This is a genomic window from Gordonia sp. DT218 (assembly GCF_049847105.1).
In the GTDB taxonomy this organism is placed as follows: Bacteria; Actinomycetota; Actinomycetes; order Mycobacteriales; family Mycobacteriaceae; genus Gordonia.
Genome location: NZ_JBNCNS010000004.1, coordinates 1 through 57,259, shown reverse-complemented (window position 1 = coordinate 57,259; position 57,259 = coordinate 1). Strand labels below are relative to the sequence as shown.

General features: G+C 65.8%; 52 protein-coding genes and 1 pseudogene (1 of these 53 cut by a window edge). 31 read left to right on the top strand and 22 right to left on the bottom strand.

The window, feature by feature from the left end:
- The 3 genes from ACPXCG_RS15615 to ACPXCG_RS15605 all read left to right on the top strand — a co-directional run.
- Nucleotides 1-637: the 3' portion of a ketopantoate reductase family protein gene (locus ACPXCG_RS15615; RefSeq protein WP_425792904.1), read on the top strand. It extends 302 nt beyond the left edge of the window; only the last 637 of its 939 coding nucleotides appear in the window; its start codon lies off the left edge, out of view; the stop codon is at nt 635-637.
- 66 nt (nt 638-703) lie between these two features.
- Nucleotides 704-2,263: an AMP-binding protein gene (locus tag ACPXCG_RS15610; protein ID WP_425792903.1), complete on the top strand. Its 1,560-nt coding sequence runs from the start codon at nt 704-706 to the stop codon at nt 2,261-2,263.
- Nucleotides 2,263-3,600 (top strand): DUF1254 domain-containing protein, encoded by a 1,338-nt coding sequence (locus tag ACPXCG_RS15605; protein WP_425792902.1) that lies wholly within the window; start codon nt 2,263-2,265, stop codon nt 3,598-3,600. The genes ACPXCG_RS15610 and ACPXCG_RS15605 overlap by 1 nt, the downstream gene beginning before the upstream one ends.
- Before the next feature lie 16 nt (nt 3,601-3,616).
- Here the strand turns inward: ACPXCG_RS15605 and ACPXCG_RS15600 are convergent, their stop codons facing one another.
- Entirely contained in the window at nt 3,617-4,390 is a 774-nt protein-coding gene (locus ACPXCG_RS15600) for a class I SAM-dependent methyltransferase (RefSeq protein ID WP_425792901.1), read from the bottom strand.
- A 143-nt stretch (nt 4,391-4,533) separates the two neighbouring features.
- On the opposite strand from ACPXCG_RS15600, the gene ACPXCG_RS15595 reads away from it, so the two are divergent.
- From ACPXCG_RS15595 to ACPXCG_RS15585, 3 genes are all read left to right on the top strand, one after another.
- Nucleotides 4,534-5,442 carry a LysR family transcriptional regulator gene (locus tag ACPXCG_RS15595; protein WP_425792900.1) on the top strand — a complete coding sequence of 303 codons (909 nt, stop codon included), beginning with the start codon at nt 4,534-4,536 and terminating at the stop codon, nt 5,440-5,442.
- 109 nt (nt 5,443-5,551) lie between these two features.
- The gene (locus ACPXCG_RS15590) at nt 5,552-6,532 is read left to right on the top strand and encodes an alpha/beta hydrolase fold domain-containing protein (RefSeq protein ID WP_425792899.1); all 981 of its coding nucleotides are present in this window, start codon (nt 5,552-5,554) and stop codon (nt 6,530-6,532) included.
- Complete coding sequence (locus tag ACPXCG_RS15585) at nt 6,529-7,602, top strand: quercetin 2,3-dioxygenase (RefSeq protein ID WP_425792898.1); 1,074 nt, start codon at nt 6,529-6,531, stop codon at nt 7,600-7,602. Before ACPXCG_RS15590 ends, ACPXCG_RS15585 begins: the two co-directional genes overlap by 4 nt.
- 302 nt (nt 7,603-7,904) lie before the next feature.
- Here ACPXCG_RS15585 and ACPXCG_RS15580 read toward each other — a convergent pair whose 3' ends face one another.
- From ACPXCG_RS15580 to ACPXCG_RS15560, 5 genes are read right to left on the bottom strand one after another with little or no spacing between them, the layout of a single operon-like run.
- Entirely contained in the window at nt 7,905-9,581 is a 1,677-nt protein-coding gene (locus tag ACPXCG_RS15580; protein WP_425792897.1) for a class I adenylate-forming enzyme family protein, read from the bottom strand.
- A 58-nt stretch (nt 9,582-9,639) separates the two neighbouring features.
- On the bottom strand, nt 9,640-10,986 hold the full coding sequence (locus tag ACPXCG_RS15575; protein WP_425792896.1) for an MFS transporter: 1,347 nt from the start codon (nt 10,984-10,986) through the stop codon (nt 9,640-9,642).
- Nucleotides 10,983-11,522 carry a 3-isopropylmalate dehydratase gene (locus ACPXCG_RS15570; RefSeq protein WP_425792895.1) on the bottom strand — a complete coding sequence of 180 codons (540 nt, stop codon included), beginning with the start codon at nt 11,520-11,522 and terminating at the stop codon, nt 10,983-10,985. Before ACPXCG_RS15570 ends, ACPXCG_RS15575 begins: the two co-directional genes overlap by 4 nt.
- Nucleotides 11,519-12,775, bottom strand: coding sequence for a 3-isopropylmalate dehydratase large subunit (locus ACPXCG_RS15565; RefSeq protein WP_425792894.1), 1,257 nt, complete (start codon nt 12,773-12,775; stop codon nt 11,519-11,521). The genes ACPXCG_RS15570 and ACPXCG_RS15565 overlap by 4 nt, the downstream gene beginning before the upstream one ends.
- A gap of 5 nt (nt 12,776-12,780) precedes the next feature.
- On the bottom strand, nt 12,781-13,656 hold the full coding sequence (locus ACPXCG_RS15560; RefSeq protein ID WP_425793457.1) for an isocitrate lyase/PEP mutase family protein: 876 nt from the start codon (nt 13,654-13,656) through the stop codon (nt 12,781-12,783).
- A 144-nt stretch (nt 13,657-13,800) separates the two neighbouring features.
- Between ACPXCG_RS15560 and ACPXCG_RS15555 the strand changes: the two genes are divergently transcribed.
- Together ACPXCG_RS15555 and ACPXCG_RS15550 are read left to right on the top strand one after the other, a co-directional pair.
- On the top strand, nt 13,801-14,598 hold the full coding sequence (locus ACPXCG_RS15555) for an IclR family transcriptional regulator (protein WP_425792893.1): 798 nt from the start codon (nt 13,801-13,803) through the stop codon (nt 14,596-14,598).
- A gap of 544 nt (nt 14,599-15,142) precedes the next feature.
- Nucleotides 15,143-15,769: a transglycosylase SLT domain-containing protein gene (locus ACPXCG_RS15550; RefSeq protein WP_425792892.1), complete on the top strand. Its 627-nt coding sequence runs from the start codon at nt 15,143-15,145 to the stop codon at nt 15,767-15,769.
- A 106-nt stretch (nt 15,770-15,875) separates the two neighbouring features.
- On the opposite strand, the gene ACPXCG_RS15545 is transcribed toward ACPXCG_RS15550, so the two are convergent.
- From ACPXCG_RS15545 to ACPXCG_RS15535, 3 genes are all read right to left on the bottom strand, one after another.
- On the bottom strand, nt 15,876-16,661 hold the full coding sequence (locus ACPXCG_RS15545) for an SDR family NAD(P)-dependent oxidoreductase (RefSeq protein WP_425792891.1): 786 nt from the start codon (nt 16,659-16,661) through the stop codon (nt 15,876-15,878).
- Entirely contained in the window at nt 16,658-17,389 is a 732-nt protein-coding gene (locus ACPXCG_RS15540; protein WP_425792890.1) for an SDR family NAD(P)-dependent oxidoreductase, read from the bottom strand. The genes ACPXCG_RS15545 and ACPXCG_RS15540 overlap by 4 nt, the downstream gene beginning before the upstream one ends.
- 104 nt (nt 17,390-17,493) lie before the next feature.
- Entirely contained in the window at nt 17,494-18,429 is a 936-nt protein-coding gene (locus ACPXCG_RS15535) for a LysR family transcriptional regulator (protein ID WP_425792889.1), read from the bottom strand.
- Between ACPXCG_RS15535 and ACPXCG_RS15530 the strand changes: the two genes are divergently transcribed.
- The 6 genes from ACPXCG_RS15530 to ACPXCG_RS15505 all read left to right on the top strand — a co-directional run bounded on the left by ACPXCG_RS15530 (nt 18,428) and on the right by ACPXCG_RS15505 (nt 25,943).
- A complete protein-coding gene (locus ACPXCG_RS15530) occupies nt 18,428-19,639 on the top strand; it encodes an FAD-dependent oxidoreductase (RefSeq protein ID WP_425792888.1) in 1,212 nt (403 codons plus the stop codon). The genes ACPXCG_RS15535 and ACPXCG_RS15530 overlap by 2 nt on opposite strands.
- Before the next feature lie 33 nt (nt 19,640-19,672).
- Nucleotides 19,673-20,650 carry a VOC family protein gene (locus ACPXCG_RS15525; protein ID WP_425792887.1) on the top strand — a complete coding sequence of 326 codons (978 nt, stop codon included), beginning with the start codon at nt 19,673-19,675 and terminating at the stop codon, nt 20,648-20,650.
- A 40-nt stretch (nt 20,651-20,690) separates the two neighbouring features.
- Nucleotides 20,691-21,713: a fumarylacetoacetate hydrolase family protein gene (locus ACPXCG_RS15520; protein WP_425792886.1), complete on the top strand. Its 1,023-nt coding sequence runs from the start codon at nt 20,691-20,693 to the stop codon at nt 21,711-21,713.
- Nucleotides 21,703-22,701: a cyclase family protein gene (locus ACPXCG_RS15515; protein ID WP_425792885.1), complete on the top strand. Its 999-nt coding sequence runs from the start codon at nt 21,703-21,705 to the stop codon at nt 22,699-22,701. Before ACPXCG_RS15520 ends, ACPXCG_RS15515 begins: the two co-directional genes overlap by 11 nt.
- A gap of 206 nt (nt 22,702-22,907) precedes the next feature.
- Nucleotides 22,908-24,080 (top strand): alpha/beta hydrolase family protein, encoded by a 1,173-nt coding sequence (locus ACPXCG_RS15510; protein ID WP_425792884.1) that lies wholly within the window; start codon nt 22,908-22,910, stop codon nt 24,078-24,080.
- Between the two features lie 117 nt (nt 24,081-24,197).
- Complete coding sequence (locus ACPXCG_RS15505; protein ID WP_425792883.1) at nt 24,198-25,943, top strand: DUF222 domain-containing protein; 1,746 nt, start codon at nt 24,198-24,200, stop codon at nt 25,941-25,943.
- A gap of 40 nt (nt 25,944-25,983) precedes the next feature.
- On the opposite strand, the gene helR is transcribed toward ACPXCG_RS15505, so the two are convergent.
- From helR to ACPXCG_RS15475, 6 genes are all read right to left on the bottom strand, one after another.
- The gene (gene helR, locus ACPXCG_RS15500; RefSeq protein WP_425792882.1) at nt 25,984-28,137 is read right to left on the bottom strand and encodes an RNA polymerase recycling motor ATPase HelR; all 2,154 of its coding nucleotides are present in this window, start codon (nt 28,135-28,137) and stop codon (nt 25,984-25,986) included.
- A gap of 253 nt (nt 28,138-28,390) precedes the next feature.
- Complete coding sequence (locus ACPXCG_RS15495) at nt 28,391-29,974, bottom strand: GMC family oxidoreductase (protein WP_425792881.1); 1,584 nt, start codon at nt 29,972-29,974, stop codon at nt 28,391-28,393.
- A gap of 369 nt (nt 29,975-30,343) precedes the next feature.
- Nucleotides 30,344-31,000 carry a TetR/AcrR family transcriptional regulator gene (locus tag ACPXCG_RS15490; protein ID WP_425792880.1) on the bottom strand — a complete coding sequence of 219 codons (657 nt, stop codon included), beginning with the start codon at nt 30,998-31,000 and terminating at the stop codon, nt 30,344-30,346.
- A gap of 9 nt (nt 31,001-31,009) precedes the next feature.
- Nucleotides 31,010-32,329 (bottom strand): competence/damage-inducible protein A, encoded by a 1,320-nt coding sequence (locus ACPXCG_RS15485; RefSeq protein ID WP_425792879.1) that lies wholly within the window; start codon nt 32,327-32,329, stop codon nt 31,010-31,012.
- A 321-nt stretch (nt 32,330-32,650) separates the two neighbouring features.
- Complete coding sequence (locus ACPXCG_RS15480; RefSeq protein WP_425792878.1) at nt 32,651-32,905, bottom strand: acyl carrier protein; 255 nt, start codon at nt 32,903-32,905, stop codon at nt 32,651-32,653.
- Between the two features lie 132 nt (nt 32,906-33,037).
- Nucleotides 33,038-33,895, bottom strand: a complete 858-nt coding sequence (locus ACPXCG_RS15475; RefSeq protein WP_425792877.1) for an LLM class flavin-dependent oxidoreductase — start codon at nt 33,893-33,895, stop codon at nt 33,038-33,040.
- A gap of 118 nt (nt 33,896-34,013) precedes the next feature.
- Here ACPXCG_RS15475 and ACPXCG_RS15470 point away from each other — a divergent pair, with 118 nt between their 5' ends.
- From ACPXCG_RS15470 to ACPXCG_RS15455, 4 genes are read left to right on the top strand one after another with little or no spacing between them, the layout of a single operon-like run.
- Nucleotides 34,014-34,796: a hypothetical protein gene (locus ACPXCG_RS15470; protein ID WP_425792876.1), complete on the top strand. Its 783-nt coding sequence runs from the start codon at nt 34,014-34,016 to the stop codon at nt 34,794-34,796.
- Complete coding sequence (locus tag ACPXCG_RS15465) at nt 34,780-35,256, top strand: glutathione peroxidase (protein ID WP_425792875.1); 477 nt, start codon at nt 34,780-34,782, stop codon at nt 35,254-35,256. The genes ACPXCG_RS15470 and ACPXCG_RS15465 overlap by 17 nt, the downstream gene beginning before the upstream one ends.
- 47 nt (nt 35,257-35,303) lie before the next feature.
- Complete coding sequence (locus ACPXCG_RS15460) at nt 35,304-35,945, top strand: GntR family transcriptional regulator (RefSeq protein WP_425792874.1); 642 nt, start codon at nt 35,304-35,306, stop codon at nt 35,943-35,945.
- Entirely contained in the window at nt 35,942-37,198 is a 1,257-nt protein-coding gene (locus tag ACPXCG_RS15455) for an MFS transporter (RefSeq protein WP_425792873.1), read from the top strand. The genes ACPXCG_RS15460 and ACPXCG_RS15455 overlap by 4 nt, the downstream gene beginning before the upstream one ends.
- Nucleotides 37,199-37,340: 142 nt before the next feature.
- Here the strand turns inward: ACPXCG_RS15455 and ACPXCG_RS15450 are convergent, their stop codons facing one another.
- Nucleotides 37,341-38,564: an NAD(P)/FAD-dependent oxidoreductase gene (locus ACPXCG_RS15450; RefSeq protein ID WP_425792872.1), complete on the bottom strand. Its 1,224-nt coding sequence runs from the start codon at nt 38,562-38,564 to the stop codon at nt 37,341-37,343.
- Between the two features lie 121 nt (nt 38,565-38,685).
- Nucleotides 38,686-39,882 carry an ROK family transcriptional regulator gene (locus ACPXCG_RS15445; RefSeq protein ID WP_425792871.1) on the bottom strand — a complete coding sequence of 399 codons (1,197 nt, stop codon included), beginning with the start codon at nt 39,880-39,882 and terminating at the stop codon, nt 38,686-38,688.
- A gap of 51 nt (nt 39,883-39,933) precedes the next feature.
- Between ACPXCG_RS15445 and ACPXCG_RS15440 the strand changes: the two genes are divergently transcribed.
- The 3 genes from ACPXCG_RS15440 to ACPXCG_RS15430 all read left to right on the top strand — a co-directional run bounded on the left by ACPXCG_RS15440 (nt 39,934) and on the right by ACPXCG_RS15430 (nt 43,646).
- Nucleotides 39,934-41,115, top strand: a complete 1,182-nt coding sequence (locus tag ACPXCG_RS15440) for an MFS transporter (protein WP_425792870.1) — start codon at nt 39,934-39,936, stop codon at nt 41,113-41,115.
- Nucleotides 41,116-41,211: 96 nt separating this feature from the next.
- Entirely contained in the window at nt 41,212-42,399 is a 1,188-nt protein-coding gene (locus ACPXCG_RS15435) for a DUF1214 domain-containing protein (protein WP_425792869.1), read from the top strand.
- Nucleotides 42,400-42,419: 20 nt separating this feature from the next.
- Complete coding sequence (locus ACPXCG_RS15430; protein ID WP_425792868.1) at nt 42,420-43,646, top strand: sulfotransferase family protein; 1,227 nt, start codon at nt 42,420-42,422, stop codon at nt 43,644-43,646.
- Between the two features lie 108 nt (nt 43,647-43,754).
- Here the strand turns inward: ACPXCG_RS15430 and ACPXCG_RS15425 are convergent, their stop codons facing one another.
- Complete coding sequence (locus ACPXCG_RS15425; RefSeq protein ID WP_425792867.1) at nt 43,755-44,624, bottom strand: SDR family NAD(P)-dependent oxidoreductase; 870 nt, start codon at nt 44,622-44,624, stop codon at nt 43,755-43,757.
- Nucleotides 44,625-44,684: 60 nt separating this feature from the next.
- Between ACPXCG_RS15425 and ACPXCG_RS15420 the strand changes: the two genes are divergently transcribed.
- The gene (locus ACPXCG_RS15420; protein ID WP_425792866.1) at nt 44,685-45,941 is read left to right on the top strand and encodes an oxygenase MpaB family protein; all 1,257 of its coding nucleotides are present in this window, start codon (nt 44,685-44,687) and stop codon (nt 45,939-45,941) included.
- 7 nt (nt 45,942-45,948) lie between these two features.
- Here the strand turns inward: ACPXCG_RS15420 and ACPXCG_RS15415 are convergent, their stop codons facing one another.
- A complete protein-coding gene (locus tag ACPXCG_RS15415) occupies nt 45,949-46,452 on the bottom strand; it encodes a methylated-DNA--[protein]-cysteine S-methyltransferase (protein ID WP_425792865.1) in 504 nt (167 codons plus the stop codon).
- A gap of 142 nt (nt 46,453-46,594) precedes the next feature.
- A complete protein-coding gene (locus ACPXCG_RS15410; protein ID WP_425793456.1) occupies nt 46,595-47,026 on the bottom strand; it encodes a MarR family winged helix-turn-helix transcriptional regulator in 432 nt (143 codons plus the stop codon).
- 186 nt (nt 47,027-47,212) lie between these two features.
- Between ACPXCG_RS15410 and ACPXCG_RS15405 the strand changes: the two genes are divergently transcribed.
- From ACPXCG_RS15405 to ACPXCG_RS15390, 4 genes are all read left to right on the top strand, one after another.
- Nucleotides 47,213-47,962 carry a DsbA family oxidoreductase gene (locus tag ACPXCG_RS15405; protein ID WP_425792864.1) on the top strand — a complete coding sequence of 250 codons (750 nt, stop codon included), beginning with the start codon at nt 47,213-47,215 and terminating at the stop codon, nt 47,960-47,962.
- Between the two features lie 156 nt (nt 47,963-48,118).
- On the top strand, nt 48,119-50,137 hold the full coding sequence (locus ACPXCG_RS15400; protein WP_425792863.1) for an OPT family oligopeptide transporter: 2,019 nt from the start codon (nt 48,119-48,121) through the stop codon (nt 50,135-50,137).
- A gap of 230 nt (nt 50,138-50,367) precedes the next feature.
- Nucleotides 50,368-51,144: a crotonase/enoyl-CoA hydratase family protein gene (locus ACPXCG_RS15395; protein ID WP_425792862.1), complete on the top strand. Its 777-nt coding sequence runs from the start codon at nt 50,368-50,370 to the stop codon at nt 51,142-51,144.
- 88 nt (nt 51,145-51,232) lie between these two features.
- The gene (locus ACPXCG_RS15390) at nt 51,233-51,733 is read left to right on the top strand and encodes a dihydrofolate reductase family protein (protein WP_425792861.1); all 501 of its coding nucleotides are present in this window, start codon (nt 51,233-51,235) and stop codon (nt 51,731-51,733) included.
- Here the strand turns inward: ACPXCG_RS15390 and ACPXCG_RS15385 are convergent.
- Entirely contained in the window at nt 51,730-52,596 is an 867-nt protein-coding gene (locus tag ACPXCG_RS15385; protein ID WP_425792860.1) for a ribokinase, read from the bottom strand. The genes ACPXCG_RS15390 and ACPXCG_RS15385 overlap by 4 nt on opposite strands.
- A 130-nt stretch (nt 52,597-52,726) precedes the next feature.
- Between ACPXCG_RS15385 and ACPXCG_RS15380 the strand changes: the two genes are divergently transcribed.
- Genes ACPXCG_RS15380 through pcaC form a run of 5 tightly spaced genes read left to right on the top strand, consistent with a single transcriptional unit; the run spans nt 52,727 to nt 56,887 of the window.
- Entirely contained in the window at nt 52,727-53,905 is a 1,179-nt protein-coding gene (locus ACPXCG_RS15380) for a 4-hydroxybenzoate 3-monooxygenase (RefSeq protein WP_425792859.1), read from the top strand.
- Nucleotides 53,890-54,729, top strand: a complete 840-nt coding sequence (gene pcaH, locus ACPXCG_RS15375) for a protocatechuate 3,4-dioxygenase subunit beta (protein ID WP_425792858.1) — start codon at nt 53,890-53,892, stop codon at nt 54,727-54,729. Before ACPXCG_RS15380 ends, pcaH begins: the two co-directional genes overlap by 16 nt.
- A complete protein-coding gene (pcaG, locus tag ACPXCG_RS15370; protein WP_425792857.1) occupies nt 54,726-55,280 on the top strand; it encodes a protocatechuate 3,4-dioxygenase subunit alpha in 555 nt (184 codons plus the stop codon). The genes pcaH and pcaG overlap by 4 nt, the downstream gene beginning before the upstream one ends.
- 3 nt (nt 55,281-55,283) lie before the next feature.
- Complete coding sequence (locus ACPXCG_RS15365; protein ID WP_425792856.1) at nt 55,284-56,510, top strand: lyase family protein; 1,227 nt, start codon at nt 55,284-55,286, stop codon at nt 56,508-56,510.
- Nucleotides 56,510-56,887 carry a 4-carboxymuconolactone decarboxylase gene (gene pcaC, locus ACPXCG_RS15360; RefSeq protein ID WP_425792855.1) on the top strand — a complete coding sequence of 126 codons (378 nt, stop codon included), beginning with the start codon at nt 56,510-56,512 and terminating at the stop codon, nt 56,885-56,887. Before ACPXCG_RS15365 ends, pcaC begins: the two co-directional genes overlap by 1 nt.
- A gap of 21 nt (nt 56,888-56,908) precedes the next feature.
- Here pcaC and ACPXCG_RS15355 read toward each other — a convergent pair.
- Nucleotides 56,909-57,259 (bottom strand): annotated as a pseudogene (locus tag ACPXCG_RS15355) (HNH endonuclease); the annotation flags it as partial.

The window sequence follows — 57,259 nt, the reverse complement described above, 5'->3', positions numbered from 1 at the left end:
GGTCGTCACGATCCAGAACGGGCTCGGGTCCGCCGACGAGATCGCCGGCGTGGTCGGTGCCGATCGCCTGGCGGTCGGAATCGCCAGTGGGTTCGGCGCATCACGCCCCGCGCCGGGGCAGGTCCATCACAACGCGATGAAGGCCGTGCGACTGGGTGCGTACGCCGGACTACCCCGTGATCGGCTTGATCCCGTGGTAGATGCCTGGCGGGCAGCGGGTTTCGCGACCGAATCCGTGCCGGACATTGTGGCAATGCAGTGGGAGAAGCTCATCTGCAACGTGGCCTACAGCGCTCCGTGCGCATTGACCGGCCTGACCGTCGGTGAGGTGATGACGCATCCGGAATGTGGACCGGTCAGTCGGTCTGCTGCGCGCGAGGCCTGGGAGACTGCACGCGCGCTCGGAATTGCCATCAACGTCAACGACCCAGTGGCCCACGTCCAGGAGTTCGGTGCCGCGATGCCTGCGGCGAAACCGTCGGCGCTTCTCGACGTCGAATCCGGCAGGGTCAGCGAGATCGGCTTCATCAACGGTGCGATCCCGGTGCAGGCGGCCAGGGTAGCGCTTGACGCGCCGGTCAACGAGACACTCACGAGACTGGTCCGGACGCGAGAGCTCGCTTGGCACAACGGATGAGATCTACGCCGATGATGCCCGGCCTTCGGCGCGCTCGTCGTCATCGCGGTATCTGAAGGAGACCCTGTGCACACCTGGTTACATGTGATCGAATGGCGCGCCACCTGTGATGCCGACATCGTGGCGGTGCGGGATGATCGGCAATGCCTGACCTACCGCGAGTTTCACGCACGAATCGAAGAACGTGCGGGCGGGTGGTTCGCACTCGGCGTTCGCTCGGGTGACATTGTCGGGGTCGTCGCGCACAACAGTGTGGAGTATCTGTCGAATGTGCTGGCACTGATGCGTCTCGGAGCGATCCCGCTGCTGCTCAACTGGCGGATGCCGGCACCCGAGATCACCCGGATTCTCGACGTCTGCTGTCCGCGGGCGGTGCTTGCCGACCCGGTCTCCACCGGGCTGGTGACGATCGGCGACATGCTGGCCGTCGTCGACGGAAGCCGTGAGGACGGATGGGTTCCCGTCACCGACCTCGTCGGCGATCCAGGTCCCCGACCGGTTCAGCGACTCGCGGCGGCAGAGACCGCGGTGCTCATGCACAGCAGCGGAACGACAGGCAATCCCAAGGTCATCCCGTTGGATCACGGGTCTCTCATCCGCAGTCTTGCCGGCTTTGCGATCGAGATCGGAGATCAACGTCCCGGACGACGCCATCTGGCGATGATGCCGCTGTTCCACCTCGCCGGCCTCGCCCAGGCGATGCAGTGCTTCCTCACGGGCGGGAGCCTCACGGTTCATCGAGAGTTCGATGTCGATCGGGTCATCGATGCGGTCGCGGACCAGCGGATCAATTTCTTCACGGCGGCACCCGCGGTGCTCGAGATCCTCGTCGATGCACTCGAAGGCCGCAGGCGGGGCGCCGACATGTCGAGTCTCATCGAGGTCCAGTACGGTGCGGCACCGATCACACCCGCGCTCCTGATCCGGGCGCAGGCGACGATCTGTCGACGGTTCCGCCAGATCTACGGCAGTACCGAGCTACAGGGATTTCTCACCGTGCTCCGCCCCGAGGACCATCGGACGGACAGCCCTACGCTGGCCACCGCCGGTCGGATCACACAGGGCTGGGAGGTGCGGATCATCACCACCGACGGAAAACCCGCGGCCCCAGGCGAACCCGGCGAGTTGCAGATCCGTGGCGAGAGTCTGGTTCGTGGCTACTGGCGTGACCCGGAGGCGACAGCGGCGTCGTGGACATCGGATGGCTGGTATCGCAGCGGCGACCTGGGATCGGTGGACTGCGATGGCTATCTCAGCATCGTCGGACGTACGAAGGACATGATCATCAGCGGCGGCGAGAATGTCTACCCCGCCGAGATCGAGCGCGTGATGGCCGAACATCCCACGGTGCGCGAGGTCGCGGTGGTGGGATGCGACGATCCCCGTTGGGGAGAGGTTCCGATTGCGTTCGTGGTCACCGGGACCGGTGAGGCGCAGGCGACGGCGGACGATCTCCTTGCGTACTGCCGACTGAACCTTGCCGGTTTCAAGTGTCCGAAGGACGTGTATTTCGTGGAGACCCTGCCCCGCAACGGAGTCGGAAAGGTTGTGAAAGGGCCGCTGCGGGAGCGCGCCCACTGTGGCACGATTGGCACGAGGCGGGGTCAGCACGGAAAGCATGGGTGATGCAGGTGACGGATCAGTCGGTGGCAGATGTTGCCGCGAATGCCTATATCTACGGATTCCCGCTGGTATTCAACCTAGATCAGGTCACCCGATATGTGACCGAAGGCGTAGGGGCAAATCCGGCACGGCCGTTCAACACCTTCAGTCACGCCCGGACTCTTGCAGGACCAGCCGACACCTTCGTCACGATCAACAACGACACGCTGTATTCGATGGCCCAGATCGATTTGTCGGTCGGGCCCGTACGACTGCGAGTTCCCGACACGGACGGCCGTTATTACGTTCTGCAATTCGTCGATGCGTGGACGAACAATTTTGCCTATGTCGGCCATCGTGCCACCGGCACCGCGGAGGGCGGCTTTTTGCTGGTCCCTCCGGGATATGACGGAACCGTCGAGGCCGACGAGACCCTGATCCACTTCCCGACCACGGTTGGGTCGATCGTCGGCCGGTGGGCCTGTGCAGGAGGCGATGACCTGGCGCTTGTTCATGCGCTCCAAGACGTCACAACTCTCACTCCGCTCGATCGCGACGCCGAGCCTGAGGGCCTACCGGCGCCGTCCGCCGAGGTTCCCAACGAACTGCGGTACTTCGAGAAGCTCCGACTCTGGTCGCAGGCCTACCCGCCCGCGCCTCGGGACGTCGAGATCGAGCGGGGCCTGGCTGAGGTCGGGATCGGGGACCCCGGCGAGGCATCGCCGTATGCCGATGCGGATCACGACTTCGCCGCGGAGCTCGTGGCGGGTATCGACGCCGGTGAGCGGAATCTGCAGAAGGCGTTGATGTCCGGATCGAGTCCCGAGGTCAACGGGTGGAAGCTGACCTACCATGCGTTCGACTACAACCTCGACTACTTCGAGGTCGGTGCGCTCGACGACCCGCAGTTCAAGATGGCCGACCCGAGGCTTCGAATCATCGAACGGGCAGCCGCTGCCAAGGGCGGACTGTGGGGCAACCATCCCTACGAGGCCGCGTACATCATGACCTACGTCGACGACCGAGGCGTCCAGCTGGTGGGAAGCCGCAGGTACACAATAACTTTGAATCCCACGCCGCCGGTCGGAGCATTCTGGTCGTTGACCATGTATGACGTTCCCAACTTCTATCTGGTGGACAACCCGCTCAATCGATACTCGATCGGCGACCGGACCCCGGGACTGACTTACGGTGCCGATGGTTCCTTGACGATCGTGATCAGCAACGTGGCCCCCGACGACACCGCGAACTGGCTGCCGGCCCCCAGCGGTGAGTTCCGCCCGGTGCTCCGGATGTACGAACCGGACCCTGCGGTTCTGCGTGGTGACTACGAGGTGCCGGCCATTACGCGGGTCGACTGAGCCGCGGCCGGCGCCGTCAGCCCAGCTCCAACCCCACCCGCATCTGACCGAACAGGAACACTGCCGTCTCTGCGGTGGATTCCTGATATCGCTCGATGACCTCGTCGGCGAAGGGTTTCACCGAGTCGTCGGGTAGACGGCTGGTCCAGTCGGTGGCGCCGACGGTGAACCACTGGGTGAAGGCATCGATCGACTCGAACTGCCAACGCAGGTAGGTGATCTCGATGTCGGAGACGTTGAATCCGGCCGACGTGGCGGACTCGCGAAACTGATCCGGAGTGACGTGCAGGTAGGGCGGCTCGAAGTCGGTGAAGTAGTGCTGCCAGCGTGGCAGGGCGGCCACGTCCATCGCCACGTCTTCGATGCTGCGACGCTCGGTGGCGCAGACGATCTGGATCACCGCGCGTCCGCCGTCGTCCAGGCTGCGCGCGATCTGCGTCAATGCCGCGGGCTGATCGTGAACCCAGTGCAGCATGTTGAAGGAGACCGCGATGTCGAAGTCGCGCTCGAACGGCAGCGCCAGGACGTCGTCGACGTGGAACTGGACACGGAGCTCATCGGGTGGGACACGGGTGCGGGCCTTGTCGATCATCAGTCGTGATGCGTCGACGCCGACAACCGATCCCGCAGGCAGCCGGTCGGCCAGTTGCATGGTGATGAACCCGTCGCCGCAGCCGACGTCGAGGAGCCGCTCATCGCCCGCGATCTCGAGACCGGCGATCGATGCCTCGGCGACCATGCGCTGCAGAGCGCTGACGTCCGCATAACGATCGCCGTCCCAGTTGACCATGGTCGCTCCTCGATGAGTGCATGTGACAACCACTCTGCACCAATCGGAAGGGCCGAATCGTGGGATTCGCGAGGTGGACGGCAGTTTTCGCCGGACCGCCGGTATGCCACACTGTTCGGTGTCCGCCCAGGTAGGAGGTCATCGTGGATCTCACCGCCGCGCACCTGCGGTACTTCCTCGCAGTTGCCGACGAGCTTCACTTCACTCGCGCCGCCGAGCGGCTGCACATCTCGCCGCCATCGCTGAGTCAGCAGATCCAGCAACTCGAGAGACGGGTGGGCGAGCCGTTGTTCGAGCGGACCTCCCGGCACGTCGAACTCACCGCACGGGGCGCCGAACTGTTGCCGATGGCCCGTACCGCCGTGGCGGCGATGGACGATGTCGTCGGGTGGATCGACAAGGGGCGCGAGCCGCGACGAACTTTTCGGATCGGCATCGCAGCAGCGAGTGAACTCAGCAATGCAGTGCTCGCAGCAGTCGTAGAGCGGTACCCCGACGTCGAATGGCAGATCCGCAGCCTCGGGCTGACGGAGCCACTCTCTGCAGTGCAGGATGGGCAGGTCGACGTCGCGCTGATGTTCAGTCCGCAGATCCCTGACGTCGATGGGCTGGTGGTGACGCCGCTGTGGTCGGAAGATCGGGTCCTGGTGGTTCACGAGGGGCATCGATTCGCGGGCTGCGAGTCACTGAGTCTGGCCGAGACCGACGACGAGACCTTCATCGGCATCCGCGAGCTCGGCGGGACCCAGGAGTGGTTCGTCGATCCGCGTCCGGGAGGCAAGCGCCCGACGATCCTCCCGCTCGCTGCGCACTTCGAAGAGGTCCTGCAACTGTGCGCCGCGGGCGTCGGGGTGAACATCTGCGGCTCCGGGGCCGCCACTACGTATGCCCGGCCCGGCCTGCGCTACATACCCGTCGCCGACCTTCCGCCGGTGACGACATTCCTCTGCTACCAGGCGTCCAGGACCGACGAACTGATCGATGCGTTCGCACGACTCGCCGTAGAGGTCTCCGCGCATCGGGATGGACCACCGGCGCCTGCGGCAGAGTGACAGCGCAGCCCCGCGAGGCGCTGGTCGCATCGATCATGAGGCTGTCCCGAATGATCATGTGACATTTCCATGTGGACTCCGATCGGGCTCTGCTCACAGACTGGACGGCGTGAGTCCCACGATTGAGTCCCCCCACCATCGCGACGTGATCTACGCACGGCGTGCCTCCGGCGAGTTACACCTCGATCTGGTCAGACCGGCGCAGTCCATACCCGCGCCGGTCATCGTGTTCGTCCATGGCGGCGGTTGGTTCACCGGCGACCGGACGCTGTGCCCGGATCTGAGCGGCCACTTCTGTGCGCGCGGGTTCGCCATGGCGAGTATCGACTACCGGTTGTCCGGCGATGAGTTGTTCCCGGCCCAGCTCCATGATGTGCGTGCTGCCATTCGTCATCTCCGCATGAATGCCGGGGAACTCGGACTCGACCCCGCCCGTATCGGTGTCTGGGGCGCATCGGCCGGCGGGCACCTCGCCACACTGGCCGGCCTGCTCTCCGCGGTCTCGGAGCTACCCGGGGAGGACGCTGCCGACGGGGATGCAGCTGTGCAGGCCGTCGCCGAATCGTACGGGCCGTCGACTCTGGTCGATGGTGATGTCGCGCCGGGTGTGCCGTTGCCGGGAGTCACGTCGGCGGCCGAGACGCCCGAGGGCCGACTGATCGGTGGTGACCCGGCTGACCTTCCTGTCGCCGCGCGGGACGCCAGCCCGCTCTACTTCGTCACCTCCGACGCCCCGCCGTTCCAGATCTCCCATGGCACGGGCGACGTGCTGGTCGACCACCAGCACAGCCTCCTCCTGTACGAGGCGCTCGCCGAGGCGGGAGTCGAGGTCGACCTGTACCTGGTCGATGACTACCAGCATGGATTCCTCAATCCCCCCAACAGATCTGACGTCCCATCCCCGCCGGTGATGGACAATGGGCGGCTCGATTCCGAAGGACCTGCGCCGGCCCGCCACCTGTCGGCGCGAGGGCCGGAACGCACCGAAGAGCGCACCCACTTCGGGTTCGACGACATCGGTGATTTCTTCACTCGACACCTCGCCATCAGCACCGACCAGACCACCATCAACTCAGGAGACAACAGATGACCTCCCCGGCAGACCTCAGCGCCATCCACCAGCTCGCCCCCGTCATCGATGCCCTGCCCGGAGAGGCCGTTCCCTACCGTCTCGCCGGTGGGGAGGGGCTGCGGTACGAGGTCGACAATCAGCTGTGGACGGTCATCGCCCGCGCTGCCGACACTGGCGGATTATTCGATGCCGCTTTCATTCTCGGCCCGCGCGGTGCGGGAGCCGGATTCCACAGCCTGCCCGATCATCAGCGCTCCTATTACGTGTTCGACGGGTGCGTCCAGTTCTGGCTGCCGGGCGAGAGCCGCATCCTCACCCCGGGAGACTCCGTTCACGTCCCACCCGGCACCCCCGTCGCCTACCGGATGCTCGGCCACATGACCAAACTCCTGTTCTGGTCCGCACCCGGCGGAGCGCTTGATGCACTGGCGAACTCGGGAGGCGAGGTGGCGTCCCGGGTGTATTCGGCTGATGGAACGGCCGGTGTGCGTCAATCGCCGGAGCAACTGTTCGCACCGTCTGCCGCGTTGCTGCACGATCTGCCTCTCGTCTCTGCGAGTGACGCGTGGGACGAGGTCCTGCCCGACGGCGTCGACGGCTACTTCCTGCGCGCGCACACCGGGGATCGTCGTGCGTGGCCCGACTCCATCAATGCCTACGGTGCCCGCGGCCGCACCACCGGCGGCCGATACTTCTCGGTACTGACGCTGGGTGGCAAACTCCCGTACATACCGCAGCACTTCCACCGGCAGCACACCGAGAACTTCTTTGTCATGTCCGGCCGAGTCTGGTTGTACGCCAACGGTGTCGAGACATTGCTGACCGCCGGGGACTATCTACATGCGCCTGCCGGGACCATCCACAGCTTCGCCTTCGATGCGCACAACACCAAGATGCTCGGCATGCTCACCTCGGATGTCTTCGAGAAGTTCTTCGACGTGACCGGTGAGAACACCGACGACGTGGTGCACACCGAGGGACTGATCAACCCCGGCGACATGATGGCAAAACTCGGCGCCGCGGCCGCCGATCTCGACCTCGAATTCGTCGGTCCGCCACCGGAACGGACCCGCGCGACAGATCTGTGAACACCATCGGTCCCGGCGATCAGGGGTGTCGTCGAGGGCCGTCAACGCACGCCGCGCCGGGGTGCGTACCCAGGGTACCGGGCCCCCGATGAGCAGGTGCAGTGGCGACGCCGCCGACAGGAGAGCCGTCGAGTACGAAGGGCAGTGCCTGGTCACCCCAGACCCAGACCCGGACCCAGAACAGGCCGCGGCCGGCCCAGACACGCAGCCAATAACGCTGATCGGTCGGGATCCCCTTGTCGATCAGACCTGCCCGAAACATGTCCGTGTCGAAGCAGATCGCACCTACCCGGTCGTCGACGTCAGGTCGGGGTGGACTCCGTGTCGCGCAGCGCCCGCCGTCGAATCTTTCCGGACTGCGTCTTCGGCAGCTCCGCGATGATCTGCACAGCTCGGGGTCTTTTGTAAGGCGCAAGTCGATCTCGTGCGAAAGTCACGAGCTCGTCGCCGTCGGCGGTCTGTCCGTCCTTGAGGGAGACGTACGCGGCGACGGATTCGCCCTGATACTCGTCAGGGATCCCGACCACGGCCGCCTCGAGTACCGCGGGATGCTCGTAGAGGACGTCCTCCACCTCGCGCGGCCACACCTTGTAACCCGACACGTTGATCTGGTCCTTGATCCGATCGACAAGGTAGATCCAGCCCTGCGCATCAGAGATCGCGCTGTCTCCGGTGTGGAGCCGACCTGCAGGCATGGTTGCCTCCGATGCGTCCGCGTTGCGCCAGTATCCGCGAATCACCTGTGGTCCGATGAGGACGAGTTCGCCCTGTCCGCCGGGCGGCAGCGGACGGCCGTCGGTGTCGACGATCTGGACTTCGACGCCAGGGAGCGGGACACCGATCGACAGCGTTCCACTGGTCTCATCGACGGGAGCGCTGGTTCCGGGAGGTACCGCGATGACTCCCGACGATGTCTCCGTCATCCCGTATGCGTTGTGGATGTATGGCCCGAAACGTTCGTGGAACCTGGTGACCGTGCTGGGCGGAACGGGAGCACCCCCGCTGAAAAGTGCCTTGATGGTGGCGAAATGCGCTGCGGTGGCGTGCTCGGAGTTCATCATGGCAATGAATGCGGTGATGGAGCCGATGGTGTAGGTCACCGAGTGTTCGCGGAATGCGTCGAGCGCGGTGTCGACCTGGAAGCGCCCGGTGAACACCAGCGCGGTCTGCTCGGATAATGCCAGCGAACCGATGATGACCGCTCCGGTGATGTGGAACAGCGGTGCGAGTGCGAATACGACGTCGCCGGGTCTGATACCGGCGATTCCGGCAAAACTCGTCGTCACCGCGAGCACATTGGCGTGCGAGTTCATCGCACCCTTCGGTGGTCCGGTCGTGCCGGACGTGTAGGCGAGGAACGCCAGATCGTCGCCGCTCACTGCGACCCTCGGTGGGCGGCTTCCGATCCGCTCTCCGATCAACGTCATCAAATCATTGTCGGAGCGTGCGGTATCGGCCATCCCCGGCCGGAAAACCCGTGGATCGTTGCGTGATTGAACATCCGACTCGGCCGTACCCAACACCCACCGAACCGGTGTCCCGGCGGCGCTCTCGCGCACACCGTCGACGTCGCGGTCGGTGGTGATGATCCCGACGGGCTCGGCGTCGGCGAGCAGGGTGGTGAGCTCGCGGCCCCGGTACATGGGATTGAGCAACAATGCGACCCCACCCAGTTTCCAGAGCGCGATCAGAATGAGCGCGTACTGGGGGATGTTCTGCAGGTGGATACCTACCCGGTCGCCGTGGCCCACTCCGCGTTCGGACAACACGGCGGCCAGCGCATCGGCGAGCGCGTCGGTCTCTCGGACACTGAGGACCGCATCGAAATACACCAGAGCCGCCGCGTCGGGTTCCTCGCCCACGCGCCACTCCCACGCCTCGGTGAGAGTGGCGAAACGCGGCTCGAGACCGGGAGACAGTTCCTTCGGGTAGAGAGCGAACCACGGTGGCTCATGGTCCGGTGTCATGTCACTGCTCATCTTCTTCTCCAGGTTGCCCGGCAGGTGTACCGGTGCCTCAGACTTCGGTCGTCCGGGGTCACGTCGGGAGTGCGGTCTTGCCGGTTTCGCGGATCGTCAGAACGGTCAGGAGTCCGATGATGCACACGCCGATCACCCAGTAGGCCGGGGACATACCGCTTCCGGTGGATTCGACCAGCTGAGCAGCCACATAGGGCGCGGTCCCGCCTGCGGCGATGGTTCCGATGTTGAATCCCAATGACACGCCGGTGTATCGGACCGTGCGCGGAAACAGTTCGGTGAACATCGGAAACGCCGGTACCTGGACGACACCGTTGAGGACCATGTACACGAAGTACACCAACCCGACGACGACGACGCTCGCCGTGGCGCCCAAGATCATGAACGCCGGCGCCGCTATCACGAGATAGGCGATATAGCCCCCTGCCAGAACGGGTTTGCGCCCGAACCTGTCCGTCAACATCCCACTGAGAGGGAACGTGGCGCATGCCAAGGCAATGCTGATCGCGGATGTCCAGTAGACAGCATCCTTCGAGAAGCCGAGATCGTTGATGAGATAGACACTGAAGTACGTCAATCCGATGTAGCCCGAGCCGTTCATCGCGATCGCCACGCCCACGACTTGGAGAACGGAGACCGGATTCTTCCTGAGGACATCGAGAAGCGGACTCTTGGTGACTTCCTCCTTGTCGGCCATCTCCTCGAATTCGGGGGTGTCCTCCAGCTTCAATCGCACACGGAGGCAGATCAGTGCGAGGGGCAGCGCGAGCAGGAACGGGATGCGCCAACCCCATGCGTCCATCTGCTCGTCGGTCGTGAGGAAGGCGACGATGCCGACGACCGACGCGGCGACGGCAAAACCCAGAGTCGACCCGATCGGTGTGAACGAACCGAAGAATCCGCGGCGGTTCGGCGGCGCCGATTCGGCGATGTATGTGGCCGCGCCGCCGACCTCGCCACCCGCTGAGAAGCCTTGTGCGAGTCGTACGATCACCAGCAGTATCGGTGCGATCACGCCGACGGAGGAGTGCGTGGGCAGTACGCCGAGGATGCCGCACGCGACGCCCATGCAGACAACAGTGATGACCAAGGCGGACCGGCGTCCGCGCCGGTCCCCGAGCCGTCCGAAGAAGATGCCGCCGAGTGGGCGTGCGACGTAGGCGACACCGAAGACGGCGAGGGTGGCCAGGATCGATGCACCGGAAGATTCCGAGGGGAAGAACAGCGGCGCGATGGTGACGGCGAGGAATCCGTACACCGCGAAGTCGTAGTACTCGATGAGTGTGCCGACGCCGCCGGCAATGGCAGCACGCCGGGCCATCGTCTTCGATCTCTGTGGCGACATCCCACCGGCAGGCTCGCCGGCACCCCCGTGGGTGCGAATGGGTTGCTCTACGTTGGTCATTGCATCTGTCCTTGATGTTCGCGGGAGTGTTCGGCGAGTAGGAGCTCATACGAGCCGCCGGCCTCGATGACCTGGACGGTTCGGGCATTCGGCGGCGTGCCGACCACTTCGGCGCCGTCAGACGTACGCAATGTGGCGGCGCGCCAATCCAGCGTCACCGCATCGTCGATCGCCACGGCGGTCGATACGCCGGGGATCGTGATGAGCGGCATCCCGTTGAATGTCTCACCGCGCCAGAAGCCGGGTGAGAACGATTCCGCGACGATGGCTGCGATGCCGGCATTGCGGAGCGCCACCATCGGCGGGTAGTGAGGATGCCCATATCCGAAGTTGCGACCGCCGATGATGATGTCGCCCTGCCGAACTCGATCGACAAACCCGGGGTCATAGGCCTTCATACACACCGACCGGAGATGATCGGGGTCGTACGACTTGATGTTGGAGACCCCGACCACGAGGTCGATGTCGAAGTCGTCGCCGAAGATCCAGGCGACCTTTCCCTCGATGATGTCCGGGGGCGGTGGATAGGCGCTCATTGCACGGACTCCTGTATCGAGCCACGCAGCGCGCTCGCTGCGACGGTGAACGGTGAGCCCATGTAGATGTTGGCGTCCGAGCTCCCCATACGGCCGGAAATGTTCAGCACGCCGGTCGAGATGCAGTTCTCTCCGGGTTGCAGGGGCTTCTGATAGCCGAAGCAGAAGTCGCAGCTGGAAACCGCGATGTTCGCGCCCGAGGCGCGGAGCACATCGAGGATCCCTTCTTCTTCGGCTTGCTCGTAGACCCGCTGAGATGTCGGAACAACGTTCAGCTCCACCCCGGGTGCCACGGTTCGTCCATCGAGAACCATTGCAGCCGCGCGCAAGTCCTCGATTCGACCACTTGCGCACGAGCCGATGAAGGCCTTCGTGATCGGCGTGCCCGCGAGTTCCTTCGCCGTCTTGGTGTTCGCGACGCGGGCCGAACCCGGTTCGACGACGCGAGGTGTCAGGGTGGCGAGATCGATCGTGTGTCGTGCCGCGTAGAAGGCGTCGGCGTCGGGATAGACGGGGTCGAAATCACGTCGCGCGACGTCTTTCGCATATGCCAAAGAGGTTTCGTCGGGTTCGAAGATCGCCGACACCGCCCCGGTGAACATCGCCATGCCGCACAGCCCCTGCCGGTGGTCGATCTTCATCGACTTCGCTCCCGGCCCACCGAATTCCATCACCTGATGGGCGCACCCGTCGGCGCCGACCAATTCGATGATCGAGTGAACGAGGTCGCGGCTGTCCACGCCGGGCGGGAACTCGCCGATCAGATCGAATCGCGTCGTCGCCGGAATGTCGACGAACAACTGCCCGGTGACCCAGGCCTCGATGAGATCACGGCGAATTCCCCATCCGAGGGCGCCGAACGCTCCGACCCCGCTGATGTGACCGTCGAAGTGCACCAAGAAATCACCCGGAATCGCCAGTCCGAGTTCGGCTGTCAGCTGGTGGCCGATGCCGCGTCCCTCGTGTAGCTCGATGCCGTAGAACTCGCACCAGTCGCGGGTGACCTGATGAACCTCGGCCTCTTTGTCGTTCTTCTTCGTCAACATGTGGTCGATGAACACGATGTAGCGATCCGGATCGGCCAGTTCCGTGATGCCGAAATCATCGCGCATCTGCCGGAACATGACGTCGGTGTAGCCGGGGAAGTCGTAGGCGATCATCCGCGCGGGGCGCACCGCGTGGTTGTCGCCGGCGCGGACCGACTCCCTTCCGGTGGTACGTCCGAGGATCTTCTCGGTCATCGTCTGGCCCATGGCGATCACCGGCTCGCTTCGCTGGGAAGGTACTTGCGCTGCATGGCTTCCACCTCGGGAAAACCGATCAGTTCGACGAACTCATGGTGCGCGAGAGCGTCCTTGCTCACCTCGGCGGGTGGTTCGCCCGAGGCGAGTCGCCGGAGTGCTTCTCGCGCCGCACCGGTGGCCGCCATGAGCACCTGGGTCGGGAGCAGGGCCAGGCGGACACCGATCCGGTCGAGGACCTCGGGCGTGAAGTCGCGTTCGGTCCAGGTCGATGCGGTGAGCGTGGCCATGAGCGGCACGCCCACCTCGTTGTGGCAGCGCTCCCACTCGTCGATGGTCTCGAACGTCTTGGTGACCGGCATGATCATGTCCGCTCCCGCGTCCACATACGCTTGTGCACGCCGAATGGCATCGTCGCCGCGGGCGTCCGTACGGGCGATGAGTAGTACGTGATCCGGGATCGAGTCGCGGACCGCTCGGATCTTGCCGGTCGCTTCGGTGACGCTGATGAGATCGACGGGGTCGCCGACACAGATCGGGCATGACTTGGGGGAGACCTGGTCCTCCATGAACATTCCCTGTACTCCCGCATCGACGAACTTTCCGGCGGTCCGCGCCGCATTGACCGCGTTGCCGTACCCGGTGTCGATGTCCGCGACCAGGGGTAACTGTGACGCTTCCCCGATGGTCCGGACGGCCTGCAGGTTCTCGGACATCGTATAGAGCTCGGCGTCGGGGAGGCCCAACGCCGCGGAGATGGCAAATCCAGATGCACAGAGGGCGCTGAATCCTGCCTGGTCGGCGAGACGGGCGGTCAGCCCGTCCCACACTCCGGGTGCATAGACGATGCCGCGCGAGGTGAGGTCCTTGAGAGTTGGAGTGTCCAACGTGATCGTCTCCGTTTCGTAATGCGGAATGCGTTTCGCATCTCGATATGGACGGTAAGGTGGCATGGGTCACATGTCAACCCATTCGGTTCCGACTCTGTTCGTATGATGTCGACACCGATCTGCGTCCAACGGAAGTGAGCACCGTCAGTGGCCTCGCCAATCGAGCCCGAATCGCACGCCGGCAGGGAAGTCGTAGGAGCTGTTCTGAAGGCCTGCGCGCTGCTCGAGCACTTTGGTGCCGACCGCCCGGTGTGGACGCTGAACGAACTGACCGCGGCCAGTGGCATGAACAAGACCACGGTCCATCGCCTGATGGCGACATTGATCCACGCCGGCTGGGTTGCTCGGACCGGCGAGGGTGCGTATCGGGTTGCGATGCCGGTGTTCGAGGTCGGGTCGGCAGCATTGATCAAGCTGGACATCCGTTCGGCGGCAAGGCCATTGATGGTCCAGTTGGCCGAAGCCTTCGGAGACACCGCGTATTTGATGGTCCCTGCGGATCAGGGAGCTGTGTGCATCGACCGGCTCGAGGGCAACAATCCGCTCATCGTCGCCGGGATCAACATCGGATCGGTGATGCCCTACCACGCCGCCGCCGGGCCGATCGTCATGCTCGCCAACTCGGAGGAGATTCGCGCGCAATGGATTCGCAATGGTTTGCAGGCATTCACGGACCGGACTCTCACCGACGTCGATCGCCTCACCGCGCATCTCGACGGCGTGCGGGACGCCGGGTACTCGGTCAGCGATTCTGACTATCTGGCCGGAGTGGCTGCCGTGGCTGCGCCCATCTTCGGCCGTGCCGGAGCGATGGTGGCGTCGATCAGCATCGGTGGCCGAGTCGAGTCGTTCAGGGGGGCGGCGCTCGACGAAAAAGTGGACGGCGTGCTCGATGCCGCTGCACGGGTCACCAGAGTTATGCAAGCGCTGCCGCAGCAGAGCTGACGGCGGCCATCGGCGAGTGCATGGACGCCGGCTATTGGTAACGAATTCGCCTCGAATCGGCGTTTTCTCTTGACAAGATTTGTGAGACGGCTCACGCGCCTCTGAATCGATGAAAGACCAGCGCACATAGGGTTTTGGCACAGGGTGTCACGGGCCGGTGGTGCGCATGAGGCGTCTTCTCGGTGTCCGTATTTGGGTTTTTCTCAGGTTTGTATATCAATCTGTGATCTGCCACGACAACAGACGTTGAGTCTGTGCAGCACGAGAAAGTCGAGTAGCTATGCGGATCAAGCCCGCATGCGCAACCCGCGGCCTCGCGTCGGCTATCGGGGCCAAGACCGCCACCGTGGCCGTCTGAGCGAAGCTCGGGCCAGACCCTGAATCCGGATGGGTCGGTGCGTCATGCGTCCGGGACGGCATCGTCCCGCAGTCAGAACAAGTCCATTCACAGCGGCATCCACGTTGCCGGTGCGCTCTCGCGCGTCGGAGGTTGTCCGCTGTCGGCCGACAGACCGGCCGCACAACGCATCAGGAATCCAATCTCATGTTCGTCATCTCCACATCGTTGAAGCATGCCCGCAGCATGTCCCGTAAGCGCTTCGCTCACGCGGTCGGCGCTGCCACCCTCGCGGTCACCGCGGTGGTCACCGTCGGCTCGATCAGCAACGCCGAGCCCGCTCAGGCAGAGAAGCAGCACCATGCCGCCGCAGCCGCGTCGGACAAGCGCATCGAAGCGGTGGCCGACACCAGCACGGCGACCAAGCCCAAGCCAGCGCCGACGCCTGCTCCGGCACCTGTGGTGGCACCCAAGCCGGCGCCTGCCCCTGCCCCGGCGCCCGCGCCTGTGTACGCGAACAACCTCGACGGCTGGGTCCGCCAGTCCCTCGACATCCTGGCCAAGAACAACATTCCGGCCAGCTATGACGGGATCATGCGGAATATCATGCGCGAGTCGACCGGCAATCCGCAGGCCATCAACCTGTACGACTCGAATGCCGCCGCAGGCATCCCGTCCAAGGGGCTGCTGCAGATGATCGATCCGACCTTCGCCACCTACCACGTGCAGGGCACCAAGTTCGACGTGTGGGACCCGGTCTCGAACATCGTCGCCGCCTGCAACTACGCAGCGCAGACCTACGGATCAATGGACAACGTCAACTCGGCGTACTGACCCGCGCCGCGCGACAGTCCTCGACTGACTGGCCGCACCTTCTGTTCCTCTCGGAACATGGGGTGCGGCCAGAGTCGTTTCGGAAGGTGTCCGTCAACGGCCGGGATCAGTGTGGGAGCACCGCCGACCGGCCGCCGTCGATCATGAGATTCGTTCCGGTGACATATCCGGATTCGTCTGACGCGAGGAAGACCGCATAGTTGACGACGTCGGCAGGGGTGCCGATCCGTCCGAGCGGGATGGCCGAAGCTATCTGGTGCATCGGGTGGCGATCGTCGAGAAGCGTTGCCTCCGATTGAGCTGTGCGGATCATTCCCGGGCTGATGCAATTGGCACGGATGCCGACCGGCGCACCCTCGGCCGCGATCTGTTTCGTCATCGCGACCACGGCGCCCTTCGACGCGGTGTGTGCCAGACGGGTGTTGGTGACCGATCCTGTGACCCCGGCCGTCGAGCCGACGAGAATGATCGAGCCGGATCTACTGGCGGACAGATACTTCCACGCGTGCTTGACCGGCAGGAACACCAGATCCACCTCGTGCGACATCACGAGATGCCACTCCTCGATGGTGATCTGCTCGATCGGGGCGAAGGTGGCGAATCCGGCGTTCGCATAAAGGATATCGATGCGCCCGGTCATCTCGCCGATACCGGTGATCCAGCGGGAGACCGCGTCCTCATCGGTCAGATCGACCGGGTGCGTACCGACCATCGTCCCGCCCGCGGCGGTCACCAGGTCGACGGTCGCGGCGCCGCGCACGCTGTCGATGTCGCATCCATACACGGTCGCGCCCTCGGCCGCGAATCGCTGTGCGGCCTCGCGGCCTTGCCCGCTTGCGGTTCCGGTGATCACCGCGACCTTGCCGCCCAGACGTCCGCGCGACGCTGTCATCGCGCGGAACGCAGGAGGGCATCGGAGATCGACTTGACGCCGCCGTGCGACGTCGCGCCGCCGTCCACCGTGATCTCGGCACCGGTGGTGTACGTGGCGGCATCCCCCAGGAGATACTCGACGGTTCCCGCGACCTCGTCGGGGGTACCCGCCCGGCCGAGATCGGTCTCGGCGATCGACGATGTACGGAACTCGGTCGGTGCGGATGCGGTCATCGAGGTGTCGATGAAGCCGGGATGCACGATGTTCACGCGAATTCCCTTCTCGCCGAGGGCAAGTGCTGAAGTATGCGTGAGTCCCCGCAGCGCCCACTTGCTCGTCGTGTACGCGACCGGATAATGAGCGGTGAGGGCGGCGATCGAGCCGATGTTGACGATGGAGGAGCCCGGCGGCATCAGCGGCGACAGCGCCTGGATCGCCAGCATGGGACCGATCACGTTCACCGAGTACGCGGCGCTCATGTCGTCGACCGTCACGGCGTCCAAGCGTGCACGGCGAGTGATGCCCGCGCAGTTGACCAGTCCATGGACCCCATCGGTCCCGAGCTCGTCGGACAGGGTGGCCCAGAGGTTCGGATCGGTGACGTCGAAGGCACGCACACCATCGCTCCGGGCAGAGTCGAGTCCGACGACTCGCGCACCCGCGGCGGCGATCCGCCGGCCGATCGCCGCGCCGATGCCGCCACCGGCACCCGTCACCACGATGGTCCGGCCTGTCAGATCTGTCATCGAGTCCTCCTGATCGGCACTCAGGATCGCTGCAATCGCCGACGTCGGGGAAGAAGTGATCGCTGATAACCGGTATCGAGACGGTCTATGGGCGGTGCGACGTGTCAGCGCCCCGCTACTTCTTCGACCACACCCCGCAACCACGCATGGGCCGGATCCGCAGTGTGAATCGGATGCCACCACAGCGCTTCCTTCAGCGGAGCGATATCGCCGGGGCACGGCACCACCCGCACGCCGTCGATCGGTCGAAGGCGTTCGGCAAGCGACTTCTGCAGAAGGGCGACTCGTCGGGTGCCGGTGACCAGAAACGGCACGGCCAGAAAGGATTCGACGACGACGTCGATCCTCGGTTCGACGCCGAGGATCTGGAGTTGACGCAAGGCCGGAGTGAATGCGGTCGGGCCGTGAAAGGTCACCACCCACGGCGATCGCCTCAGGTCGTCGAGGGTCAGCTGGTCCCCGATCTCGGCATTGTCCGCCGAACAGACGCAGACCCAGTCGTCGGTCGGGAAATCGATCGCGGGCATGCCGGTGATGAATCCGTGTGGCATCACGATGCCGTCGACGGCGCGGAGCGTGTCGTCGGCGTGATCGACCGCGTAGGGCGTGTTCTGCTCGAGACGTAACTGCACGCCTGGTGCTCGTTCGTGCAAGAGGCGGGCGAGCGGTTCGCCCACCCGCAGCGCACCGTAGTCGGTCACCACCAGCGTGAACGTGCGGTCGGCGGTTTCGGGATCGAAGGTCGGGGCGGCGTCGAACACGCGCTGCACGGATTGGATCGCACTGACGGCAAGCGGTCTCAGATGAGCTGCCAGCGGCGTGAGCTCGTAGCGATTTCCGGATCGCCTCAGCAGCGGATCGTCGAAGTGCCTGCGCAGTCGCCCCAGGGCGGCACTCGCGCTCGGCTGGCTCACGCCCAGACGTTGCGCGGCTCGTGAGACGTTGCGCTCGTCGAGCAGTGCGTCCAGTGCGACCAGCAGGTTCAGGTCCAGATTACGCAGTTGCCGCGTCGTCCCTGCGTGCACACCACTATCACTCATGGCTATATATCTTATCGGCAACTTGGTGTTCCCAAATAGTGACCGGCGCCTCAATGTGGTTGGCACCACACCAACAGGAGTTGCAGCGATGTCACCACTGAACGTTCTCGTCATCGGCGCCGGAGTCGCCGGGACCGCGACCGCGATCCTGCTCGCCGAGCGCGGGATCGACGTCGACCTCGTCGACGTCAAACCCGATGTGTCGGCGCTGGGGTCGGGGATCACGCTGCAGGGCAATGCCTTGCGCGTCTTGCGTGACCTGGGTGTCTGGGACGAGGCCAGGTCACACGGCTACTGCTTTGACACGCTGGGCTTCCGGGCGCCCGACGGAACCCTGCTCGCGGAACTGCCCGATGCTCGCACCGGAGGTGAGGACCTGCCGGCGACCATGGGTATGTACCGGCCGACACTCGCGCGAATTCTGCTCGAGCGTGCCGCGTCCCTCGGAGTGAAGGCGCGGTTCGGGGTCTGCGTCCACGCACTCGATCAGGACGACACCGGCGTGACCGCAACATTCGACGACCAGACGAACGGCCGTTACGGCCTCGTGGTCGGTGCCGATGGTCTCCGGTCCTGGACAAGAGCCCACATCGGGATCGACGTCGAACCCCAGAGCACTGGGATGGGCATCTGGCGGGTCTTCGCGCCGCGGCCGGAATCGGTGACTCGTACCGACCTGACCTACGGGGGCACCTGCTACATCGCCGGATACTGCCCGACGGGTCAGGACACCTTGTACGCCTACCTGGTCGAAGATGCGCAGGACCGCAGTGCGCTGACACCGGACGAGGCCCTCGAGACCATGCGGACGTTGGCCGCCGACTATCACGGACCCTGGGACGACATCCGCGCCGGAATGACCGATACCTCCCGCATCAACTACACCCGCTTCGAATCCCATGTGGTGGACGGCCCGTGGCATCGGGGTCGGGTTGTGCTGATCGGCGATGCCGCGCACAGCTGTCCGCCCACCTTGGCTCAAGGTGCGGCACAGGCATTGGAGGATGCCGCGGTGCTGGCCGACGTGGTCGGGAAGCACCACGACCTCGACGATGTCATGTGGCAGGAGTTCACCGACCGCCGGCTCGAGCGCGCCAAGACCGTCGTCGATTCGTCGGTCCAGCTCGGGCGCTGGATGCTCGACCACGAACAGGGCGACGTCCCTGGCCTCATGCACCGGATCGGCGCGATGCTCACCATCCCCGCCTGATTCACTTCTGCTACTGATGATCTGGAGCTCACCATGACCACGGACACCATTCACGACACCGACCCCGACGCACCCTCGCAGTACGCGTTCACCCATCTGCGTCACATCGGCATCGCCGTACCGGAGCACGACAAGCAGGTCGAGTTCTACACCCAGAACTGGGGCCTTTCCGAGGTCGGTACCGACGGTGACGTCACCTATCTGGCCGCCGAAGGATCGCCCGAGAAGTACGCGGTACGGGTTCGCCGATCCGCGGACAAGCGTCTCGACCTCATCTCCTTCGGCGCCGCCGACGACCAGGCCGTCGACGATCTCGCGTTGCGCCTGGGACGTTCCGGCGTCGACCTGATCGGTGAACCCGGCACGCTGCAGACACCAGGCGGCGGTTACGGTTTCCGCTTCTTCGACGTCGACGGCAGGACGATCGAGATCTCCGCGGATGTGGCTGTCCGCGAGCACCGCAAGATCGAAGCGGGGGAATCCATCCCGGTGAAACTGTCGCACGTCGTGATCAACACCCCGGACCCCGAGGCGACGGTCGCCTTTTACGAACGCCACTTCGGATTCCGCGTGTCGGACATACTCATGCACCCCCGGATGGGCCGGATGATGTGGTTTCTGCGCACCAACGCGATGCACCACTCGCTCGCCATCGCGCGCGGGCCGCACGTCGCGCTGCACCACGCGTCGTTCGAGTTGCGTGGCATCGACGAGTACATGAGAGGTACCGGGCGGTTGCTGCGGTCCGGAACCGAGAAGATCTGGGGCCCCGGCCGACACATGGCCGGCAACAACACCTTCTCCTACTTCCTGGACCCCAACGGGAACACGATGGAGTACACCACCGAACTCGAGATCCTCGATGAGGACACGTGGCATCCGCACCTGCTCGACTTCACCCGGCCCGAGGTTGCCGACCAGTGGGGCACCGCGAATGCGATGAACGAATTCGTCGCGAGCCGGTCCTTCAACGATCCGGACAAGGGACTGTTCGTGGCGCCGCCGGTGTGACGCGACTTCACGACAACTTCGTCAGAGAGAGGACAACAGCATGAGATTCGCGACCGTCACCGTAGACGGCGACACGAGCGCCGCGGTGGTCACCGATGACGCCGTCCACCTCCTCGGTCAGGGCAGGCAGATGCTCGACGTGATCGGGCAGGGTCTCGATGATGCATTGGCCGAAGGTGCTCGCGCCGTTGCGCGTGGCCGTCGCATCGGCCACTCGGATGTTGCGTTCGAGGCTCCCTTGCAACCGCCCAGCATCCGGGACTTCGTCACGTTCGCCGAACACGTCGAAGGTGTTCGTGCGTCCATGCAGGGGGCAGACGGCGTACCTGACGCCTGGTGTGACGCACCGCATTTCTACTTCACCAACCCGTATGCGGTGGTCGGTCCGGACGACGTCGTCAGGGCCCCGGGTGGCTCCGAGCAACTCGACTTCGAGCTCGAGGTGGCTGCGGTCGTCGGTACCGCGGGCAGCGATGTCGCGGTCGGTGCGGCCGCCGATCATATCTTCGGCTACACCATCCTGAACGATTGGTCGGCGCGCGACCTGCAGCGACGGGAGATGGAGATCGGACTCGGTCCGGCCAAGGGCAAGGATTTCGCGAACTCGCTCGGCCCGGTCATCGTGACCGCCGACGAGTTCACCGATCACGTCGACGACGACGGGTTTCTGGACCTCGCCTGCACCGTGCGCGTCAACGGCGAGGAAATCGGTTCCGACGTCACCGCCAACATGGGCTGGTCGTTTGCGGCGATGGTGGCTTTTGCCTCGCGGGACAGCGCGGTCCGGCCCGGTGATGTGCTGGGTTCCGGGACCATCGGCAACGGGGGGTGTCTGGCCGAGCTATGGGGTCGCCGCGGCACTCTCGATCCATTGCCTCTACAGCCCGGTGACGTCGTGGAGCTGACCGTCGAGGTCATCGGAACTCTGCGCAACACCATCGGCTCGCCACGGCCCGCGGGAGTGCCGCTGCCGGTACCACGCACCACAGATCAGCAACGTCGTCGGGCCGAGCACGCCGGACAGCCGCTGACCACGACAAGAGGAATGGCACATGACCGCTGAGACCACCCGGCCATCGTCGACGGTTCTGGATCGAACCGACCCCGAGGGCGCGATCGCCGCTGCGGCGGCTCGGAACTCCAACTGGGGCCGGTGGGGTGAGGACGACGTTCACGGCACCCTCAACCACATCACCGCCGCCGACCGGCTGCGGGCGGCTGGTTTGGTGCGAACCGGGGAAACACTCAGTCTTGCATTGCCGTTCGACATGGACGGTCCGCAGAAGGGGTGGCGACGACGCACCAATCCGGTGCACACCATGCTCGACACCGGCATCGAGGCAGAGGCCGGGATTCAGGGATTCCCGCACGGACTCGGTGGGGCCGACGACGTGATCGCGATGCCGCTGCAGTGCTCGACGCAATGGGATGGGCTGGGCCACATCTTCGATCACGGTCGGGCGTGGAACGGCAGGCGATCCGGTCAGGTGGTGACCTCCGAAGGCGATCGGGTCACCGGCATCGAGACCGCAGCCGAGCGCATGGTCGGCCGCGGGGTGCTCCTCGATGTCGGGCGGGCGATCGGCGACGACGGGGAACTACCCGACGGCTTCGCGATCCTGCCCGAGCATCTAGACCGGACCATCGCCGCGCAGGGAGCCGATTCGGCCGTCGGTCGAGCCGACTTCCTGTGCGTGCGCACCGGCCAGCTCACCCGTGCCCTGCGCGACGGATGGGGCGAGTACGCCGGAGGGCCTGCCCCGGGTCTGTCGTTCACCACCGCGGATTGGTTGCGCGAGCACGACATCGCCGGGATCGCCACGGATACGTGGGGATTCGAGGTGCGCCCGAACGAGTTCGACGTCGCGTTCCAGCCTTTGCATCAGGTGGTGATCCCCCATATCGGGCTCTATATCGGCGAGATGTGGAACCTCGACGGACTCGCCGCCGCATGCCGCGCGGACGGTCGTTTCGAGTTCATGCTCGTGGCGCCACCGTTGCCGATCACCGGCGCCGTCGGGTCGCCGATCAACCCGATGGCCATCAGGTGAGGCCGCCGCTGGTCGAGTAGCTCGAGAGGGGCGTGCTCACCACCGTTGGTCGAGTGCCCGCGAACGAGCGGCCCACCCCACCGTTGGTCGGGTAGCCCGCGAACGAGCGGCCCACCCCGCTGGTCGAGTAGCCCGCGAGGTACGAGCGAGCGTATCGAGACCACCTCCACAGCGAAATCTTTCACCACCACACCCAGGAGTAGACGATGTTCGAATATTTCACCGGCAAGAATTACGTATGGAACTTCGCGGTGGTCGGCGCGCTCAACAGCGGCGGACGGATCGACGAGGTCGACCGGGCCTGCCGCCCCCTCCTCGACATCGCCAAGGGCAACGAGGACGTCGGCACCGTCGACTTCCTGAACTCATGGACGGCGATGGTCGATCAGTTGGTGTCCGCCGCCGACGACGACGCCAAGAAGGGGCACGCGCGTACAGCCGGGCAGGCGTATGTGCGGGCCGCCAACTACCTGATCACAGCGGAACGTATGCAGCAGGCCGGTACTCCGGAACGGGAGGCGACCTATCAGCGGTGCCTGGACCTGATGGAGCTGTCCTTCGAGCTGAACGACCCGCTGACACGTCGTGTGGCAATCCCCTTCCGCGACACCACTCTCCCCGCATACTTCACCAAGCCCGCGACCACCGACGGCCGGCCCACCCCGGTGATGATCCAGTGGAACGGTCTGGACAGCACCAAGGAGCACATGTATGTCTCGGAGCACAACCAGGAGTTGGCCGAGCGCGGTATCGCGACCCTGATGGTCGACACCCCGGGATCGGGTGAGGCACTGCGCAAGCAGGGGCTCACCTCGCAGGTGAACTCCGAGGAATGGGCCGCCGCGTGCGTCGATTTCCTGGAGGCGGACCCCACCATCGACGCCTCGCGGATCGGTATCGTCGGCTGGTCGCTCGGCGGCTATTACGCGCCGCGTGCCGCCGCATTCGAGAAGCGGCTCGCGCTGTGCGTCGCCTGGGGTGCCAACCACAATTGGGGGCAGGTGCAACGCCGCCGTGTCGAGCGCGAGGGAGAGCGCCCGGTGCCGCACTACTGGGATCACGTCATGTGGGTCTGGGGCGAGACCGACCTCGATGCCTTCCTAGAGATGGCCGACGGTATCCACCTCGACGGGGTCGTGGAGAAGATCGACGTCCCCTTTCTGATCGCACACGGCGCCAATGATCGACAGATCCCGGTCGACTTGGCGCGACGTTCATTCGATCAGGCCACCAACAGCCCCAAGCGCGAATTGCGCATCTTCACCGCGGATGAGGGCGGTGCCGAACACATCGGCCTCGATGATCTCGGTCATGTGAGCGACTTCGTCGCGAATTGGGTTGCCGACACGTTTGCCGAACTCGACGCTGCGGAGCGGTGACCGGGTGGGGGCATGCGGCGCGTGAACATTGACTGACTGAAGCTCTTGCGCGGGCGCCTCGAATCCTGTTAGACTTCGAACATACGTTCGAACTAATTGGATCGGGGGGTCCGCCACATGAGCGAGTCCGACCCTGATCATGTGGCCATCGATGACGATGACGGTGGCGAGGACGTGGATGTGGCGGCGGTGGCCGGCCAGTGGTTGCCGCAGGGCATGTTTCAGCAACATCATCCGCGCAGTCATGACGAACTACTAGACCGACAGGCCGAATTGGCCACGGCCGCCGCGGCTTCGGTCGGGGATCTGCCCGCCGGTGAGAATGTGGTGGAGCTCTACCGCGAGTTCCATCACCTGCTCGACCGCATCGCCGGCGTCGACACCACCAGCGCCTCGCCCGCCGATCTGGTGGCGGTGGCCGCCGAACACGAACGCGCCGCCCGGCGGATGAGTTCGATCGGACACCGCCGAGTCATGGATGTCTGCGACCGCGACGCCCACACCACCGCCGGCTACCGCTCACTGCACAACTTCATGGCCGAAAAGCTGCGCATCGGCGACCTGCGCCACCGCAAAGAACAGATGGCCGCGGTCTCGCAGATGTACAACCTACACGGCGAATTACTGGCACCACGCCACCCGCAGACCGCCGCCGCGCTGGCCGAAGGTGCGATCGGACCCGACCACGTCCAAACCATCGTGAACACCATGGCACGCATCCCGGCCGCGGTGGCACCCGATCTGGTGGAGGCGGCCGAGGCCAGTCTGGCCTACTTCGCTCGCGACTTCTCCCCGAAAACACTGACCGACCTCGGCGCCCGCATCCTGGGCCACCTCGACCCCGACGGCACCGTGACCGACCAGCGTGACCGCGCCCGGCAACGCCGCCTACTACTGAGCAAACAAGACGCCCAACAGCTCAGCCGCCTGACCGCCACCCTGGACCCGACCACCCGCGCCATGTTCGACGTCGTCCTCGCCGCCTGGGCCGCACCCGGCATGAACAACCCCGACGACAAGCAATCACCCACCGGACAACGCGACCACGCCGACCCCGACGCCCTCGCCGCCGCCGTCACCCGCGATTCGCGCACCCCCGAACAACGCAACCACGACGCGTTACGCGCCCTGCTCGACTACATCCTGACAAGCGGTGGACTCGGCGCCAGCCACCGCGGACTACCCCCACACCTGATCATCGCGATCACCGAACAGGAACTGCGCGAACGGGCCGGCCTCGGCCACACCACCACCGGCGCCTCCCTGCCCATCGCCGACATCGTCGAACTCGCCGCCCACGCCGACCTACACCTGGCCGTGTTCGCCGACCACACCCGCGAAATCCTGCACCTGGGCACCGCGAAACGATTCGCCAACCAAGCCCAACGATTCGCGCTCTTCGCCCGCGACGGCGCCCACTGCACCCACCCCGACTGCGACATGCCGTTCAGCCACACCGACATCCACCACGCCGAACAAGACTGGGCCGAAGGCGGCCGCACCGACATCGACGCCCTCGCCGCCGCCTGTCCCACCCACAACCGCATGGTCGGACACAAACCCGGACAATTCACCACCCACATCGTCGCCGACGGACCCGACGCCGGCCGCCCCGCCTGGACCCGCAACACCAACGGCACCGGACCACCCAACCCACCACGCATCAACCGGCGCAACCACATCGCCGACACCCTCCGACACCACCTGCGAAACCACGGACTCTCAGGTGACACCCCCACGCGCCCAAAAGAAGTGGCCCCACCCGACTACCGATACGGCGGACCCCTGCGCTTCACCCGACTCGTACACGACGGAATCACAGTCGAAATCCTCACACCCGACGACCTCGACCTGGTTCAGTAGCTGTCGACCTGGTTCACGTGGCCAGCGCGCGTCCGGTCGTTCATGACGTGCCACGCAGGATCACCAACTCCTGCGTGGCCCGCGTCATTGCGACATAGCGATCGACCGCACCTTCGATGCCGCTCCCGAACCCCTCTGGATCGATGATGACGACCAGGTCGAACTCGAGCCCCTTCGTATGTTCGGGTGTGAGGGACCGCACCCGCGGACGCTCGACGAACGTGGGATCGCCAATGACACAGACGGTTCCCTCGTCGTGTGCGGCCAGCCATCGATCGAGAATCGCGTCGCGCTCGGCCGCGGGGCCTTCGACGACGGGGATGCCGCTGCGACGGATGGACGTGGGCACATTCGCGTCGGGGAGCTCCGCGCGGATGGCCGGTTCGGCCACGGCCATGACCTCCTCCGGTGTCCGATAGTTCACCGACAGGGATGCCATGGTGACCTCGCGGACCCCGATCCGTTCGAGCCGCTCCTGCCAGCTCTCGGTGAACCCGTGCCGCGCCTGGGCGCGGTCACCGACCACGGTGAGACTTCGAGAAGGGCAGCGGGACAGCAGCATCTGCCATTCCGCGTCGGTCAGCTCCTGCGCCTCGTCGACGATGAGATGGGCGAACGGGCCGGCGAGTGCATCCGTATCCATTGTCGGAGAGGCGGTGTCATCCACGAGGCTGTTGCGCATGTCCGCGCCGCGCAGCATCGGCATCACCCCCTCGCCGTCGTCATGGGTGTGGGCGTCGAGAAGATCGGTCACCACCTGATCCATTCGCTCCCGCTCGGCGGCCAGCACCGACTCACGCCGCCGTCGACGGACCGAGGCGGTCGCGTCGCCGAGACGCAGGCGCGCCGCGTCCAGGAGAGGCAGATCCGACACCGTCCACGCGTTCGGAATCCGGCGCTGGAGCGTCCGGACCTCGCCGGGGGACAGCTGGGGAGCGCACATGCGCAGATAGGCTGGAACCGACCACAGGTCCCCGACGAGATCGGCCGCTTCGAGCATCGGCCAGGATCGGTTGAAGGCCGTGACGAGTTCATCGTGCTGCGCCAACGACTTACGCAGTCGCGCCTTGGGCACGCCGCCGCCGCTGTGCTTGTCGAGGATGATCGAGACCAGCGACTCCCACACCTCGTCGCGGCCCTCGTTGTGCGGAGTGCCCGGCTCGGGGGCCCCGAACGCCTCGGCCCAGTCGGCGGTGGTGACCCAGACCTCGGACCACGGGGTCTCGACCAGAAGGGGATCGGTGGGCGGCTCCTCGTAGAACCGGACAGCAGGTCCGATTGCCGCGATCATATCCACCGACGCCTTGAGGCGGGCAACCTCACGATCCGTCTCATCCGACGCCGACATACCCTCGGGTAACAGATCACGCAGGGTGCAGGTCTGCACACTCTCCTCGCCGAGGCCAGGGAGCACATCCGCGACATAGGCGAGATAGGGCTCGTGGGGTCCGACCACGAGCACGCCTCCCCGGTTGCCGGCGAAACGCGGATCCGCGTAGAGGAGGTAGGCCGCACGGTGCAGCGCGACGACGGTCTTCCCGGTCCCTGGGCCGCCGTCGACGACGAGTGCACCACGTGAACTCGCGCGGATGATGGCGTCCTGGTCTGCGGCGATCGTGCCGAGGACGTCACGCATCCGCGGTGACCGGCTCGCGCCGAGACCTGCGATGAATGCCGAGTCGTCGTCGAGGACGACATGACCGTCGAGACCTTCGGTGGAGAACACCTCGTCCCAGTAGTCGCTGATCCGGCCGTGCGCCCACCGGTATCGTCGCCGGCTCACCACATCCATCGGGTCGGCGTGGGTCGCGGCGAAGAACGGTGCCGCGGCGGGCGTGCGCCAGTCGATGAGCAGTTGACGGCCGGTCGCGTCGGTCAGGCCGATCCGGCCGATGTACTGGGGCTCGTCACCATCGATGATCACCCGGCCGAGGCAGAGGTCCAGGCTGTAACGACGCAGTGTCCGCAACCGCTTGCCGAGTTGGTGCACCTCGAGGTCGCGGTCCAACGCCTGGCGCCCGTGACCTCCGGGTGCCCGACGCAGGACGTCGAGGCGTGCGGACAGGTCGGCGATGGATTGCTCCAGGCGGCGGGCCATCGCGGCGAAGTGCCGCTCGTCGTCGGCGATGAGCGTCGGGTTGGCTTTGGCAGGGTGACGGGTCAGGTCGAACGCACTGGTGGTGCTGGGCGGCATGTGTGGCGACTCCGGAGGTCGGTGAGGCCGCCGGTCGGGGAAGTGTCGGGTGGCGATTGCCCTATGCGCGTGCACATCTCGACGCCGTCAACGGTGACGGCTGCTCCCGCTGCGGCGGTGGTCCATCTCCCCGGCGGTGGGGAGGTAACCATTGTGCCCGGCACCCCCGCCCTTGCGGCAAGCCCGGGGCCGCGCTATAAGTTGGAAGGGGCGGAGGTGTGATTCCCGCCCTTCCCCTTTCGCCCGATCCCGATCAGATGGTCGTCCCGACGTCCTTGGCGACGATGTTGTCGAGGGCGCGCTCGGCGAGCGCCGCGATGGTCATCGACGGGTTGCAGGCGGCCGCGGTACCGGGCAGCAGCGCGCCGTCGATGACGTACAGGCCACGCTGGCCGTGCACCCGGCCGTCGAGATCGCAGACAGATCCCATGCACGCACCGCCCAGGCTGTGCCACGTGCTGTTGACCACGGCGTTGGTATCGATGAGTCGTCCGGTCGGCCCGGCGATGCGTTTGGCGGTGGGTTCGATGCTGTTGAGGTGGATTTTGGAATCGCCGTTCTTCGGCCACTTCAGGAAGGCATCGCCGCGCCCCGAGTCGAAGGCGAAATGTCCGCGATCCCGGCTGACGCCGTAGCCGACCATCATGGTGCTGTGTGCGTCGATGGGCATCGGCGGGATGGCTGCCTGGATGACCGTGTGTGCCGTGCTCGCGTTCTTCCAGTTCAGCGAGCCGTAAACCACCGGCCCGCCCTGCTCGGTACCGAAGGCGTCAGTAGGGCTGTTCCACACGTAGATCCGGTCGGCATTCGTGCCCCATCCGCGTCCGACGGCGTCGGGCAGATCGGGGATACCGCCGTTGGCGGCAGCTCGCACGAGCAGTCGGGTGGTGTGCACGCTGCCCGCGGCCATGACCAGGGTCGGGGTGGTGAGGATCTTCCGTTCGAGCACCTTGCCGGTGAGATCCGTGCGGTCGACGTGGACCTGCCAGTGGCCGTTCGCCGCGCGAGCGACGTCGGTGACCTCATGCATCGTCTCGATTGTCAGTAGCCCGGTGGCCTCCGCCGCCTTGATGTAGGTGACGTCCACGCTGTGCTTGCCGCCGTTGTTCACCCCCATGGCACCGGCGCCGTTGGTGTAGGACGGCTTCATCTTCCCGTGGAGCTCGGCGAGTGCGTAATTCCAATCGATCGGCATCGGGATCTTGGAAACGGGAAGGCCCGCGCGGCGCGCGTTCCGGGCGAACACACGTGCGGCGAGATAGTTCTTGCTACGGATCAGGGCGTCGGGCGCCGTCTCGATCTGCAGCATTCGGGCCACCCGCGGGTAGTACACCCGGTTCAGAGTCTGCCAGTCGAGTTGTTCGGGCAGGTACTCGTTGAACACGTGCTCGGCGGGCTGCAGCGTCATCCCCTGGTAGACCAGCGATCCACCGCCGAGGCCTGCCGGGGCCAGCGCCGTCATGTTGTCTCCGACGACCGCATCGACGAGACCCAGATAGGGCTCGAATTCGAACTTCGTGCCGAGGATCTGGCCGGTCGACTTGTGCCACAGGAAACGCTTGTCCGGGGCGGTCGCCAGCGGAAAGGTGTTCGAGTTGGGGCCCGTTGGCCATCGTTTTCCGCGTTCGAGCATCAGGACCGGAACACCCGCCTCGGTGAGTCGCAGGGCGGTGACCCCGCCACCGAATCCCGACCCCACGACGATCGCCCGATGATTCTCCCGGGTCAGCCGAACGCCGCGACCGGCGCCGGGGGCCGCGGTGGCCGTGGCAGGGAGAAGGCTCGCAGCACCGGCCACGGCTGCGCCGGTGAGAAACGAACGTCGGGTCACAGTCATCGGTGAAACTCCTTGATCGCGCCAGGATCTGACGTCATGCGGACAGATTGCAGGTGCCGTTCCACCGCGTGTGGTGGCGGGCGACGGGTCCACGCCTGAGGTGTGCCAAAGGCTGTTCGACGTTCCCCGTGGCGATCCCGGCCATCCACGAGCCGCGTTCGGCATCAGGACCGCTTGTGACCCCCATGCGGATTCGTCTCGGCCGATCGTCTGTTGATCTCGCTCGGCACGGTGATGTTCCCCCCTCCGCGACCGGCAGTCAGCGACGACCAACCCGAATCATGATCAGTCATGTGACTGAGATATAAAAGGCTTTGAGCCGATACTGTGACTCGGTTCACAACCCGAACGAGCCCGGTGAGTGAGTCGTCAGGGATTCTTCGTCGGCGCGAGCCAGAGGCCGACGGCTCCATCGATCAGGAGATCGCAGTGGTCAGACCACCTGTCGGCGACGCTCGCTGCTTCCGTGGGCGACTCCTCGATCGATCGCTCGATGTCGGCCAACGAGTGGATGATCATGTTCTGGGACATGCTCACCCGCGCATCCATGACGCGCTTGGGAATCGTCGGAAGGACCCGGTAGAACCCTGTCATCACCTCCGTGAGCGGGTGCGACACGGCGACGGACTCGTACAGCAGAGACCCGGTCTGCGGATCGGCCGCCATGTGGGCGCAGAACCGTGCGTAATACGACGTGGCGCCCAAACTGACGAGGTGTTCGATCTCGGGGCGGATCAGGCATTCGATCCAGTCACGAACGTCGGCGGCCTCCCCGAGATCGCCGAGTCGTTCGCCCCGGATCACGTCGATCCGGGCGTTGTGCGTCTCGAGGATGGCTCGGATCAGACCTGTCTTGTCACCGAAGTGATGCCCGACCGCGTAGTTGTTTCCCTGCCCGGCGGCCTTGCTGATCTGTCGACTCGACACGGACGCGATCCCATGCAGCGCGAACAGTCGCTCGGCCGTCACCAGCAACCGCTCCTGGGTCCGTGCCGTCTGGTCACTCCGCGATGCCACCACGAACATGATGATGCCTCATGTTCCGCGGGTGTCGTCGGGCGCGGGCTGCTCGCCCTTCTTACTCCCGGCCACACCGTCCGCGATCAGGTGCATTGCCGCAGTGGTGGCGAGCGCACGGACCGACGCACGATCGCCCGGGAACCGCCGGGTGACGGTCATGGTGGGTTGTCCGGAGATCGCGACGCCGAAGCAGACCATGCCGACCGGCTTGAGTTCGGTTCCGCCGCCCGGGCCGGCAACGCCGGTCGTCGACACCGCCGTGTCGACGTCGAGGCGGCGCAGTGCGCCCTCGGCCATCGCCGAGGCGACCGGTTCGCTGACGGCACCGTGCTCGGCGATCAGTGCGGCCGGGACGTCGAGGAGACCGGTCTTTGCCTCGTTCGCATACGACACCACTCCGCCGACCACATACGCCGACGACCCGGACCGATCGGTGAGCCGTGCCGCGATCATGCCGCCCGTGCAGGATTCCGCGGTCGCAATCCGGCGGCCGGCGAGTGCGGTCGCCACCTGATCGTCGATCGTCGTGCCGTCGGTCGAGAAGATCTGTCGTGAGTGGGCGTTCCTGATCAGCTCTGCCATCTCGGCGTAGGCGGGCGCATGATCGGCCGCAAAACGGGTGACCATCTCGACCTCGCCCTGACGCAGGCAGGTGGTGATCTCGAGTCCGTCGAATCCGGAGATCTGGTCGTTGGCGGCCCGCAGGGACTCGGCGAGCTCGGCTTCGGACAGTCCGTAGGCGCGGATCGTCTCCTGTCGCGACTCGGTCCGTGCGGACAGCGCCGCGGTCATCGGTGCCGTCTGCAGCGCATCGGGCCACATCGCCTGTAACTCCCGCGGCGGACCGGGAAGTACCAGGATCGCCGGCCGGGCGCCGCTGCCGGCGATCGCGACCCCGGGGGCGGTGCCGGTCGGCGGGATCGATTGTGCGCCTTCGGGTACCAGGGCTTGCTTGCGAATTCCGGCGCGGGTGGGTCCGGACGTCGCCTCGCCGGCGGGGCGACGCTGCCAGCGGCGGATGATGTCGGCGATGTGGGCCTCGAGTTCGATGTCGAGGGCCAGTTCGAGTCCGCAGAAGTCGGCGACCGTCGCGACGGTGAGATCATCGGCGGTCGGTCCGAGTCCGCCGGTGGTGACGATGAGATCGACCTCTTGGTCCGCGAGGAAACGCAATTGGGCGGCCAGGTCGTCGGGGCGATCGCCGCAGACCGTGATGTGTGCGACGTCGACGCCCAGCGCCAGCAACCGGGTCGACACCCACGGTCCGTTCAGATCCGTCACGCGGCCCGTCAGGACCTCGGTTCCCGTCACCAGTATTCCTGCGCGAACACTCACGGGACCGAGCCTACTGCGACGGTGGCCGGCGGGCCGCCACAGCACCGCGGGTCAGATGCTCAGCCGCCGGATCCGGGTCGCCGCCTCATCCCGGCCGCAGCAGACGACGTCAAAGCTCCAATCCCTCACGGACGCTGCCCCATCCGCAGTCACGTGCGCGGGTTCAGCTCGGCGTCCGACTCCATGCAATCGAGCAGCTCTGTCCCACGACGCCGTCGACTTGCGTATGCCCAGTTCTTCGGCGATTTCGGTGACGCCGGCGTTCCCGGCTTTCCGATGATCTCGAGAACGGTCAGTGTCCCCTGTGCGGGTCCGGTCGGATCAGCAGCCGAGCTTCTCGATGTAGTCGATGATGCCGTCGACGGTGGTGAGCGTCCGGGTGTCCCGATGCGGAATGAGGATGTCGAAGACCTCCTCCAGCTGGACGGTCAGGTCGACGGTCGAGATCGAGTCGAGGCCGTACTCGGACAGCGGGGTGGCGGCGTCGAGTGCGGTCGGTGGTAGCCCCAGCACATCGGCGACGGCCTGCCTTACCAGGATCGAGACGAGTTCATTGGTCGTGAGTTCCGCTTCCATGCTGCCCTCCCCTGAGCACGTCGGAATTGTGAGTCACTTGACTTATCGCCGACGATACTCGATCTGTGTGGCAGGTCACAACCGGGTCGGAGTCCGTACGGATTCCGGTTGTCCGGCCGCGCACGCGTCAGGTCAGGAGAGGCCCCGCTCGGCGATCGCCTCCAGCACCTCCAGGCGTGCCCGGTACGGGTCGGTGTCTCTCGGCCAGTGCACGATCACATCGGTGAATCCGAGTTCGTCTGCCCGGCCGACGATTTCGTCGAACAGTCCGACGCTCTCCAATGAGTTCCGGGGAGATGAGTCCACGCTGAGATACCGGTCGACGGCCTTGCCATCGGACCGAGCGGCCACGGTCTCCTCGAATATCCGGCAATTACGTGCCACACCGCCGAACCAGTCGTCGAGGTCATCCGCGCCTGCGCCGGTTGTCACCCATCCGTCTGCGTGCCCTGCCGCGAACCGGACCGAGCGGGGGCCGTTACCGGCCAAGACAAGTGGGACGCGATCTCGGACGGAGCCGCCCACGAGTCGCATGTCCCGGACCGCGAAGTACTCGCCCTGCGCGCTCACATGGTCGTCGGTCAGCATGCGGTCGAGCAGGAGGGCGAATTCTTGCAGCCGGTCGACGCGCCGGCGAGTCGTGACATCGGGTTGTCCGAGGATCGTGTCGTCCGGTGATCCGCCCGCACCGAGCCCGACCAGCAGTCGACCGTCGGAGATGTCGGCGACGGTCTGCACCTCACGCGCCAGGGACGCGGGATGCCGAAAGTTCGGGGAGATCACAAAGGCGCCGAGGCTGATGCGGGACGTGACTCCGGCAGCGGCGGTCAACGTCGGGATGCAGGAGAACCATTGCGAATCGGGCAGGCCGCCCCACACGAGGTGGTCATAGGTCCATGCATGGTCGAAACCCATCTCCTCGGCACGTTGCCATAGTGGACGTATGTGCCGCCAAGGTCGGTCGGGCAAGATGCAGATGCCGAATCGCATGTTCAGACTCTAGTGCGACGGTCGTGGGTCTCACTACCGTTGAGACGTCCGGCAGGCTCGATCATGGCGTGGGTCGCCGGCGGGAACGAGGCAGCGATGACGCGGTTCGGCCCTTGTCGTGGCAGTGCTGTTGTGCGCCACCACGACTGTCCTCGGCTATCAGTCGAGCGCCCATGCGGCACCGTTCCGGACGGTCGTCGTCGAGCCCGATCTCGCTGCGTGCCACAGTGAGCAGACCGCCGCGAAGAACGTGTCGTGCGCAGTGGCGCTGACGAAGCTGTGGCTCGTCTCCCGGAAGCGGACCTCGGTGATCCCGGAGACGGTGATGGTTCAGAACCCGGGCGCAGGGATCTCGTGGAATATCGACACCGGTGATGTCTGCGTCGTCTATGCCGAACTCGAGAGACTGATCAATCTCGGGCTCCACAACTGTCACAAGACCACGTTCGTCAATCCCGAGACGGATGCTGCTCTCATATCATCGCGAAGCCGGGCCGCGACCACCTTCGTCCACGAATCGAGTCATGGTGTTCAGGAAAGCGTCGGGTTGAAGCCGGTGTCCACCACCGTCTTCGGTCCGGCCGATGAGGTGCGGCGTCTGGAGTTCGCCTGCGACTGCTGGTCGGGGGCCGGATGGAGTTGGCCGATCGGCGAGGTCCACCTGTCGCCTGTCGATCTCACCCAGGCCGTGGCATTCATGTATTCGCTGCCCGACCGGCCGACCGGCCGACCGACCGGCCGACGCACGGCACCGGCGCCGAGCGAGGAAGGGCTTTCCAGCGCGGCATCACCGAGGGGGTCGCGGCCTGCGATGCGATACTGGGCCGGTCCGCCTACACCTAGACGCATCCGCGTCTTCCGATGCGCGACCACGGGGAGAGATCATGACCACCGCCTATGACTTCACCGCTGACGACATCGACGGCAACCCGGTTCCGTTGTCCGGATACGCCGGGCTGCCGCTCCTCGTCGTCAACACCGCCTCGAAGTGTGGATTCACACCGCAGTACCAAGGACTCGAGGCCCTGCACCGCAAGTACTCCGACCAGGGGTTGCGAGTGCTCGGATTTCCGTGTGACCAGTTCGCGCACCAGGAACCGGGCGATGCGGACGAGATCAAGAACTTCTGCTCGCTGACCTACGACGTCACGTTCCCGATGTTCGCGAAGATCGACGTCAACGGATCCGAAGCGCATCCGCTCTATGCGTGGCTGCGTTCGGAGAAGCGTGGGTTGCTCGGTGGGCGGATCAACTGGAACTTCACCAAGTTCCTCATCGGCCGTGACGGCACCGTCGTCGATCGGTTCGCGCCGACCACCAAGCCCGAGAAACTGAGTGGGGCGATCGGCGGACTGCTCTGAGAACACCCCTTGCATGCAAGCTTGTATGCAAGGGGTAAGGTGCCCGCATGACCACGACCACCGGGCCCGTCGCCGCCGAGCGTGCGTATGCCCACACCAAGGCTCGGATCATCAGCGGAGACCTGCCCGGGGGTGCGCTGGTGAGCGAGGGAGCCATCGGCGCCGAGCTCGGGATCAGCCGGACCCCCGTCCATGAGGCGTTCCTCCTGCTCAGTGCCGAGCAGCTGATCGAACTCGTCTCGCGGAAGGGTGCGATCGTCCGGCCGATGACGCACCGCGAGGCCGAAGACGTCCTGGCCATGCGCAAGGGCATCGAATCGGCGTCGGCAGCCCAGGTGTTCGCGACCGGTGGTCCTGCCGAACGTTTTGCCGGCCTGTTCACGGAGAACCTGGAACGGCAGCGCCACCACGTCGACGCCGGGGACGTGTCCGGATTCGTCGCGGCCGACGACGACTTCCACGCGCTGATGGTGGAGGCCTCCGGCAACCCGGTGGCGCAACACTTCTACGAGGAGCTGCGAAGTCGCCAGCAGCGCCTGCGCAATCTGTTGCTCCGCGTCGACCCCGCGAATCTGATGTCGTCCTACGACGACCATCGGGAGCTCGCGGATTGCTTCCTGCGCAGTGACGCGGCTCGATTCGCCGACTCACTCGACACCCATCTCGATCGCTATCAGGGTGCGATATGAGCCTGGGAACGCAGCCACGTTCAGCCGCCGTCGACGTCGCGCCCGGCCGCACGGTCCCGCCATGGGTTCTTGTGTTCGGGGCGGTGTTCGTCTGTTCGTGGGCGGGCAACCAGTTCAGTCCGATGTTGCTGCTGTACAAGGAGGCCGAGCACTATTCGGCCGGGACGGTCACGAGCTTCCTGGGTGTCTATGTGGCCGGGCTCGCACCGGCGCTGATCATCGCAGGTGCGGTGTCCGACCATGTCGGCCGGCGGATTCCGATGTTCTGGGCGGTCTGTTTCGGTCTGGCCGGGAGTGTGCTCCTCGCCCTCGGTGAACTCGGTTCCGTCCCCATCTATCTCGGCCGTCTGGTCTCGGGTATGACGGTCGGCACCGCGATGGCCGTCGGGACCACCTGGCTCAAGGAGATGTCCGGAGCGCCGTACGACATGACCGCCGACGCCGGGTCCGGTGCGCGCCGCGCGTCGCTCGCCTTCACTCTGGGGTCGGCGTTGGGTGCCCTCGTGGCGGGCAGCATCGCGCAGTGGGGGCCGTGGCCCGAGGTATTGCCCTACGCGATCCACGTGGTGGTGACGTTGCCCTTCCTCTGGCTCGTCCGGCGCGCGCCCGAGACGAGCGTTCCCGACGCGGTCCGCCCGCCTCTGCGGACCCGTATGGCGGTGCCGTCGGCTCGGCACCGACGATTCCTTCGTGTGGTGGTCGTTTGCGGCCCATGGCTTTTCGTGGCATGCGGGCTCGCCTATGGATACCTTCCGGTCCTGCTCGGGGATGCGGCCGGTGGACTGGGTCTCGCCTACGCGACGATGCTCAGCGTCATCGCGCTGGTCTCCGGTGCGCTCATCCAGCCGGTCGCCAAGCGGATCGACTCGTCCTCCAGTGCCCGGGGGATCGTGGTCTCACTCGCGACGCTGACCGTCGGCATGCTGGTGATGATGGCGGCGGTGGCGACGGATCAGCTGATCGTCGGTGCGGTGGCCAGCGTGGTCTTCGGAGCCGGCTTCGGAATCGGCCTCGTCTCAGGTCTTCTCGAGGTCCAGCGGATCGCGCCGGCCGCGGACCTGGCCAAGCTCACCGGGGTGTTCTATGCCGTTGCCTACCTGGGGTTCGTCGTCCCGACGATCCTCGCCGCACTGACGCCGCCGTTCACCACCATCGAACTGTTGACGGCACTCGTCGTGCTGCTGGTCATCTCGACCCTGGCGGTGCTCGTCAGCTATCGAAAGCACCTGCCGGCGACCGGCTCGCGGTGGTGAGCATTCCTGCACGGCGCAAACGAGAATCCGAGGGCCGCCGGTGCGGACACGGCGACGGACGGGACCGAGGTGGCCGGGGCGGTGGGCTGAGTCCCGCCCGATTCGACCCGAAAGGCATGGACTCGGATGCTGCCTCCGAGTGTCACGAGATGAGTTCGGCGAGCGCCACATTCGGGTTTGCGAGCTTCTCGGTGTCCACTGAGGTCCGGGCCGTGATGAGTTCCTTGATCCCTTCGAGCTGATCCCAGACGTTGACCTGCATCCCGGCGAGCACGTGGGCGTCGCCGTCGAGCCAGCACACGACGAACTCCCGTCCCGGGACGTCGCCGCGGAACACCACTTGTTCATAGCCGGTCGACAGTCCGGTGTACTCCATGCCCAGATCGAACTGGTCGGTGAAGAAGTACGGGAGATTCGAGTACTCTTCGCTGCCGCCGAGCATGTTGGCGACCGCCACCGCCGGCTGGTTCAGCGCGTTGGCCCAGTGTTCGGTACGCACCCGCGTGTGCAGGAGCGGGTGCTCGGCGTTCGCGATGTCGCCGACCGCGAACACGTCGGGATCACTGGTCTGGAGGCCGGCGCCGACGAGCACGCCGCCGTCGGCGGTCGCCAGCCCGGCTGCCTCCGCGAGTTCGAGATTGGGGACGGCACCGGCCGCGATCAGTACCACGTCGGCATCGACGGTGTCGCCGCCCGCGAATCGGAGGCCCCGGGCGGCGCCGTCCTCGGTGATGATCTCCGCGACCTCGACACCGGTTCGCAGGTCCACCCCGTGTTCACGATGTACTTCGGCGAACACCTCGGCGACCTCTGGCCCGAGGGCACCCAGCAGGGGCTGCGGGGCGAACTCGGCGACGGTCACCTCGGCGCCGCGTTCGCGGGCGCTCGCCGCGACCTCGAGTCCGATCCAGCCGCCACCGACGATGGCGACCCGGGTCTTGTGGGTGATCGCATCGCTCAACCGCTGGGCGTCGTCGATGGTCCGCAAATAGTGGACACCGTCCGCGTCGGCGCCGGGGAGGTCGAGACGACGTGATCGAGAACCGGTGGCCAGCAAGAGTTTGTCGTAGGAAAGGGTGCTGCCGTCGGGAAGACCCACCGACTTGTCCGCGACGTCGATCTTGTCGATGTCGGTTCCGGGGCGGAGGTCGATCCTGTTGTCCCGATACCAATCTCCATCGTGCACGGTGAAGTCGTGGAGGGTTTTCTTGCCCGCCAGGAACTCCTTGGACAATGGCGGTCGCTCATACGGGAGCCGCTCTTCGGCGCCGAACAGCACCACTTTGCCGTCGAAGTCCTTTTCCCGCAGTGTCTCGGCTGCCTTGGCTCCGGCCAGGCCGCCTCCGATGATCACGATGGTTGGCATTGATGTCGCCTCCCTGTGCTGGTCCGAGATCGGTCCGCGTCAGCGTGCGTGGGGGCAACTCTACTCCGGGGAGGCCGCGGAGTAGGGCCCGTTCGCCCGATGATCTGAAGGCCGGATCACGTCAACGACCGTGCCACTCGGCGAGCGCCTCGACCGTCGTGATGTGGTCGACGCCGTACAGCGCGGCACCGTGCAGTGGCCCGTCGTCCCCGTAGGCGCCATCCAATATCATTGGGGGAGAGTCTTTTCGGTACGACATCAGGCCGGCTCGATAGGCAGAGTCGAACTGATCGGTCGCTGCTGCGCGCAGTGGCAGTGCGAGGCCTCCCAAGGTGACCACGTCGGGATCGTGGAGGTTGACGAGACCGGCGATACCTCTTCCCAGGGACGCGGCCACGGTGCGCACGGCGTCTTGCGTCCGCGAATCGGTGTCGGCGTCGCGTCGGTATCGGTCGAGAAGTCGATGGGCATAGGCGAGCGCGTTCTTCGGTGTCGGATCGCCACGATGGGCAGCGAGCGCCCGACCGTCCACGGTGAGGTCCCAGCAGCCGTGGGCCCCGCACGGGCACAGCTGTGACCGGTCCCCGAACGGGATGTGGCCGTATTCTCCGGCGCCGCCGTGCGCGCCGGTCGCCGGTACGCCGTCCACGATCAAGGCGCCGCCGATGCCGACCGTGATGATCAGGTGGAGGGCGGTCCCGACCCCGCGCGCCGAACCGGTCCGCGCCTCGGCCAGCCCGGCGAGGGTTGCGTCGTTGCCCACCAGCACCGGCAGATCGACCTCGGCCGGCAGTGGGTCGGTGAGGCGGGACAGATCCATGTCGGTCCATCCGCGGGGCGTGAACTGCACGAGCCGGTCGTCGCGCATTGTTCCGGCGACCGACACCGAGACCGCCCGGACGCGCTGTGTCTCGCGTTGGTGGATCGTCCGGATCGCATCCGCCATCTCGGCCAGCACGCGCTGCGGGTCGCGGCGGAGCCGTGAAGCCTGCGCCTCCACCTGTGGGATGCCTGTGACGTCGGCGCTCGCCACCCGCCAGCCGGTGGTGGTCAGTTCGGCGGCGACAACCAGCGGGCCGTTCGGATGAGGTCGAAGGATGGTGGTCGGCCGCCCGCGCCCGTGGGCAGGGGCCGGTGCCTCGTCGAGGAGTTCCATCCGTCGCATCCGCGCCAACAGTTCGGTGGCGGCCCCGCTGCCGATCCCCAGTTCCTGGGCGGCAGCGGCCCGGGTGATGCCGGGACGGGTGCGGACCAGGTCGATCAGCCGGGCGGCGGTGAACCACCGCGAAGGCGTCGAACCGGTCGGCTGTGAAGTCACCTGGTCATCTTTCCATTTCAGATAAACTCTGAGTACGAGTATATTCGTCGCGTGGTCATCTCTGCACCTTCGGTCCCGACGCAGCGGGGGGTTCGCCAGAACCTCCCGGCGTTGTTGGCGCTGGCCCTGGCCGGATGCCTCGCCGTGACCACCGAGATGCTGCCGGTCGGTCTGCTGCCGGCGATCGGAGACGCTTTCGACGTCGGCGAGTCGACCACCGGGTTGCTGGTGATGGTCTACGCGACGATGGTCGCGGTCTTCTCCGTGCCGCTGACCATCGCCACACGCCGACTGCCCCGTAAACCGCTGATCCTGGTCACGGTCTGCGCGTACCTGGTGAGCAATGTTCTGATCGCCGTCGCGCCGACGTTCGCAGTCGTCGCGGCTGGACGTGTGGTCGGCGGACTCTCGCACGCCCTGTTCTTCTCCGTGTGCATCGGTTATGTGCCGCGGCTGGTCGAGAGCGGGCAGGTGGGGCGGGGGCTCGCCTTGGTGTCAGGCGGTGCCACCGCCGGGTTCGTGCTCGGTGTCCCGGTCTCGACAGCGCTGGGTTCGGTGGTCGGTTGGCGCAATGCCTTCGCCGCGCTCGCCGTGGTCGCAGCGATCACGCTGGTACTGGTCGCGCGTCTCTTGCCTTCAGTGAGTGGCGCCCCGGCCGGCAGGCGGATCCAGAGGCGCGGAACGCGAACAGATCTCGGGATCGTGGTCTCGTCCAACATGTTGACCTTTGTCGGTCAGTACACGCTCTATACCTACATCACGGTGGTGTTCCTGGCGGCCGGCGCCCACGAGTCGTCGATGGGTCCGATCCTGCTGTTGTGCGGCGTATGCGGCCTCGTCGGCCTCGCCGGGATGGGACGGACGATCGATCGCCATCCGCGCACGACGGTGTTGACCGTCCTCGCGTTGCTCGCCGTCGCGATCTTCGGCGTCTGGCTCGCGCAGGAGTGGTTCGTCGTGGTGGTGATCGCGGTGGCGTTCTGGAACGGTGTGTTCGGAGGCGTTCCCTCGATGTACCAGTCGGCCGCGGTGCGGGCCATGCCCGACGCCCCGGAGATCGCCGGCGCCTGGATCAACGCCACCTCGAATGTCGGTATCGCCCTGGGCGCGGTGGTCGGTGGACGGCTGCTCACGTCTACGTGGGGGATATCGTCACTCTCGTGGTTCGGCGCGACGTTGGTCCTGATGGGGCTCGGGGTCGCGCTCGTCGGAAAGCGTGCGTTCCCCGGGTAGTCGTTCGGGCCGCCAGGCCAGGTGCGTCGCCGAATCCCGCACATCCCCAGTGTCGTTCCCCGATCATGGAATCACCGGGATGACGAGAGGTGGGCGATGAGCGGCAGAACGATTGCGACGGCGGCATTGGGACAGTTCAAGAAGGCCCGGGTGGTCTACCTTCGCATGCGCGGCCGGACCCCGGAGAGTGTAGCCGAGCAGCGGGTCGTCGACGGCACGTCGTGGAATGAATTCTGTGACACCCTGAAGTCGGCCGGCGCGGCCATCGTCTTCCCGGGAGCCCCCGCCGACCCCCTCACGCAGGCGGAGGGCTATCGCTACCTGAGCCGGCTCACCCGCGCCGGGCTCGAGGCCTTCGTCGAGTACGCCGATCCGCGCGCGCCGGTGTTGCGACGCATGATCCACGAGACCGCGAAGATGGGGTCGGACAACCCCGACAACTACTACCTGAACGCCACCGTCGACGGCACGTTCGACTATCGGATCACCGGGACCAGGGGCACGGTCGACTACCTCGGCTTCGGCACGCAGGAGGGGAATTACGGTGAGGGCGGCCAGATGCCGACCACCGGCTACGTGGAGGCGGCAGATCTCGAGATCGGCCCGGACGGACGATTCGAACTGATCCTGAGCGCCACCGGGCACGAGGGTAACTGGCTGCCGATGACGCCCGACACCGGTTTGCTGATCGTCCGTCAGACCTTCGCCGATCGCACCACCGAGGTGCCCGCCGATCTGCACATCGAGTTGCTCTCCGGAGCCGCCACACCCGAACCGTTGTCGCCCGCATCGCTCGACGCCGGTCTCGCAAAGGCGAGTCTCCTGGTGGCCGGCGCGTCGATGCTCTTTGCCAAGTGGGCCAGGGACTTTCAGAAGCATACCAACGAGCTGCCGATGTTCGATCCGGAGCGCTCGACCAAGGCCGGCGGCGATCCGAATATCATCTACTACCACAGCTATTGGCGGCTGGGCCCAGACGAGGCGCTGGTGATCGAGAGCGAGATCCCGGAATGCGACGGCTGGAACTTCCAGCTGGACAACCACTGGCTCGAGTCCCTCGACTATCGGTATCACCCGGTCCACGTCAACAAACACACCGCGAAGTACCGGCCCGACGGTTCGGTGCGGATCGTGGTCTCCCACCGGGACCCGGGACTGCCGAACTGGATCGACACCACCGGCCACGACTGCGGTGCCATGACCTTTCGGTGGATCCGCGCGGCAACGCATCCGCAGCCGCGTACCCGCGTGGTGAGGCTCTCCGAGCTGTCGCTCCTGGACTGACCTGGAATCAGTGGCACGCCATGACCGCAACCTTCGTCCCCTTCCAGCGCAGGCCGATCCGTGCGATCAACCGGATCGGCGAGATGCTCGGCGGGCGTGGCGTGCAGAGCACGGATCTGTCGGCGGACACCTTGCGGCGGCGCGCGGCCGACAGCACCGGCCTGGCCTGGGTGGCCGATGCCCAGACCGAGGAAGCGCTCGACGTATTGTGTGCGTCGATCATCGAGGAGGCCCGTCTCAGCACTTTCGGTGCTCTGGTCATCCGTGCCCGACTGCATGGTCTCCTCACCACGCGGTTGCGGGTGGCCGCGCTGATGCGCACCCACCCGGAGATCACCGCCGCGCCCATCGCACCGCCCATCGTGATCGCGGGTCTGCAGCGCAGCGGTACCACGATGCTCCACCGGCTCATCGCGGCGGATCCGGAGATCCGCGCAGTGGGGTCGTGGGAGGTCATCCATCTCCTGCCACGTAAACGGGAGAAGCCCGGCAGACCCACGGTGCGCGTCGCGCAGACCACCGTGGCCGAATGGGCCCTGCGCTATCTCAACCCGAAATTCTTCGCGATCCACGCCGTGGAGGCCGACGGACCCGAAGAAGATGTTCTGCTGCAGGAGTACTCGCTCCTGTCCCAGGTGCCCGAGGCGATGCTCGACGTCCCCTCGTACGCACGATGGCTGCGCAATCAGGAAATGCACGGCTCGTATGAGTATCTCAAGATCCTGCTGCAGATCCTGCACCTCCAGAACCCGAGGCCGAAGTGGGTGCTCAAGACGCCGGCTCACCTCGAACACCTGGACACCCTGCTCGACGTCTTCCCCGACGCGCTCATCGTCCAGACCCATCGCGATCCGCTGCTCACCACGGCGTCGTTCTCGAGCATGCTGGCGCACGGCCATTCGATGTTCAGCGATCACGTGGACGCCGAAAGAGTTGCCCGGCATTGGCTGTCACTCAACGGTGAGATGGTGAACCGTGCGCTCGATGTGCGCGCGCAGCGACCGGGCGCGTTTCTCGACGTCCGGTACGACGATTTGGTCGAGGACCCGATGGACCAGGTGGCACGCATCTACGCGGCGGTCGGTTTCGAACTCACCGACGCCATCCACGCACGGATGGAGCAGCATCGATCCGGGCACGGTCAGCACGCGCACGGCGTGCACAGCTACACCCTGGAAGAGTTCGGCCTCACCGTCGCCGAGGTCGAGGCGGTCTACGCGCGATACCGTGCGGAATTCGATCTCTGATCCGCGTACTTTTCCGCTGGTCGAGTAGCGGCGACGAAGGAGCCGCGTATCGAGACCACCCGCCAGACAACACATGCCGCCCGAGCGACGCGGCGCAGGCTCAGCGACTCATAGTGGCCACTTCGCCCCGGTCAATTCCTCGGCTTTCGCCCACAGCCTTCCCGCCACGTCGAAATCGCAGGCAGCCGAAGATCTTCCGAAGAGAACCGGGTCTCCTCGAAGCGCCCAGAGACCATCCACGCCGACATAGCTGCCCGGTGCGATGGGCTCGGTCAGGCAGTACAGGGTGGTCTGTGCACCGGCGTCGACGTCATTGGCGAAGGCGGACGCCGTGCTCTGCACCACCTTGTGCGCGACGCCCAGGCCGGGCTTGTTGGAGATGTTGGATGCGACCCATCCGGGCGTGGTGAGCATCGCGGTGACGGGCGAACGCTCGGCCCGGAGACGTCGATCGAGTTCGAGGCCCCAGAGCATGACCGCCAGCTTCGACCGCGCATAGGCGCGCGGCGGGCTCCATCTGGCGCTGGACAGATCGAGATCGTCGGGATCGAGTGTGGCCCCACGATGCGCGTCGGAGGCCACCGACACGATCTGCCGCTCGATGCGCGGCAACAGGAGATTCGTCAGGGCGAAGGGGCCGAGGAAGTTGGTTCCGATGCCCATCTCGAAGCCGTCGGCGGTCGTCCGGTGCTGATGGGGAAAGACTCCGGCATTGTTGATGAGGTAGTCGATCGGTCCATCGAGGTCGTCGGCGAACGCGCGCACCGATGCCAGATCGGCGAGGTCGAGGGCGGCCACCTCGCACTCACCTCCGAACTCGCGGGCCCGTTGCTCGCCGAGTTCCACGTCGCGCACGGCCAGCACCACACGTAGGCCGGCCCGTGCCAGCGCACGTGCGGTCGCCATTCCCAAACCGTTGGTCGCACCGGTGACGACGACGCGTCGCCCGGCCAGAGTTGTCAGTCGGTCGTCAGCCATGGCCCGAGCCTAGTGGTCGGATGGATTGTCCCGAGTGAGACGAATCGTTAGAATAGTCTCATGTCATCGACGACGCAGACCCCGACGACGCAGACCCCGCCGGCGCTGGTACCGCCGAGGCGGCATCGTTCTGCGGACGCACGCGGACGCCGGATGGGACGCCTCTTGCGGATCTACTGGCGATTGTCGGAGCCGAGCGAGGACGACCTCGAACTCGTCGGCCGGCGCCTGATGATGCGTGACGAGCCCGCAGCCGCGCTGGTCCGGGCGATGCGGCTGCCCAAGGAGGATGCGGCACGCGTGACGATGGCGCAGTTCCAGGCCGCACTCGAGTCGGGTGTCACAGATCAGAGCCCGGAGGCTCTGCGGTCCTTCTTCGCCCTGGTCGAAGACACGCCGGATTGGGTCGATCCCGACCTCTGCGAACGCGGTGCCACTGTCTTCCGACGCTTCGGACAGAACGCCGACGACGTTCTCCTCCAGCTCTCGTTGATCGGTGGATATCGCTTCGGCGGGCCGGTCGACCTCCTCGCGGAGACCGGTGGACTCTCGGGGAGCACCACCAGGCGTCGCCTCGGCGAAACCCAGACCTGGGCGATCGCGGTAGGACAGCGGGATGGGATGGTCCGAGGCGGTGCCGGGTGGAAGCTCACCGTCCACGTTCGGCTGATGCACGCGCTCGTCAACGAAGCCTTCGAACGCAACGGACGATGGGACAGCTCCGAGTGGGGGTTGCCGATCAACCAGACCGACCTCGCATCGACCCTGAATCTGTTCAGCGGCGCGCTGATGATGGGTGTGCGAGCCCTCGGTGTGCCGATCAGCAAGGACGATTCACGCGCGCTGATGCATCTCTGGAAATACGTGGGATGGCTCATCGGCGTGGATGACGACTGGTTGTTCGACGACGAGCGCGACCAACATCAACTGAGCTACGCGATCCTGCTGTCGCAGACCGACGTGACCGACGCCGGTGGGCAGCTCGCTCGGGCGCTCGTCGACGTGCAGGACGAGTTGCACTACCAGTTCGTGCACCGCATCTCCGCCCGCTACACCCGCGAGCGTCTCCTCAGTATGCTGGAAGGTTTCCTCGGGACCGAGAGCATGCGCGATCTGACACTGCCACAACGACTTCCGTGGGCATTCGGCACCGCATGGGTCCGGAACACGATCAATTACCGGCTGATCGGTCCGACGCCCATCGGGGGTCGATATCTGGAATGGCGCGGACAGCGGGCCCGCGATCGCGCCCGTTACCGTCACTTCGGCATCGACGGAGCAGAGATCGGTTCGCTGCCGGTCGACACGCACGGCTGACCGTCGGTCAGAACAACCGGCTCGCCCGCACCTCCGGTGCCTCTTCCAGTTCGAGGAGCCGGCGTTTGCGCTCCAGGCCGCCGGCATATCCGGTCAGCGAGCCGTCGGCGCCGATGACCCGGTGGCATGGGATGAACACGCTGATCGGGTTCTGCCCGAGGGACCGGCCGACGCGTTGCGCCAAGAACTTGTCGCCGAGGCGCACGGCGAGCTCCCCGTAGGTGGTGGTCTGTCCGTACGGGATGTCGTGCAGCAGGGCCCAGACACGTTCAGAGAATTCGTCACCGTCGGCGTGCAACGGCACATCGAAATCGGTCCGGTCGCCGGCGAGGTACTCCTCGAACTGGGTCACCGCTCTGCTCAACACCGGATCGTCGTGCGCGGTGACCCGCTCGCCGAAAGCCGACGTGTCCGCGATCTCGAGGTAGCAGCCGACCAGGACGTCGTCGTCGGCGACGAGGGTCGCGTCACCGAGCGACGTGTCGATCACCGAATGTCGCACCGTGTCCATCGCGCACTCCCTTATCGGGCACTCCCTTATCGCGCACTGCCTAATCGCCTGGTTCCACGGTACGGCGGGGCACTGACATCAGCACTCGTCGGAGACATCAGTGGTCACGTGTGACTCGCACTGTCTGCCGCGTGCGTGGTGGTCAGGTAGTGCTCTCGGCGAGACGTCTGAGCAAGTCGGCCAGCTGTCGGACGTCGTCGGGATCCCATCGGGACAACTGGGCCCGCCACTCCGCGAGGGCAGCGAGGGCCACGTCGTCGAAGCGGGCGTGTCCCTTGTCCGTCATGGCCACCACCCGTGCCCGCGCATCGCCCGGATCGGGATGACGCTCGGCGAGACCCAGGCGTACCACGGAGTCGATCTGTCGTGTCAGGGTCGATTTCTCCAGCCCCAGCTCCGCCAGCAGAGCCGACATCGGGACGGCGTCGTTGCGAGAGAGGAGGACCAGGAGCGGATAACAGGTCGGATCCAGTTTCGGGTGGATCGCGCGCACCCGGTCACGGATCTGGATACGACCACGTCGCCAGATGTCGACGAGTTGGGCCTCCAGGTCGGTGATCGGATCCGGGTCCATGGTGGCAGTCGTACCTTCCCCCTCGGCGCGGTCGGCGAAAGCCGACATGCCTCGACAGAATAGCGAGATGCATGGAAGGGCTGCCGGTGGTCTGCCCGATCCGCGCGGCGGAACATCGCGTGCGCGCGATGTGTTGCAGCGAGGGTATCCGGGGTCAGGAGCCGCGGACGGAGAGGATTGCCTGCCATGACAGTGACGGTTGACATCTGGACCGACATCAACTGTCCCTTCTGCTACCTGGGGAAGCGACGTTTCGAGGCGGCGTTGGGAGAGTTTCCGCAGCGTGACGGCGTCACGGTAGTGCACCGTTCATTCGAGCTCGATCCGACACTGGCGGCCGGAACGAGCGCACCAGTCGTCGAACACATAGCCCAGAAGTACGGGATATCGGTGGAACAGGCGGCCGCGAACGAGCAGGGCATCGCCGCGCAGGCCGACGACCTCGGGCTGGGCTATCGGACGAATGGCCGCGATTTCGGCAGCAGCTTCGACATGCATCGCCTCCTCCATCACGCCCTCGCCCACGGAAGGCAGGAGGCATTGCTCGACGCCTTGTACGAGGCGAATTTCGCCGAGGACGAGCCGTTGTTCGGTGATCACGAGCGATTGGTCGAGATCGCGGTCGGCGCCGGACTCGACGAGGCAGGCGCGCGTGCGGTCGTCGACGACCCGGAGGCCTACGCGGATGCCGTCCGTCGGGACCAGAGCGAGGCTGCTTCGCTCGGCGCGAACGGCGTGCCGTTCTTCGTCTTCGGCGGCAAGTACGCGGTCTCGGGCGCGCAGCCGCCCGAAACCTTCGCCCGGGCATTACAACTGGCCTGGGGCGATCAGCTCGTCCCGGTGGGGGCGGAATCGGCCGATACCTGCGGTCCGGACGGGTGTGCGGTTCCGGACACCGACGCCTCGGCCGCCGATGGATCGCGCTCTGATGACTGAGCGTCTCGTCTGACCCGGTTCCGAATCGGGTAATACGGACCGCGAGAGATTCCGGCGCGTGCGGCGCTGGACGGAATCCCTGCGAATCACCGACCCCCCCTCCTACAGTTGTGTGAGTCCACAACGCCGAACCGGTCGGGTTAAGGGGTCGCCGTCATGTCCACGCCAGGCTCGGTCGTGAAGGGGGCCCCGTCCGCGGGGCTGAAAGAACTCACCATCCGCGGGATCGTCCTCGGTGGTCTGATCACCTTGGTGTTCACCGCGGCCAACGTCTACCTCGGTCTGAAGGTGGGGCTGACGTTCGCCACCGCCATTCCGGCGGCCGTCATCTCGATGAGCCTGCTCCGGTACTTCGCCGATCACTCTGTCGTCGAGAACAACATCGTGCAGACGATCGCGTCGGCCGCGGGAACGCTGTCTGCGATCATCTTTGTCCTGCCCGGACTCATCATGATCGGTTGGTGGACGGGCTTTCCGTACTGGACGACCGTGGCGGTGTGTCTCATCGGCGGCATCCTCGGTGTGATGTATTCGATCCCACTCCGCCGTGCCCTGGTGACGGGATCGGATCTGCCGTATCCGGAGGGAGCAGCCGCGGCCGAGGTCCTGAAAGTCGGGGACACCGCGCAGGGTGCCGAGGAGAATCGGCGCGGCCTCCGGGTGATCGTGGTGGGAAGTGTTGTCTCCGCGGTCTTCTCGTTGCTCACCCAGACCAAACTGATTGCCGGGACGATCACCGGGACCGTCCGGGTCGGTTCGGGCGGAACGATGTTCGGTGCCGGACTGCTGTTCTCGCTGATCGGTGTCGGACATCTGGTCGGCATCACGGTGGGAATCTCGATGCTGATCGGGCTGATCATCTCCTACGGTGTGCTGCTGCCGATCCGGACCTGGGGCGATGTCCCGGCCACCGGTTCCATCGAAGACGTGGTGAGTGATGCCTTCACCAACGACGTGCGGTTCATCGGCGCGGGTGCTATTGCGGTGGCGGCGGTCTGGACGCTGATCAAGATCATCGGGCCGATCGCGCGGGGGATCAAGGATGCGATTGTCTCGACGCGGGCACGGCGTGCCGGCACGACGGTGGATCTCACCGAACAGGACATCCCGGTCACCATCGTCTCCGGTGTCATCCTGGCCGCCCTGATCCCCATCGGGTTCATGCTCTGGGACTTCGCAAGTGGAACGGTGCTGCACGGCAGTGCAGCCGGAATCATCACCGTGAGCATCGTCTTCGTCTTTGTCATCGGCCTCGTCGTCGCGTCTGTCTGCGGGTACATGGCCGGGCTGATCGGATCGTCGAACAGCCCGATCTCCGGGGTCGGGATCGTGGTGGTGCTGGTCGCCGCCGTCCTGATCAAGGTCACCTTCGGGTCGGCCGACGATTCACAATCCACGGCATTGGTCGCCTACACGCTCTTCACCTCGGCCATCGTCTTCGGCGTCGCGACGATCTCCAACGACAATCTGCAGGACCTCAAGACCGGTCAGCTCGTCGGCGCGACACCGTGGAAGCAGCAGGTGGCACTGGTCATCGGCGTGGTGTTCGGTTCCGTGGTCATCCCGCCCGTGCTGCAGCTGATGCAGACGGCGTTCGGTTTCGTCGGGGCGCCGGGAGCGGGTGACGATGCCCTCCCTGCACCGCAGGCCGGGCTGATCTCGTCACTCGCCGAAGGTGTGTTCGGGGGCGATCTCGATTGGGCGCTGATCGGCGTGGGTGCGTTGATCGGGGTGGCGGTCATCGTGGTCGACGAGGTGCTGGGCAAGACCACCACCAGATTGCGGATGCCGCCGCTGGCGGTCGGCATGGGAATGTACCTGCCCATGTCGGTCACCCTGGTCATCCCCATCGGCGCCTTCATCGGTCGTGCCTACAACAAGTGGGCCGAGCGGAGCGGCCGAAATGTCGAGCGCAAGAAGCGCATGGGCGTGCTGCTGGCCACCGGCCTCATCGTCGGTGAGAGCCTGTGGAACGTGGTGTTCGCCGCGATCGTCGCGTCGAGCGGCAACGACGCCGTGCTCAACCTGCCGTTCATCGGTGACGGGTGGGAGACCGGCTCGGAGATCCTCGGCGTCGTGCTGTTCGTCCTGGTGGTCGCCGGGCTGTACAAGTGGACCCAGATCTGGGCGTCGAAGGAGTCGGAGACGGACGCTGCGGAGGATTCGGCGCGGTAGGAGCCCTCTGTCGCCGAACGCTAAGTGGCGGCGCACTCCTCGATCGCCCGACCGAGTATCTCGAGTCCTGATCGTAATTCGCCGGCGATCGAGCGCGCAGGCCCGGTGTGGTCACGAGTGCTCGTCATCGTCCAAAGGTACGTCGCGACCAGGGGAGGCAACTCGGACGACGGCGGCAGACGTCCGTCGTAAGGTGCAGTGAGCGACCCCGATCGAAAGGCGGCACGACCGTGCGCAAACCTCTGGACGTCAGCACCGACGGCGGTGTCTCGGTGTGGACGATCAACCTTCCCGACGTCGGCAACGCCATCACCGGGGTGGATCTGGTCGCCGCATTCGAGGGTGCCGTGGATGAGGCGAACGCCGACACCGATGTTCGTACGGTGATCCTCACCGGTGCGGGCCATATCTTCTCGGCCGGCGGGAATGTCCAGGAGATGGCGGACGAGGAGGGCCTCTTCGGGCTGGGGGGTGCGGATCAACGGTTCGGCTATGCCAACGGGATACAACGGATTCCGAGGGCGATGCTGCGCTGTGAGGTGCCGGTGATCGCCGCGGTCAACGGCCCTGCGGTCGGTGCGGGCTGTGATCTGTCGATGATGTGTGACCTGCGGGTCGCCGCCGAATCCGCCTTCTTCGCCGAGAGTTTCGTCCAGGTCGGCCTCATCCCCGGTGACGGCGGGTCCTGGTTCCTGCAGCGGGCCATCGGTTACGAGCGGGCCGCCGAGATGACGTTCACCGGCGACCGCGTGTATGCCGCGAAGGCACTCGAGTGGGGCATGGTGAGCCGCGTCGTGCCCGACGGTGAACTCATGGACGCAGCAGGGGAATTGGCGGCGCGGATCGCCAAGAATCCGCCGCACGCGCTGCGGATGGCCAAACGCCTACTCGCCGAGTCGCGGACCAACTCGCTCGACACGGTGCTCAATCTGGCGGCGGCGATGCAGCCGCTCGCGCATCAGACGAGCGAGCACAAGGAGCGGGTGGCGCGCTGGTCGAAGCGATGACCCCTTCCGGTTTCGTGTCCGGCGCGCGACAATCGTGAGAACCGACGTCACGACATCCGGATGAGGTAGCGCAGTGATTGTCTACGGCATGAACATCTCGGCCGACGGTTACGTCGTCGACGCCGACGGCAACTTCGACTGGTCCGAACCGGCGGACGACGTGTTCGCGTACTGGGTGGGCGTCCAACAGGAGTCCGCGCTGGACGTCTACGGACGCAATCTGTGGGAGACGATGCAGTACTGGCTGGAGCCCCCAGCGGAGTCGTCGCCTGCCGAACTCGAGTACGCCCACGCCTGGCAGAACACACCGCGACTCGTCGTCTCGAACACGCTCGCGCACGTCGACGGCGCCGACCTGGTACACGACGTCAGCGAGATCCCCGACCGCGACGGCCAGGTACAGATCGGCGGCGCAACACTGGCCGCGTCGATGCTCGACCGTATCGACGAGTTCCGTCCGGTCGTGTACCCGGTGGCGATCGGCGGCGGAGTGCCGTTCTTCCCGTCAGGTGCGCGATTGGATCTCGAGCTGGTGGAGACGCGGCCGTTCGAGTCCGGGCCCGTGCTGTTGCGATACGCGCGTCGCTAGATATCGCGCGGTTGCGCAACGAATTCGGTCGCCGCAGTCGCAGCGAGCGCGGCTGCATCGGCAACCGTCGAGCCCAGTGCGAGGTGTCCGGCCAGGGTCCCCGCGAACAGATCTCCGGCACCGGTGGTGTCGACGGCCCGCACCTGCTCGACATCGATGCGACGGATCCCGTCGGGAGTCGCGACGATGACTCCGTCGCCGCCCAGAGTGATGACCGCCGATCGGGAGTGGACGAGCAGGCGACGGGCGAGGTCGGTGGGATCATCGGCAGGGTCGCCGCCGGCGTAGTACGCGGCCTCTCCCTCGTTGACGATCAACGGGTCCGCGGCGCCGATGACGTGCTCGTCGAGACGGCACACCGGGCTCGGGTTCAGGAGGAACCGACGGTCGTTCGCAGTGGCCCAGGCCGCTACGGAGGCGGTGACGTCGAGCGGCGATTCGAGTTGTGTGAGAACGACCTTCGGCGTCAACTCATCGAGCCCGTGCTCCACATGGCCGGGTGTGAGCGCCGCGTTCGTGCCGGTCAGGACAATGATCCGGTTGTCTCCCCGGTCGTCCACCTCGATGATCGCCCGACCGCTGATGCCGTCGACGTGATGGAGATGGCCGATCTCGACCCCACCGTCATGCTGGTTCGCGACCAGCCGTTGTGCCGCGTCGTCGTTCCCGACCGCGCCGATCAGCGCGGTGCGTGCCACTTCTGCCGCGGCCAGGGCCTGGTTGGCGCCCTTGCCGCCAGGACGCTCGAAGAGCGAGGTGCCCAGGATGGTCTCGCCGGACCGGGGCATTCGACCGACCCGCACGATCACGTCCATGTTCAAGGTCCCGACGACCGCGACGTCGATCTGGGACGAGGATTCCATGGCACCGAGTATCCCCATCTCGTCGCCGGGCTGAACCCAATTTCACTCAGTGAAAGCCACGGGTCGACATTTGTGAGCGCGAACTCATACCGTTCTGGGCATCGCAACAGATCACACGAGCGGAGACCAGATGAGCACTGCGACCACGACCCAGGTGGCCATCGTCGGCGGTGGCCCGGCGGGGCTGATGCTGTCCCATCTGCTGCACGTTGCCGGGATCGAGAGCGTGGTCGTCGACAATCGTACGGTCGAGCAGATCGAGACCACGCACCGTGCGGGCATCCTCGAGCGCGACAGCGTCCGACTGCTCGTCGATTCCGGTGTCTCTGACCGTGTCCTCACCGAGGGACACGAGCACGAGGGGATCTCGCTGAGATTCGGCGGGGTCAGCCACCGTATCGACTTCCAGAAGCTGGCCGGCGCGTCGTGCTGGCTCTACCCGCAGACCCAGGTGTTCGTCGACCTGCATCGCGCACGCACGCGGGACGGCGGCGATCTGCGGTACGGCATCACCGACACCGAGGTCACCGGCGTCCTCGACACCCCAACTGTCCGCTACACCGACGCCGACGGCGGACGGCATGAGATCTCGGCAGACCTCGTCGTCGGTGCCGACGGTTCGCGCAGTATCTGTCGGTCCCTCGTCGCCGACGCCCATCAGTACTACCGTGAGTACCCCTTCGCGTGGTTCGGCGTGATGGTGGAGGCGCCGCCGAGCGCCCCGGAACTCATCTACACCCGCTCGGCCCAGGGCTTCGCGCTGATCAGCCAACGGACCGACACCGTGCAGCGCATGTACTTCCAGTGCGATCCCACCGAGAATCCCGCCGAATGGTCCGATGATCGGATCTGGGAGCAATTGCACACCCGGCTCGCCGGGTCGGACGGATTCCGGTTGAAGGACGGGCCCGTCATCGAGCGAACAGTGCTGCCGTTCCGGAGTTTTGTGCAGTCACCGATGCGCCACGGCAACCTCTTGCTGGCCGGCGACGCGGCACACACGGTGCCCCCGACGGGTGCCAAGGGGCTCAACCTCGCCCTGTCCGATGTCCGGGTGCTGGCCGAGGAGATCGAGCGTGCCGTGCAGAAGGGCGACGACGACGCTCTCGACAACTACACCGACCGCGCTCTGTCGCGGGTGTGGAAAGCCCAGCACTTCTCCTACTGGATGACCACGATGCTCCACAATTCCACGGACGCATCGGAATTCGACGAACAACGCCAACTCGGAGAGCTTCAGTCACTGGTCTCCTCGGAGGCCGGCTCCACCTATCTCGCGGAAGGTTACACAGGATGGCCACACCATTGATCACCGGAGCGGACGAGGAGTCGGAGGTGTTCGACGAGCACGGTCAGATCTCGTCGGACGCCGCGCAGGGTACGCAGCAGCAGATCAGCGACGAGATCGCACGGATCGGTGCGGATTACGCGTCGTCACTGGCAGGGGGCGCGGCGCCGGAGGCCGCTCCCAGGCTGGACTATCCGCCGTACCGGTCGAGCCTGCTGCGCCACCCCACCAAGAACTTTCACCACTCCGACCCGGAGGGCATCGAGCTCTGGTCGCCGGCCTTCGGCCACCGCGACGTCGACCCGCTCGAGGCGGACCTCACCATCGCGCACAACGGCGATCCGATCGGCGAACGCCTCGTGGTGACCGGACGTGTGCTCGACGGTGACGGACGGCCGATCCGTCGCCAGCTCGTCGAGGTCTGGCAGGCCAACGCGGCCGGGCGCTACATCCACAAGCGCGACCAGCATCCCGCTCCGATCGATCCCAATTTCACCGGTGTGGGCCGCTGCCTCACCGACGACGACGGCTGGTACAAGTTCACCACCATCAAACCGGGCCCGTACCCGTGGAAGAACCACCACAACGCCTGGCGCCCGGCCCACATCCACTTCTCGGTGTTCGGTACCGCCTTCACGCAGCGACTGGTCACCCAGATGTACTTTCCGGGCGACCCGCTCTTCGCCTTCGATCCGATCTATCAGGCGGTCGTCGACCAGCAGGCCCGTGACCGGCTCGTCGCGACCTACGACCACGATCTGACCCAGCATGAATGGTCCACCGGATACCGTTGGGACATCGTGCTCACCGGCAGCCGTCAGACCCCGATGGAGGAAGACCAGTGACTCTCGCACCCACGCCGGGCCAGACCGTCGGCCCGTTCTTCCACTACGCTCTGCCGTTCGACGGCGGTGCCGAACTGGTCCCCACCGGCCACCCGAACCGGATTCGGCTGCACGGCAGCGTGTTCGACGGTGCCGGAGATCCGGTGCCGGATGCCCTGATCGAGATCTGGCAGGCCGACGGCTCGGGCAACGTCAGCCAGGAGCCCGGTTCGCTGTGGCGGGACGGGTTCACCTTCACCGGCTTCGGTCGCGTGCAGACGGACCGGACCGGGCATTACACCTTCGCGACGGTTGCCCCCGGTCCGGTGTCGGCGGGTGCCGCGCCGTTCTTCGCGGTCTGTGTCTTCGCGCGCGGCCTGCTCGATCGACTGTTCACGCGGGCCTACCTGCCCGACAGTGCCCGGGCCGTGGCGTCGGACACGCTGCTCACCTCGGTGCCCGAGGAGCGACGGTCGACCCTGATCGCGACCGCCGAGAACAACGGCTACCGCTTCGACATCCATCTACAGGGCGAGGGCGAGACCGTCTTCCTCGATCACGACGGACGATGATCCGTGCCTGATCTCCTCTGGCCCGGCGACCACCACGCCGGTGAGATTCTCACCGACGCAGCAGTTCTCGATGCTTTGCTGCAGGTGGAGTCGGCATGGTCGACGGCGCTCGGCAAGGTCGGGATCGCACCGACGGAGGCCGGCGTGACCGTCGGTGCCCTTCGCGATCTGATCGCCGACGACGACGTCGAGCAGATCGCCGTGGAGGCGGAATCCGGTGGTAATCCGGTGATTCCGCTCGTCCGACGCCTGCGCGACGGGCTCGGTTCGTCGACCGCAGGCACGTGGCTGCATCGTGGTCTCACCAGTCAGGATGTGGTCGACACCGCGCTGATGCTGTGTGTTGCCGACGGATTCGATGCGGTCCTGGTCGAACTGGACGCTCAGGCCGGCACCTTGGTGCGTCTCGCCGGCGATCATCGGCACACCGGGATGGTGGCCCGCACACTCACCCAGCACGCCGTCCCGATGACCTTCGGACTCAAGGCTGCACAATGGTTACACGGGGTGCTCGACGCGCGGGAACAGGTTGCGAGTCTGACATTCCCGGTGCAGATGGGCGGTGCGGCAGGAACATCGGCGGCCGTCGCCGAGCTCTCGGGCCGTGGTGCGGACGCCGGTCCGGTGGCGATGCAGGCCGGTGCGATCGCCGCGGACATCCTCGGCCTCGCCCCGCTGACCCCGTGGCACTCCGTCCGCACCGCGGTCACCCGCAGCGGCGATGCGGCGGTGGGCTGCACCGACGCCTGGGGGCATATCGCCAACGACGTGCTGGCGCTGTCGCGGCCCGAGATCGACGAGCTGTCCGAAGGTTCCGGCGGCTCGTCGTCGACTATGCCGCACAAGGCCAATCCCGTTCTGTCGGTACTCATCCGGCGGGCGGCGCTGAGTGCCCCGATGCTCGGTTCCACTCTCCACCTGGCTGCCGCGGATGCCGCGGAAGAGCGCACCGCGGGCGCGTGGCATGTCGAGTGGGATGCGCTGCGGACATTGGTACGACGGACCGTCGTCGCGGCGCGGCAGACCAGCCTGCTCATCGGCGAACTGGACGTCCGCGGCGATCGGATGCAGGCGAACCTGGCCGGTGCGGGGGCGTCCGTCAGGTCGGAACAGGAATCGATGGCGACGATCGCCGGGCATGCGCCGGGGTCGGAATATCTCGGCGCCACACAGCAATACATCGACGCCCAGCTCGATCGGGCTCGGCGCGTCGCGACGGAAGGGTCTTGATGTCCAAATACGACGATGGGATGGCGGTGCGCCGCGAGGTGCTCGGTGACACGCATGTCGACAAGGCGACCGCGGCGATCACCGACACCACACGCGAATTCCAGGAACTCATCACCGAATACGCGTGGGGGAGTATCTGGACGAGACCGGGACTGGACCGTCGGAGTCGGTCGATGATCACCCTCACCGCACTCATCGCCCGGGGGCACCACGAGGAACTTGCGATGCATCTGCGCGCGGCACTGCGCAACGGGTTGTCGCGCGACGAGATCAAAGAGGTCATTCTGCAGTCGGCGATCTATTGCGGGGTGCCGGACGCGAATACGGCATTCCGGATCGCGGTCGGCGTGTTCGCGGAGGTTGACGCGGCGGGGTGACGCTGTCCGCCATCGCGCCGTTCACGGTCCGTCGGCTTCGCGTCGGCGTCGGTTGCGTTCTCGTTCTTGTTGTCTGCGGGCGTGTTTGGCTGCCACCCGGGTCATCGACCGGGTGGGAGGTGTCGGCGTCTCTCGAGGGGCGTCGGCTTCGCGTGGTGCGGGTGGAGCTTTGAACCGGATGCGGCGTAGACCGGGGAACAGGGGTTCGAGGTTGTCGGCATCGCCGGGGATCACCAGACCTTCGGGCGTGGTGAACTCGGTGCGCAACCGGCCACGTGTGTCGCGGAACTGCTCGTCGAGCCAGTTCCCGAACGTCTTGAGCACATGGGAGAACCGGTCTTTGATGTTCAGATTCTCCGGCACCGTCTGCCC

Coding starts and splice junctions, on each gene's coding strand:
- ACPXCG_RS15515 (WP_425792885.1), top strand. CDS start 21,703: ATGACCGCTGAGACCACCCGGCCATCGTCGACGGTTCTGGATCGAACC.
- ACPXCG_RS15380 (WP_425792859.1), top strand. CDS start 52,727: ATGAGCACTGCGACCACGACCCAGGTGGCCATCGTCGGCGGTGGCCCG.
- ACPXCG_RS15430 (WP_425792868.1), top strand. CDS start 42,420: ATGACCGCAACCTTCGTCCCCTTCCAGCGCAGGCCGATCCGTGCGATC.
- ACPXCG_RS15565 (WP_425792894.1), bottom strand. CDS start 12,775: ATGGGCCAGACGATGACCGAGAAGATCCTCGGACGTACCACCGGAAGG.
- helR (WP_425792882.1), bottom strand. CDS start 28,137: ATGCCGCCCAGCACCACCAGTGCGTTCGACCTGACCCGTCACCCTGCC.
- ACPXCG_RS15460 (WP_425792874.1), top strand. CDS start 35,304: ATGACCACGACCACCGGGCCCGTCGCCGCCGAGCGTGCGTATGCCCAC.
- ACPXCG_RS15530 (WP_425792888.1), top strand. CDS start 18,428: ATGGCTATATATCTTATCGGCAACTTGGTGTTCCCAAATAGTGACCGG.
- ACPXCG_RS15520 (WP_425792886.1), top strand. CDS start 20,691: ATGAGATTCGCGACCGTCACCGTAGACGGCGACACGAGCGCCGCGGTG.
- ACPXCG_RS15425 (WP_425792867.1), bottom strand. CDS start 44,624: ATGGCTGACGACCGACTGACAACTCTGGCCGGGCGACGCGTCGTCGTC.
- pcaH (WP_425792858.1), top strand. CDS start 53,890: ATGGCCACACCATTGATCACCGGAGCGGACGAGGAGTCGGAGGTGTTC.
- ACPXCG_RS15585 (WP_425792898.1), top strand. CDS start 6,529: ATGACCTCCCCGGCAGACCTCAGCGCCATCCACCAGCTCGCCCCCGTC.
- ACPXCG_RS15435 (WP_425792869.1), top strand. CDS start 41,212: ATGAGCGGCAGAACGATTGCGACGGCGGCATTGGGACAGTTCAAGAAG.
- ACPXCG_RS15525 (WP_425792887.1), top strand. CDS start 19,673: ATGACCACGGACACCATTCACGACACCGACCCCGACGCACCCTCGCAG.
- ACPXCG_RS15505 (WP_425792883.1), top strand. CDS start 24,198: ATGAGCGAGTCCGACCCTGATCATGTGGCCATCGATGACGATGACGGT.
- ACPXCG_RS15455 (WP_425792873.1), top strand. CDS start 35,942: ATGAGCCTGGGAACGCAGCCACGTTCAGCCGCCGTCGACGTCGCGCCC.
- ACPXCG_RS15405 (WP_425792864.1), top strand. CDS start 47,213: ATGACAGTGACGGTTGACATCTGGACCGACATCAACTGTCCCTTCTGC.
- ACPXCG_RS15410 (WP_425793456.1), bottom strand. CDS start 47,026: ATGGACCCGGATCCGATCACCGACCTGGAGGCCCAACTCGTCGACATC.
- ACPXCG_RS15600 (WP_425792901.1), bottom strand. CDS start 4,390: ATGGTCAACTGGGACGGCGATCGTTATGCGGACGTCAGCGCTCTGCAG.
- ACPXCG_RS15495 (WP_425792881.1), bottom strand. CDS start 29,974: ATGACTGTGACCCGACGTTCGTTTCTCACCGGCGCAGCCGTGGCCGGT.
- ACPXCG_RS15580 (WP_425792897.1), bottom strand. CDS start 9,581: ATGAGCAGTGACATGACACCGGACCATGAGCCACCGTGGTTCGCTCTC.
- ACPXCG_RS15570 (WP_425792895.1), bottom strand. CDS start 11,522: ATGAGCGCCTATCCACCGCCCCCGGACATCATCGAGGGAAAGGTCGCC.
- ACPXCG_RS15420 (WP_425792866.1), top strand. CDS start 44,685: ATGTCATCGACGACGCAGACCCCGACGACGCAGACCCCGCCGGCGCTG.
- ACPXCG_RS15415 (WP_425792865.1), bottom strand. CDS start 46,452: ATGGACACGGTGCGACATTCGGTGATCGACACGTCGCTCGGTGACGCG.
- ACPXCG_RS15390 (WP_425792861.1), top strand. CDS start 51,233: ATGAACATCTCGGCCGACGGTTACGTCGTCGACGCCGACGGCAACTTC.
- ACPXCG_RS15465 (WP_425792875.1), top strand. CDS start 34,780: ATGACCACCGCCTATGACTTCACCGCTGACGACATCGACGGCAACCCG.
- ACPXCG_RS15605 (WP_425792902.1), top strand. CDS start 2,263: ATGCAGGTGACGGATCAGTCGGTGGCAGATGTTGCCGCGAATGCCTAT.
- ACPXCG_RS15385 (WP_425792860.1), bottom strand. CDS start 52,596: ATGGAATCCTCGTCCCAGATCGACGTCGCGGTCGTCGGGACCTTGAAC.
- ACPXCG_RS15545 (WP_425792891.1), bottom strand. CDS start 16,661: ATGACAGCGTCGCGCGGACGTCTGGGCGGCAAGGTCGCGGTGATCACC.
- ACPXCG_RS15475 (WP_425792877.1), bottom strand. CDS start 33,895: ATGCGATTCGGCATCTGCATCTTGCCCGACCGACCTTGGCGGCACATA.
- ACPXCG_RS15490 (WP_425792880.1), bottom strand. CDS start 31,000: ATGTTCGTGGTGGCATCGCGGAGTGACCAGACGGCACGGACCCAGGAG.
- ACPXCG_RS15535 (WP_425792889.1), bottom strand. CDS start 18,429: ATGAGTGATAGTGGTGTGCACGCAGGGACGACGCGGCAACTGCGTAAT.
- ACPXCG_RS15575 (WP_425792896.1), bottom strand. CDS start 10,986: ATGACCAACGTAGAGCAACCCATTCGCACCCACGGGGGTGCCGGCGAG.
- ACPXCG_RS15550 (WP_425792892.1), top strand. CDS start 15,143: ATGTTCGTCATCTCCACATCGTTGAAGCATGCCCGCAGCATGTCCCGT.
- pcaC (WP_425792855.1), top strand. CDS start 56,510: ATGTCCAAATACGACGATGGGATGGCGGTGCGCCGCGAGGTGCTCGGT.
- ACPXCG_RS15510 (WP_425792884.1), top strand. CDS start 22,908: ATGTTCGAATATTTCACCGGCAAGAATTACGTATGGAACTTCGCGGTG.
- ACPXCG_RS15480 (WP_425792878.1), bottom strand. CDS start 32,905: ATGGAAGCGGAACTCACGACCAATGAACTCGTCTCGATCCTGGTAAGG.
- ACPXCG_RS15540 (WP_425792890.1), bottom strand. CDS start 17,389: ATGACAGATCTGACAGGCCGGACCATCGTGGTGACGGGTGCCGGTGGC.
- ACPXCG_RS15400 (WP_425792863.1), top strand. CDS start 48,119: ATGTCCACGCCAGGCTCGGTCGTGAAGGGGGCCCCGTCCGCGGGGCTG.
- ACPXCG_RS15450 (WP_425792872.1), bottom strand. CDS start 38,564: ATGCCAACCATCGTGATCATCGGAGGCGGCCTGGCCGGAGCCAAGGCA.